The following is a 57,671-nucleotide window of genomic DNA, read 5'->3' as shown; positions in this document are numbered from 1 at the left end:
AGGGCATCGTCGAAAAGTACCTTAACGAACGCGGCAAACGCATTGTAGAGGCGCTGGAGGATGTGGCAGCTTCGCATGATGCATCAGCGACTCAGGTGGCGCTGGCGTGGCAGATTGCGCGCCCAAGCATCACCGCACCGATCGTCAGTGCGACTTCGCTGGAGCAGATCAATGATTTGGTGAAAGCCACTGAGTTAGAACTGAGTAAGCAGGAAATCGAAGAACTGGCGAGCGCCAGTAAGTTGTAATCTTCACGGGACGCTGCGGCGTCCCGCTTTATTTTGTTTTTTTGCCATGCAAAAAATGCCATTTCTGTAAAAAGATATTCATTCATAGACCCTTGTCACAGTTGCGTTAATTAACTATCACCCTTCCAATTACTGCGCACATATTTGCAAAAATTGACATAACGCCAGCACTATCCTCTGTTCGATCCTTTCCCGTCACATCACAAAAGAATAATGATCATGAACAGAAAAAAAGCAGTGCAGCATATGCCCCGTCTGGCAGCGGGCACCCTGATGTTTGCGATGTTGAGTACATCTGCAATGGCGGCTGATGCATTCAGCTATGACTCACCTTACATGTTCGGCGATTGGGGTGGTTCCCGAACGCAGCTGGAAAAAGACGGCATTAAATTCGACGTCAATTACACTATGGAAAGTGCGTCAAACCTTGCTGGCGGCGCCGATACCAATACGTCAATGCGCTACAGCGATCAGTGGGCATTTGGCGCGAACTTCGATCTGGAAAAACTGCTGAACTGGCAGGATGCGCAATTCCAGATGACCATCACTGACCGTAATGGGCAGAACATCTCCGATCAGGTCGCCGATCGTCGCACTGGCATGCTCTCTTCAACGCAGGAAGTGTACGGTCGCGGGCAAACCTGGCGCCTGACGCAGTTCTGGCTGAGCAAAGGCTTGTTTGATGACGCGGTCAACCTGAAAGCCGGTCGTGTCACCGTGGGTGAAGACTTCGATAACTTCGACAGTAAGTTCCAGAACCTGGCCTTTGGTAGCGGCCAGGCGGGTAACTGGCGTGGCGACCGCTGGTTTAACTGGCCGGTATCCCAGTGGGGCGGCCGTGTGAAATTCAATATCACGCCGGAAGTGTTCTTCCAGGTCGGCTTCTATAACCAGAACAGTTCTAACTACGATCGCGGCGATGGCTTCCGTCTGGATACCAGCAACTCTGAAGGCAATATGGTGCCGGTGGAACTGGGCTGGAAACCGACTTTCGGTGCCGACAAACTACCGGGTAACTACCGTATCGGGTATTACTACTCGTCAGCCAACAGCGATAACTACGGCAGCTGGCGCGATGGCGCGTATCAGAGCCAGGATCACGCTTACGGCGGCTATGTGCTGTTACAACAACAGCTGACGGCGCAAGGTGGCGATGCCAGCCGTGGATTAGGCGTGACGGTTCAGGCGGTGATGAACGACCATAAAACCTCGAAAACTGATAACTACCAATCCATCAGCTTTACCTGGAAAGGACCGTTTGATGCGCGTCCACAGGATGAAATCGGTGTCGGTGCAGCGCGCATTCACGTGAACAGCGCCTATACCCGTTCGCTGCGTGAGCAGAACAACGCCAACGGCGAAACCGATTTCAACAGCCCAACCTATCTGCCGATTCAGGATGGCTCGGAATACAACTACGAGATCTATTACAACGCTCAGCTGACCAAATGGCTGCAGCTGCGTCCGAACCTGCAGTATGTGGTGGCACCGGGTGCAGTGAGTGAAGTGAAAGATGCATTTGTTGGCGGCATCGCGGCGAACATTAATTTCTGATTCGCGGAAGTAAACAAAAATGGCGGCCAGATTGGCCGCCATTTTTTTCGCGTATTACCGGCACAATGCATTGCGCATCGTTCAGCAAAGTGATCACCGGAACGGTGCGCGATAGAGTGCCTGAAACCGGGGTTAACGGAACAGCACTTCCGCCCAGCGCGCCAGACCGGCGGTAACCGAGCCAAAGTCATCGCCACCAGCGATTGGCGTATCCGGCAAGGCTTGCTGCAGTGCTGCACGCAGCACTGGCGAACGAGCACTGCCGCCGGTCAGGTAGATCACTTCCGGCTTGGTTTCACAGGTCGCGAGTGCCAGATGCACCTGCTCCAGGATACGCTCCAGCGGCTGGTTGATGGCTTCTTCCAGTTGCGTGGCACTGATTTCCGCCTGCAATGACTGGGCGATAAACGCCAGTGATGCTTCAGTCTGCGGCAACTCGGACAGCGCGATCTTGCTCTCTTCTGCCGCACGCACCAGACGATAGCTCAGCTTCTGTTGCCACACTTTCAGCAGGTGCGCCACTTTGTCACCTTGCTCGGCATCACGGATCAGATCGCGCAGCAGCTTGCCGCTGGCCGCAGAGTAGAAGTCGCTTTGTGCCGGCACGTCATTGATCGCCACCGCATTCCACCACGGCAGCGCGGGCAGAGCGGTGCCTTTCTGCGTATTGCCGCCAAGGCCCAGCAGCGGCATCAGGGTTTTGAACGCCAGAATAATATCCAGATCGTTACCGCCCACGCGGCAACCACTGTGGCCCAGCAGACTTTCACGACGGTCCGTTTTATTGCGCCATTCTGGCCCCATCAACAGCATTGAGCAGTCAGTAGTACCGCCGCCGATATCGACCACCAGCACGCGCGTCTCTTTCTCTAGCGTTGCTTCAAAGTCCAGACCTGCCGCAACCGGTTCAAACTGGAACTCCACGTCGCGGAAACCGGCACGTTTGGCCGCACGCAGCAAAATACCCTGTGCCTGCTGGTTGGCGTCTTCACCGCCGAGACCCTGGAAGTTAATCGGACGACCAATCACCGCCTGCTCAATCGGGCGGTCAAGTTGGCTTTCACCCTGCTGGCGAATGTGCAGCATCATGGCGCACACCAGATCTTCGAAGAAGGCGATTTGCTGTGGTTTTAAGCCGTTGGCACCGAGGAAGGATTTGGGTGATTTTACAAACCACACCTCTTCCGGATCCACCATATACTGCTTCAGCGCGGTCAGACCGAACTGCACGCTGCCTGGCGTGACATCGATATCTTCTTCACGGTTGTAACGCAGTGCGCGTTGCAGCAACGCGGTGCCTTCGGTGTCCGGCGTTGGTACCTGGTGATGGCGATGCAGCCATTCACTGATCGCTTCGCGCGTGGGTGCACAAATCATGGAGGGAAGCAGGCGCTGACCGTTCTCCAGTGTCAGCAGGCGCGGTGTACCATTATCGCTGACCGCGATAGAACAGTTGGCCGTGCCGTAATCGAATCCAATGAACATTTTATCCCCCGTGCCAGAAAAAAGGGGGCGACTTTAGCGCAGCCAGCGCGGGCTGGCAATGATCACATTTGAACTTCCTGATAAACGTGATACTGACCACGGCCCGCATGTTTCGCGCTATAGCAAGCGACATCCGCCTGTGACATCACCACATTGCTAATGCAGTTGTGCTGATCAATCTGCGTAATACCGGCGCTGGCGCCCACGTGATAAGGGTGATCGTGCCACAGGAAGGTATATTCGTTAACCGAGGTGACAATGCGCTGAACCACATCGCGCACCTGGTCAACGTCACTGTTGGGCAGCAGCACGCCAAATTCATCGCCACCTAACCGTGCTAGCAGATCGCTGCTGCGTAGGTGCTTTTGCATCAACTCTGCCAGTTCACGCAGCAGGGCATCGCCCGCCGCATGTCCCGCACTGTCATTCACCGCTTTGAATTTATCCAGATCGATAAACACCAGCACATGCTGACTGTGATTGGCTGCCGCATCATTCACCATGCGTTTTAATTGCTGTTCAAAGCTATGGCGATTTGGTAGCCGGGTCAGCATATCGTGCGAGGCACTGTAGCTGAGGCGCTTCATCATTTTGCGTGATTCACTGACGTCCTGAATAACCATCACCGCACCGATGCTGACGCCGGTGAGGGTTTTCAGTGGGGTGATGCTGTAGTGAATTTCTACCTGCGCGCCATCCGGCGTGTGCAGCACCAGCTCTTCTTCCAGGTCGGGTGAGGTTTTTGCGCCCGGCAAATTGCATAGCAACAGGTTTTCAACGCGCGGTCCTTTGGTGCCGCGCGTGATATTCAACAGCTCGGTCAAAGGCACTCCCGTCGCTTTTTCCTGTGACCAGCCGCTCAGCGTTTCAGCCACCGGGTTCATAAAGGTCACACGCATCTCATCGTCGGTACTGATCACCGCCTCGCCGATTGAATCCAGGGTGATCGACATACGCTCTTTTTCCTGGAACAACGCTTCATTGAGCGCGCGCAGTGGCGTGATGTCCTGGCAGATGCCGAGCATGCGCTCAATCTGACCATCCTGACTGAGAATGCGGTTAGCCTCGGTACGCACATAGCGCGAGCCGCTGGGCAAATTGACGCGGTATTCCATATGGAAAGCGCTACGTCGTTCAATCGCCTGCTGCACAGTCAGCGCGGCGGTTTCACGTTCGGCGGGATCTAACAGATGCAGCCACACGTCATAGGTAGGTACCTGATGTGGCCCCAGCGCAAACAGCTCGTACATGCGCTTGTCCCACAGCATTTCACCCGTCAGCAGATTCCATTCCCACACACCGATGCCGCCCGCTTCGTTCGCCAGCGTGATACGTTCCATCAGGCGGCGATTCACCTGCTCACTCTGTTTGAGTTCAGAAATATCGATAATTTGCGAAATGAAATAGAGCGGTTGGTGCTCGGCATCGCGCACCATGGATACCGTCAGACGCGCCCAGACGATTTCGCCATCTTTACGAAAATAGCGCTTCTCCATGGTGTAGCTCATGATGTCGCCCGCCACCAGACGCTCAAGTTGTAGCAGGTCGCTGTTGAGATCGTCGGGATGGGTAATCTGCTGGAAAGTAAGTTTCTTCAGTTCGTCAGCGGGGAAACCGAGTGTTTGACATAACGACTGATTGACCTGCTGCCAGCCCCCATTGGGCGACACCAACGCCATGCCAATCGCTGAATACTCCATTGCATGACGGAAGCGGGTCTCACTCTCGCTGATATGATGCTTTTCACGCTGGAAGGCATCCATCACCAGCGCCATCACATGACTGGGGAGCAGCACTAACAGGAATGGCAACCAGGTGCTGACCTGGCCGAGCAACAAGCCGGTTTGTGCCAGGTTAACAAAGTTAAAAGCCAGCAGAATGGAGATAAAACTGGCATTCAAAAAGAACAGTAAAAAGGCTTCGAACTTCGGTAACCGCACCGCGCACCAGAACAGGATCACCACAATAAAAGTGAACGGCCACGGCAGAAAACGCAGCGATAGGTAGCTGGCGAGTAGGGTGACAATCAGTGTCAGCAGGGTTTCCAGTTGGCGGCTGGGGGTGATCAACTGACGCAGCGGCTTGTTGGGCCACAGTAATAGCACCGGCCCAAATGCCAGCACGCCAATCACTTCGGAGATCACCCAGGTCGAAAAGAAGGGCAAGGATGCACGATGACCAACCTGCAACATCCATACCGCTACTACCCCTCCAATTAGAGGCGCAATCAAACCGGCGCAGACGGCAAACCGCACCCAATCGAGCAGCGAGTTTAGGGGATTTCTGCGATCCAGCAGCGCGCGCAGCATCAAACCGCCGAGAATGGCCTGCACCATATTCAGGATGGCAAATTTAAGGTTACTCAGCGCCGGGCCAATGACGATTAAATTGGCCAGTGAAGTGCCAATCACACAGCTGAGCAGCAGCAGCGGAACATGTTTTGAGGGGGCACGAAATACCACCACCGTCATCAGGGCGGTGGAGTACCAGAGCGGGGAAATACGTCCGCTAATGACAATCAGTTCGAGACAAAACAGCGTCAGTAAAAAGGCCAACGCTCCCAGAAACAGCGCATTAAGCCATTTACTTTGCGGTCTATCCTGTGAGGTCACTATTTCGAGGGTCATGCACGAATCCAGCAGCGCGCATTCGTTACAGGTCGAAAAATGCGCCAATCATTCTCTGTTTTGCATGCTAGCACATCTGCATCAGATGTCTGCGCAGAATCTAGTTTAGCCCTGATTCGATGAAAGTTTTGGCCCTGACTAAAAAAAGCTAATTACGAAACAGATCGGCGCGGGTATAGGGTTTTTCTAATCCAGCAAGGTTAGCGGAAAAACGTTCAAGAAATTGCTGGGTAGTGGCAACGCGGCCATGGCTCATCAATACCAGCGGCACCAGTAGAGCAACGCACACTTGCGCCAGGCTAAAACCTTTCAATGCGGTGCGGCGTTGCGTCACCAGGAAGGCGCTGCTCAACGTGAAGCCCAGCATCAGGCCGGTAAGCACTTCACTAAAGGAGTGCGCGTGGATCACCAGTCGTGACAAGCCGACCATCATCGGAATCAGATAGCCAATACCGATAGTCAGTGTGCGCCAAAAGGTCGGGAAGCGACCTGAAACCAGCCACATCATTACTGGCCAAAGCGTCGCTGACATGGCGCTGTGGCCGCTGAATCCGGTGAAGTTAAATCTGGCGCTGCCAATGCCAAACCCGAGAAACAGGATTTTAGACAGGCTGACCAGCAGGCCCGCCAGGCCAAAAGCGAGCAGCCAATACCAGACGGTCTGGCGGTTGTCGCTTTTCCACGGCAAGACCAGCGCGATAATCACTGCAGTCGGGATCAGCAACATGCTGTCACCAAAATAGGTCAGGGTTTTCCAACTCATATTTTTCCTTGGGCTTTATTGAGTCAACCAGAGTGGAACACAACTCGGGCAGGAGAACAGTGTATCGATTAAGCGTCTGGCTGCAAAAGGGGATATTCTGAAAAGCGGCAGGCCCATTTCTCTGGCATCAAACCGGTGAAATACCTATAATTGCCGCCAACTAACCCTCTCAATCGGCCCATTGCGGTTTTGGCTGCAATTGGCTCCAGTTATCAGGTCTTAAAAAAGTATGACTGACAAGTCTCATCAGTGCGTGATCGTTGGCATCGCAGGTGCATCCGCATCCGGAAAAAGTCTTATCGCCAGCACGCTCTATCGTGAAATCCGTGACCAGGTCGGTGACGAGCATATCGGTGTGATCCCCGAAGATGCCTACTATAAAGATCAGAGCCACCTCACCATGGAAGAGAGGGTGAAAACCAACTATGACCATCCCAGCGCCATGGACCACGATCTGCTGTTGCAGCATCTGCGCGCGATAAAGGCGGGTCAGGATATTGAGTTGCCGGTTTACAGCTACGTCGAGCACACGCGCACCAGTGACTGTATTCATCTCAAGCCGAAAAAAGTGATTATCCTTGAAGGCATTCTGTTGCTGACCGATGCGCGTCTGCGTCAGGAGATGAATTTCTCCATCTTCGTTGATACCCCGCTGGATATCTGCCTGATGCGTCGTATGAAGCGCGATGTGAATGAGCGTGGCCGTTCGATGGATTCGGTGATGAGTCAGTATCAGAAGACCGTACGTCCGATGTTCCTGCAGTTTATCGAGCCATCCAAGCAATACGCTGACATTATCGTGCCGCGTGGCGGGAAGAACCGCATCGCTATCGATATTCTCAAAGCCAAGATTAACCAATATCTTTGAAAATACTGCGTCCGGATGGACGTGACGCGTGAAGGTTGTCACAACAGTGGCGACCTTTCGCTACACTTAAAGCATGGAGACTCTGCGATGAGATTATGCGATCGCGACATTGAAGCCTGGCTCGACAACGGTAAACTGGCGATTGAACCGCGCCCACCGGTTGAGCGCATTAATGGCGCTACCGTGGATGTGCGCCTCGGCAATCAGTTCCGCACCTTCAGTGGTCACACTGCGCCATTTATTGATTTGAGTGGTCCAAAACACGAAGTTAGCGCCGCACTGGATCGCGTAATGAGCGATGAGATTGTGCTGCCGGAAGGGGAAGCGTTCTTCCTGCATCCGGGCGAATTAGCACTGGCAGTGACGCTGGAGTCGGTCACGATTCCGGATGATCTGGTCGGTTGGCTGGATGGCCGCTCTTCATTGGCGCGTCTGGGTTTGATGGTGCACGTCACTGCGCACCGTATCGATCCGGGCTGGCAAGGGCGCATCGTGCTGGAATTCTACAACTCCGGTAAGCTGCCTCTGGCACTGCGTCCAGGCATGTTGATCGGTGCATTGAGCTTTGAGCCATTGTCTGGCCCGGCGGCACGCCCTTATAACCGCCGCGAAGATGCAAAATATCGCGGTCAGCAAGGTGCCGATGCCAGCCGTATCGACAAAGACTGAAGTTCGCCCAAATGATTCAACGTGCGGCAAGGCGGTAAGAGAGTGAATCTCCGGTCGCTGGCATCTGAGTATGACTGGGGTAAATGAGCGCAGCCAACGCCGCTGCAGTATGAAGAATCACGGTGATGAGGGATTATGAGAAGAGTGATAACGACGCTGGCCATCCTGTTAGTGGTGGTCGTGGCGGGCATGACGGCACTGGTATTGCTGGTCAATCCCAACGACTTCCGTACCTATATGGTACAGCAGGTAGAGCAGCGTAGCGGTTATCAGCTTGAAGTCAGCGGTGGCCTGCGCTGGCACGTCTGGCCGCAACTCAGCATTCTCGCCGGTCGCATGAGCCTCACCGCACCCGGCGCCAGTCAACCGATGGTTACTGCTGAAAATATGCGCCTGGATGTTAATCTCTGGCCGCTGTTGTCACACCAGTTGAGTGTCAGCCAGGTGATGCTGAAAAATGCGGTGATCCGGGTTACGCCTGACAGCGCCGCCCAGAAATTAAGTGGCTCACCGGTGGCGCCCACGGACGCGGAACCGGTAGTGACGCGTAACAATGGTTGGTCATTCGATATCGCAAAACTGCGTCTCGCCGATAGTCTGCTGATCTGGCAGCAACCCGGCGGCGATGAATATAACTTCCGTAATCTCAATCTCAACCTTGATCAGGATGCCAGCAAAAACGCCAGCATCGAACTCGCCACGCGTATTTCTCGCAATCAGCGTAATGTCAGCGTCAACCTTAAAGGCCAGATGAATGTGGCGCAGTACCCGCATCGGCTGGTGGGGCAGATTGATGAGATGAATTACACGCTGGACGGCGCTAACCTCCCGCCGCAGGGCATCAAAGGCGCGCTGAGCGGGCAGGGTGAGTGGAACGCCGATAAACAACAGTTCTCGCTGCACAAGATGCAGCTGACGGCCAATGACAGCACGCTGGATGGCAGTGCCGAGGGGCGTATAACCCTGCCGCAGCAGCTCAATCTGGCTTTACATGCCACGACACTCAATCTCGATAATCTGATGGCCAGTGCGCCCGTTAACGACGCCAGCACTCCGCAGCATGCCAGCGTGACGCGAACGCCGGTGATTGCTGAACCGCGCACGCGCACTAACGCTGACTCACCGTTGAATCTGATGGATTTGAACCTGAGCCTGACTGCGGATTCCAGCGTGTGGCGCGGATTGACGCTCAGTAATCTGCAGATCGATGCCAGCAATCAGGAAGGATTGATGACCCTGAGCAAACTGCAGGGCAAGTTTGGCGACGGGCACTTCTCGATTCCAGGCAGCATTGATATCCGCCAGCCGGTGACCAAAGTCGCCTTGCAGCCAGAGATCGAAAACATCGCCATTGCACCATTAATGAAAGCGTTGGAACTGCCAGAGAGTTTGCAAGGCACCGTTTCCCTGAAGGGCGACCTCAGCGGCGCAGGCCTGAGCGTGGATGAAGCGAAACGTAACTGGCAGGGCAACGCCGAGCTGGAGGCTACCAATTTGCAACTTGCCCAGCTTAATCTGCAACAGATGGTGCGCCGTGCCGTGGCGCGCGTCAGTAATAGCGTAACCAATGATGAGCCGGACGATCAGGGGATACAGCAGCTGAGCGGCCGTATTAGCCTCAATCAGGGTAAGATTGTGATGCCGGATCTGCAGGGTGGCAGTAACCGCCTGGCGGTGCAGACCAAAGGCACTATTGATGTGGTGAACCAGCAACTCGACGTCACCATTAATATGATGCTGCGCGGCTGGAAAGGTGACGATAAGTTAGCGGGTCTGCTCAACGACCAGTCGATTCCGTTGCGGATGTACGGTGGCTGGAACAATCTGCAGTATTCACTGCCGGTTGATGATGTGGTGCGCCAGCAGTTGCAGAGTGAAGCGAAGTCGCGGCTTAACGATTGGCTGGATCGCCAGCAGGCGCCTGCGAAACAGCCGTAATCCCGCTATACGCCGCTATGCCTGTGTTCATCAGGTATAGCGGCGCAGTTACTGTGTTAACTCTGCCGTGGGCACAATCTCCACTTTCTGTACCCGATGATTTTCCACCTGCAACGTACGCAATAAATAATCCCCCACCTGTAACTCTTCACCCTCTTCAGGCACGTGCTGCAGACTGTCCATCAATAATCCGGCCAGCGTGTGGTAATTGCGTTTCTCATCCAGCGGTAAATGCACATAGGCTGCCAGATCCTCTAAAGGGATATGTCCGTTCGCCACCCAGCCGCCGTGCGGTAACGGCTGGATGTCATAGCGCGCATCAATTTCCTCACCTTCATTTGGCAGATTCCCGGCGATGGTTTCCATCAGGTCACTCAGGGTGACTACGCCTTCCACCGATCCAAACTCATCGACCACAAAGGCAAAATGGGTGCGAGCGTGACGGAACTGCTCCAGCGCCTGTAACAAGGTCAGGCGTTCGGGGAAGATTAGCGGCTGCTTCACCAGTGAACGTAAATCGAGCGAATGGCTGTGCAGCGACTGATGCAGCAAATCAATCACATGTACCACGCCGAGCGGGTCCCGCCCTTGTTCGGTAATCAGAATGCGGGTGTGTTGATTGTTATCCAGCTTAGCCATGATTGCGGCCGGTTCTTCACTCAGGTCGATGTGCTCAATATCGTGGCGTGACGTCATGATGCTGCTGATATGCCGTTGGCCCAGGCCGAGCACGCGGGCAATCATGCGCCGCTCCTGGCGATTAAATAATGCCCCTTCCTCGCTGTCGCTAAGTAATGAAGCGGTATCGGCGTCCAGCTCGGCGCGCTGAGCTTCACCGCGCAGAATGCGCAATACGGCTTCTGAGGTGCGCTGGCGCAGCGGGCGCCCGGCGTTAAGAAAGCGGCGACGGTTAAATAAGGCCAGCTGATTAAACATCTCGATCAATATTGAAAAACCAATCGCCGCGTAGAGATAGCCTTTCGGAATAATAAAGCCGAGGCCTTCCGCTACCAGGCTGAAGCCAATCATCAGCAGGAAGCTCAGGCAGAGAATCACAATGGTAGGATGGCCATTCACAAAGCGTGTGAGGGGCTTACTCGCCAGCAGCATCAGCAAGATGGCGACAGTCACCGCCGCCATCATCACCGGCAGCTCGTTCACCATGCCGACGGCCGTGATCACCGCATCGAGCGAGAAGATGGCATCCAGCACCACAATTTGCGCTACCACTGGCCAGAATTTAGCACCGTTCTTACTTTGACCGCTCTCTTCGTCGCTACCCTCCAGACGACTATTGAGTTCCGTGGTGGCTTTATAAAGAAGAAACAGCCCGCCGGAGAGCAGCATCATATCGCGCGCACTGAAGTTGTGCTGGAACAGGGTAAACAGCGGTTGAGTGAGGGTCACCAGCCAGGAAAGCGAGGCCAGCAACACCAGTCGCAGCAGCAACGCCAACAGCAAACCGATCACGCGCGCACGGTCACGCGCCGCAGGCGGTAACTTTTCCACCAGAATGGCAATAAAAACCAGGTTATCAATACCCAGCACCAGCTCGAGAACGATTAGCGTCACTAATCCTGCCCAGAGCGACGGATCAAGGATCCACTCCATCATGCTTTCATCACCTGAATGTCTGAAAATGCGTTTTGTCTGATGATAGTTAATCGGCAGGCAAGGTACAAATGGGGTTCATCGCGCTATATCAGCGGATTGCCCTGGGTTTTAGGCATATTCTGAGAAAACGCATTTCGTCGATAAGATGAAAGTATGGATAAACTTCACCGTAACGTGATAGTGACGATTAATTCTAATCTTCACAGGCCTGCGTACGTTTTTAATACGAAGGAGTCTGGAGCTGAGTATCGAATTATTCTGAATTTTACACAGGAATGGGCTGAAAGGGATGGCATCAATACTTATGGCTGGTAGTCTTTTTCCTAAAATAGTGCAGGGGACACGGGGCCTACTTGTAAACAAGCCAGTAATAACTAGTATAGCAACGTGTTAGTAAATGTCTGCGCCGATGTTGTTAATAGCGCGCTGTTTAGCTTCTTAATGTTGTGAATTGTGATCGTGCACGGGATTAGCCTGCCGCTGGCTAAGAATAATCTCAGTGATCACGATAAAAATAGATGTGATTGCAGCGGTATTGGCAGCGACAGCCAAGGGCGGTAGCGTGCCTGAAGTGCTTTTCTCCGTTCAGATTAGGCCAGCCATCATGGCAAGGGAAGTCAGACTAATCTGTTGGTATTTATTGCAATTCTTTGGCTTTACTAAAAAGAGAATTGGCATATACATCGGAGCGTTTGCCGCAGATTGCCTCCCCGCTTGCAGTGGATATATCGCTCATTTATTACACAGGGCAGAGGCGTTAGGGATTAGGGAAATAAAATAAAAGAGTTAAATATGCGCGATAACCAAATTACATATAAAAGTCTCCTCACTAAAATTTTACTGGCGTGCTCGGATTTAATTTGTTTCAACGCGGCATTGTTTATTGCTCTGGCGGTGATTAATTCGTTCACAGATTCTCCACTGGCAGATATATCTGAAAAATACCTGCACTTAAAAATCGCCACCCATGTTTGTCTATCCGTTATTTGCGTAGGCTGGTTCTGGGTTCGCCTGCGTCATTACACCTATCGCAAGCCATTCTGGTTTGAGCTGAAAGAGATATTTCGTACCATTCTTATTTTCTCTGTCATCGATTTGTCAATTTCAGCATTATCGCAATGGCAGCTGTCGCGCTTTGTCTGGGTCACGACCTGGATTCTGGCGTTGATTTTAATTCCACTGGCGCGCGCCATCTCTAAGCGCGTACTGAATCACTTCGGTATGTGGAAAAAACAAACCATCATCATCGGTAGCAGCCGTAATGCGCAGGAAGCCTGGCAGGCGCTGCAAAGTGAAGAGGTGATGGGTTTTGATGTGATTGCCTTCTTCGATGTGGATGGCAGCTGTCCGCAGGCCAGCATCTCTGGCGTACCGGTGCTGCACAATGAGCAAGAGTTGTGGCAGCTGACGCACAGCGAAACCCAGTTCATCGTGGCGGTGGAGTTTGAACAGAGTCATCATCGCGACAACTGGCTGAAAATGCTGGCGATGCACAACTGCCGTTCAGTCTCTGTGATTCCTACTTTGCGCGGTGTACCGCTGTACGGCACCGACATGGCTTACATCTTCAGCCATGAAGTGATGATCCTGCGCGTGAACAACAATCTGGCGAAACGCACGTCTCGCTTCCTGAAACGTGCTTTCGATATTGTTGGCGCTCTCGGCATCATTCTTGCGCTGTCACCGGCGTTGCTGGTTCTCGGCTTTATGGTTGGACGCGACGGCGGTCCGCCGATTTACGGGCACGAACGTGTCGGCATGAACGGCCGCAAATTCAAATGCCTTAAATTCCGCTCGATGGTGATCAACTCGAAAGAGGTATTGGAAGAAGTGCTGCGCACCGATCCCGTCGCTCGCGCCGAGTGGGATAAAGATTTCAAACTGAAGAACGACCCGCGTATTACCAAAGTTGGCCACTTCATCCGTAAAACCAGTCTGGATGAACTGCCGCAACTGTGGAATGTGGTACGCGGCGACATGAGCCTGGTAGGCCCACGTCCAGTAATTGAAGACGAACTCTGTCGTTATGCCGGTGATGTTGATTATTACCTGATGGCGAAGCCAGGCATGACGGGATTGTGGCAGGTCAGCGGTCGTAACGATGTTGACTATGAAACGCGCGTCTATTTCGATTCGTGGTATGTCAAAAACTGGTCGCTGTGGAATGACATCGCGATCCTGTTTAAGACAGTGGGTGTCGTGCTGAAACGCGATGGCGCTTATTGATAGATGAAGGGCAGGGGACGAAATCATTATCCCCGTCTGAAGTGCCGGTGCTGGGAGTGCCTTAACTGACAACTGCCACTATCGAGCCTGAATAGAGTCGGTGATTTGCCGGCAGGGTAATCACCGACTTTACTTGATGTCGTCTCAGGGCACGGTGACAACATAAAAACCAAGGGAGCGAATAATAATGACCCACAGTTTCAGTGTTTAACCCGTCAGTTTTATTTTTTTATAAGACGCTACACAGCGGCGTTTTCGCCTCTATCAATCATTAACTGATAGCGAAGAATCAGATGATAATGAAAATTAAATTGATACCTTTACTGGTATCCGCGACTTTTCTCTCCGGGTGCACCATTGAACCAGGTTCGCACCTTTCCACTGGCGGAAAAGATGTCATTGAGCAACAGGATAGCAACTTTGACATCGATAAATATGTAAACGTCTTCCCGCTGACGCCGCGTCTGGTTGAACAGATGCGACCGAAGCCACTGGTTGCACAGGCCAATCCGGCGCTGCAAACCGAAATTCAGAGCTACGAATATCGCGTGGGCGTCGGCGACGTGCTTAACGTCACCGTGTGGGACCACCCGGAATTGACCACACCAGCGGGCCAATATCGTAGCTCAAGTGACACCGGTAACTGGGTACAGGCCGATGGCACTATTTTCTACCCGTACATTGGTAAAGTCCGTGTAGCAGGCCGCTCGGTAACCGAGATTCGCTCTGAAATTGCGCGTCGTCTTGCCCAGTACATTGAAAGTCCTCAGGTTGATGTCAATATTGCAGCGTTCCGCTCACAGAAAACCTACGTGACCGGTTCGGTGACCACCTCAGGACAGCAGGCGATTACCAACGTACCGCTTACCGTGCTCGATGCCGTTAACGCCGCCGGTGGCTTAGCCGCCGATGCTGACTGGCGTAACGTGGTGCTGACGCATCAGGGCAAAGAGCAACGTATTTCACTGCAGGCGCTGATGCAAAACGGCGACCTGAGCCAGAACCATCTGCTGTATCCAGGCGATATTCTCTACGTCCCGCGTAACGATGACCTGAAAGTCTTCGTCATGGGCGAAGTGAAACAGCAGTCAACGCTGAAGATGGACCGCAGCGGCATGACGCTGGCGGAAGCGCTGGGCAATGCGGCAGGAATGGATCAAACCACTTCTGATGCCACCGGCGTGTTCGTTATTCGTCCTATTCGCGGTGCCAACCGCACCAAGATCGCCAACATCTATCAGTTGAATACCAAAGATGCGGCGTCAATGGTGATGGGCACTGAATTCCAACTGGAGCCGTACGACATCGTCTACGTCACCGCTACACCAATTACCCGTTGGAACCGTGTGATTTCCGGGTTGCTGCCGACCATCGTTGGTGTCGACGATGCAAGCTCCGCAGCTCTGCGTTTCCGCAATTGGTCTGACTAGGTTCAATCATGATCAAGTCCGTGTTAGTCGTCTGCGTCGGCAACATTTGCCGCTCTCCTACGGGGGAGCGTCTGTTCCAGCGCGCGCTGCCTAAAACCCGGGTGGCTTCTGCAGGGCTCGGTGCCCTGAAGGGCTATCCGGCAGACCAGACTGCCAGCGATGTCGCCGCCAAACACGGCGTGTCGCTGGAAGGCCATCATGCTCAGCAGTTAACGGCCAGTATGTGCCGCGACTATGACCTGATTCTGGTAATGGAGAAGCGCCACGTTGAGCAGGTGAATCGTATCGACCCAGCCGCTCGCGGGAAAACCATGCTGCTTGGGCACTGGCTCAACCAACAGGAAATTGCGGATCCGTACAAAAAAAGTCGCGAGGCCTTTGAAGAGGTCTACGGGTTACTGGAAAACGCTACCCAGAAATGGGTAAACGTACTAAGCCGATAGTTGGGAATATCCATGAATATTAAAAACAAGGTTATGACCGCGCCAAAAGAAGATTCGAATGGATGGGATCTGGCGCATCTTGTGGGACAGCTGATTGATCATCGTTGGATCATTGTGGCCGTTACCGCCTTCTTCATGCTGGCAGGAACGCTCTACACACTGTTTGCAACGCCTATTTACAGCGCTGACGCCATGGTTCAGGTAGAACAGAAGAATACCGCTTCTGTTCTGAATGAATTGCAGGATGTGCTGCCAACCACGCCAGCATCTGATACGGAAATTCAGATTGTTGAATCGCGTATGGTGCTGGGTAAAACGGTCAGTGACCTCGGTCTGGACACCGTGGTGCAGCAGAATTACTTCCCGGTGATTGGTAAAGGTTTATCTCGCCTGATGGGCAATAAGCCAGCGCAAATTGCCATCTCGCGTCTGGAAATTCCACGCTCAATCGACAAGCGTACCGTCGAGCTGGAAGTGACCGGTCCACAGACCTACACCGTTACCAAAGATGGCGATGAGCTGTTCAAAGGCCGCGTGGGTCAGCTGGAGCAGCACGGTGATGTCACTATGCTGGTCAGCGGTATTCAGGCTGACGAAGGCACCAGCTTCAACGTCACCAAGTTGAGCGACCTGCAGGCGATTAAAAACGTGCTGGGCGCACTGACTGTTGCCGACAAAGGTAAAACCACCGGTGTGCTGGGCCTTGAGTTCCAGGATGAAGATCCCGAGCAGGCGAGCCGCGTACTGAACCAGATCGTGAATAACTATCTGCTGCAGAACGTGGATCGCAAATCTGAGCAGGCTGAGAAGAGCCTTGAGTTCCTGCGCACACAGCTGCCACAGGTTCGCACCGGTCTGGATGATGCGGAGAACAAGCTCAACGCCTATCGCCGCCAGAATGAATCGGTAGATATGTCGCTGGAAGCGAAATCGGCGCTCGATTCATCTGTTAGCGTGCAGAGCCAGTTGAATGAACTGACCTTCAAAGAAGCCGAAGTGTCTCAGCTCTACACCAAAGATCACCCGACTTACCGCGCGCTGCTGGAAAAACGCAAAACCCTGGAAGACGAGCAGGCAAAACTGAACAAGAAAATTGCCGGTATGCCGCAAACCCAACAGGAAATTCTGCGTCTGACCCGTGATGTGCAGTCAGGTCAGGAAATCTACATGCAGCTGCTGAATCGCCAGCAAGAACTGGGCATCAGCAAAGCCAGTACCGTGGGTGATGTGCGCATCATTGACGGTGCGGAAACCGCCGGTAGCCCGGTGGCACCGAAGAAACTGCTGATTATCGTTGCCAGCTTTATTCTGGGTCTGATGCTCTCTGTGGGTCTGGTGCTGCTGAAAGCGCTGTTCCACCACGGTATTGAGAACCCTGAGCAGCTGGAAGAGCTGGGCATGAACGTCTATGCCAGCGTACCGCTGTCAGAATGGCAACGTAAGAAAGATACCGAAGCGCTGGCGCGTCGCGGTCACAAAGAGAAGAGTGACCCGCACAATACGCTGCTGGCGTTGGGTAATCCGACTGACCTCTCCATCGAAGCGATTCGTAGCCTGCGTACCAGCCTGCACTTCGCGATGATGGAAGCCAAAAACAACATTCTTATGATTACGGGTGCCAGCCCTGGTATTGGTAAAACCTTTATCTGTGCCAACCTCGCGACTCTGGTATCGAAAGCAGGCCAGCGTGTGCTGTTCATCGATGGTGACATGCGCCGTGGTTATACCCATGAGCTGCTGGGTTCAGAAAACAAATTGGGTCTCTCCAATGTGTTGTCCGGTAAGAGCGAGTTCTCACCGACGATGATTCAGAAAGGCGTGTACGGTTTTGATTTCCTGCCACGCGGTCAGGTGCCACCGAACCCGTCTGAACTGCTGATGCATCGTCGCATGAGCGAGTTGCTGGATTGGGCGAGCAAGAACTACGACCTGGTGCTGATTGATACACCACCAATTCTGGCGGTCACCGATGCTTCCATCATCGGTAAGTTGGCCGGTACGTCGCTGATGGTGGCGCGTTTCGAAACCAACACCACCAAAGAGTTGGATGTCAGCTACAAGCGCTTCGCGCAGAACGGTATTGAGATCAAAGGCGTCATCCTTAACGCCGTGGTACGTAAAGCGTCGAATGCCTACGGTTATGGCTACGACTACTACAACTACGAATACGGCAAAGAAACTAAAAGCTAAGTAATATTCAGGGGCGGATTATCCGCCCCTTTTTCTTCCTCTTCATCACTCAAATTATGGAGAGGAAGCTTTAATTTGAACATACACACAGCACAGTCTTAGGAACTTCCGTGATGGATCGCAGCAGCTCAATGAGAAAGAGAAATAACGGTATGATTTTTCAGAACAAAGCCGATTCCTTTCTGAGGGCTGTCCGCGTTACCGTTAAATCTGGAACAGCTGTTTAAGAGGTGCTGGCAATGCAGGACATCCGCTTCTCAATTGTAATCCCCGCGTATAACGCGTCGAAATCAATTGTCACGACGCTTGATTGCGTCAAAGCGCAAACCTATCGCAATTTTGAAGTCATCATCGTCGATGACAAATCGGCTGATGCAGCCGAACTGGCGCAGGTCGTACGCAGTGAGCGTTATCAGGATCTGGACATCAAGCTGGAGCTGTCGCAGGTCAAACTGAACGGTGCGGGCGCCCGCAACAAAGGTATCGAGCTGGCTGAGGGCGATTTCATCAGCTTCCTGGATGCCGATGATGAATGGGCTGCCGATAAGCTGCTGACCGTGCACGACACCATCAGCAAACTGGAGGCACAGGGTAAATCGCGCTATGTGATTTTCAGCCAGGTGAACATCCATCAGGATGGTAGCTTCCTGAAAGTGATGCCGATGCAGCCGCCGGGTAAAAACGAAACCGTGGCGGAATATCTGTTTGGCTGTTACGGCTTCATTCAGACCAGCACCATTGTATTGAAACGCGAAGACGCCGATAAAATCCGTTTTGATGCGCGCTACATTCGCCATCAGGATTATGACTTCTGCATCCGCGCCGATCGCATGGGCTACGCGTTCGTGATGATCGACAAGCCTTTGGCAACGTATCACCTGGTGACCAAATTTGGTTCCAAGCACAAAGGCGAATCGGTGAAGTACTCCTTCTTCTGGCTGGATACCATGAAGCCGCATCTGACGGCGCGCGATATCCATACCTATAAAGCGTTCAAACTGCCGCTGCGCTACAAGATGGACGGCAAATCGCTGTTAGCCAGCCTGAGTTTTGCGCGCTATTTCTTCCTGACCAACCGTGACAATCGCGCTTACTTCATGAATCGCCTGCTCGATAAAGTGAAATCGCGCTTCTCCGGTGGGCGAGCCGTTTCCTGATTCATTTTAAAAAATTTCACTTGCTCCCACATCGGGGGCAATTTTTTGGTTCCTGACACTCCGGGTATACAAATGACAAATCATGTTGGCACCGTCGGTATTGTGATGCCGATGTATAACGCGCGTAAAACCGTATTGCGTGCGGTTGAGTCGATCGTCAATCAGACCTACAGCGATTGGCACCTTTACCTGGTGAACGACCAGTCCACCGATGATTCGCTGGCCTTTGTGCGTGAGCACTGCACGGACGCGCGGATTACGATCCTCAATAATGAGGTCAACCTCGGTGCTGCGGAAACGCGTAACGTTGGCCTGCGCGCGGCGAAAGAGGAGATTATTGCTTTCCTCGACAGCGACGACGAGTGGCACGCTGACAAGCTCGCCGAACAGACTGCGGCAATTGCGGCAGGCGATGACTTTGTCATCACGCATTACCACTACAAAACCAAAAGTGCCGACCACGATATTCTCTACAGCAAACCCTATCTGCAGCAGGAAAACTTCGTGAAGAAGCAGTATCGCGTCTGCTTCTCTTCTGTGTGTTTCCGCCGTCCTCCTCAGGGCATCTTCTTCCAGCGTAAAGGACATGAAGATTTCCTGTTCCTCTACGAACTGTTCCTCCGCTACAAACAAGCTCGGGTGATCCAGAAGACGCTGGTCAACTATTACGAGCTGGGCGATTCACTCTCGCGCAACAAGAATAAAGCGGCGAAATGGCACCTCGAATTATTAAGAATTATCTATAAAAACAATCCGTTAAAAATCTATTACTATTACGGCTGGTATATGGTGAACGGCGTTCTCTTCACCCTGAAACATCGTTAAGACCCTGTATCTTTCGCGTTGTCGCCGCGTCGACAGCGCGAAGGATTTGGGCCTTAAGTTCAAATTTTGAGGTGGAAAGCGTTTTATGAAAAAGATCGTTTTAGTGATTAAGGATGCCTACTCGTACGCGGGTACGGAAAACATCTGTAATTTCATGTCGGAGTGCCTCGGAGAGCAGCACGCCGTCACCATTTATTCGCTGGAAGGACACGGCAAAACCTTTTATCCGTTCGATCGCGTTAAAGAGATAGTCAGCTTTGAAGGGCACAGCAACCCGATTAAAAGCGCCGTGGCGCGCATTCATCAGGAAGGCTTCGACAGTGTATTCCTGATCAGCATGGGCCGCCTGAGCGTGATGTTCGCCTTCTGGAATTTGATGGCGTTGAAGAAAAAACGCTTTAAAGCCTACGCCTGCGAACACATTGCCATTAACTCTTTCAGCAAGCCTATTAAAGCGCTGAAGTGGATGCTGCTGCGCTATTACGACCAGGTCATCGTTCTGACGGATAAAGATCACCAGGTGTTCAATCGCTGGAATATCGCCAGCAAGCAGATCCCCAATCCAGTGGTGTACAAAGCATTTCAGCGCCAGAGCCGCAGCCGCCAGGCGCTGGCGGTGGGGCGTCTGGATCATCAGAAAGGCTTCGACCTGCTGCTGGATATCTGGGCTGACTTCAGCAAGACCCATCCCGAATGGAAGCTGGTGATTGCCGGTGATGGCGAATTGCGTCAGCAGCTGCACGATCAGGCCGCGGCGTTGGGCGTTACCAACAGCGTTAACTTCGTCGGCAAAGTCAGCAATATCAACGATTACTACCGCGATAGCGACATGGCGCTGATGACCTCGCGCTATGAAGGTTTGCCGCTGGTGTTGCTCGAAGCGAAATCCTGGTCTTTGCCGGTGGTGGCTTATGACTGCCCAACCGGCCCGCAGGAGATCATCAATCATGGTGAAGATGGTTTCCTGGTGCCGATGAATGACAAATCAACGTTTCTGGCGCGGATGGAACAGCTGGCGAGCGACGATAGCCTGTTCTACGCCATGAGCGAAAAAACCAAAGAAACGGCGCTGAAGTTTGACGGTAATCAGATCAAACAAAGCTGGCTGGCACTGGTTTAGCCACATCATTCATGCCGCCAACGCGCCTGTGGCGTGAAGTATGACGGCTTAATGCCTCCGGGATCACACTTACGGCCTCATGGCCCAATATGACCACGGGATTGAAAGCATGAAAAGAAGAGAAGTCTTGCAGACCGCAGCCTCCTCCATTGTTGCCGCGCTCTCAGTGAGTGCATTTTCCAGCTACGCCGCAAAAAGTGGTCAACCTGCGCTCAAATCGGTCGATCCGTCCAGCGTGCCGCAGGGCGATGTGCCGATTTTAACGCCGGAAAACGTCTACACCATGCCGCCGCAGTTCTGGCAGAACTTTGAGGGCAAGCTGTGGATCGGGAAAGCGGGTAGCGATGCCAGCCAGTCGGGCAACCAGATTCCGGTATTCCTGCGCGATGCCAAAGGCAAAGTCTCGCAAATCAGCCAGCCGATTGCGCTGAACAAGGGCAACTTTGCGCAGTTCATCCACGATAATGCGGCGTTGATTGCCGATCCCGCGCACTCGATGGTGGTGGAAGACAATCAGGGTAATACGCTGTTTTCTATTACGGATGTTTCGCGACCGAATCAGAGCAATTTCAGTCAGCGCCTGGCGCAGCCCAATGGCTATCAGCTGATTGGCGAAATCCCTTCTGTTGAAGAATTGCGCAAAACGCGTCCGCTGTTTGCCGGTGCCAAAATCAAGCTGAAAAGCTGGCACGAAGGGCTGGAAGTGGGCGGCGGCGAGTTTGTCGGCACTTACGGCGACGGCAAAGAAGATGGTGGGGTGATCTTCGCCGGTAACGGTTTCTATTGGCGTCGCGTGGTAGAAGATTTCAACCGCCTGACGCTGTTTGATTTTGGCGCGATTGCCGATGGCAAAACCGATGCCGCGCCAGCCATCAAAGCGATGTATCACTGGTCGAGAGATGCCGAACAACCGATCTGCGTGCAGTTCCCGGCCGGTACCTTCTTTGTTTCCGCCTGCGATTTCGGCGATGAACAACTGCGCTTCTTCCGTATTTCCGGCGCGATGGTGAACTTCGGTTACTTCCCGGCCACCACGCTGGTTTCGGATGGTCGCTCGGAATTCGTGTTCTCGGTTAACGCCCGCTGGACCGAAATCTCTAACCTCAATTTCAACGGCAATAACGACCAGCGTCCGAATAAGCAGGGATTGTTCCACAATACCTGTCCGGGCGGTCAGTTCTTCCGTGGCGCCTGTCTGCGCTTTAATCGCGTGGGCGGCGTCTGTTTGAGCCTGATGGATACGCTGGATTGTAAAATCGACCAGTGGTATGCCGAAACCTGTACCGGTGATGTGATAAAAGCCACCTGGTCCGGGCAGAAGATCGGCGTCTGGGATCATAGCACCGCGATTGAACTCTCCAATTTTAATGCGCAGCACTGCTCCGGTGGCATGGTGCTTAATCTGCCGCGTTGTGGTCAGTCGATCATTCATAATGGCTGGATTGAACACACTGAGCATCCTGGAGATATCTCCGACGGGCAGTGGATCATCGATGCGCTGAGTCTGGAAGATTGCAAAAATCCGCTGATTGCTCACAACTCGCGCCTCAACATGCGTCAAACCAATCTGCAATCCGGCAGCTGGATCGACAACTCGCTGCAGGGCAAACCCTGGCTGAGCATGTGGGAGATGGGCTCGACGCGCGTCGAATCCTACGGCGTCGCCATCGATGGCAGCCTGAAATACAACTACATCACTTCGCGTTTCCGCCTCAGTAATAACACCAATCAAGAGACCTGGTTCGAGTTAGGTAACTTCTACTCGCCGACGGTGGGTGATAGCTGGGAAATCGAGGTGTTTGGTCAGTCGCAGTTTAACAACGGCACTATGAATCAGCCGCTGATGGATCCCATTGGCGGTAAATCCACCGGTGGACGCGCGGTGATTCATCTGCAACGCAAAACCAAAAATGCCGAAGCCAGCTGGTCGGCAGAGGGCAGTTCGCCGGTGCTGGAAGTGCGCTTCGATCCGCGCAGTGATACGGATGCCAAAGTGTTCGTCAAACTGGCTGGCTGGATGCCAACGGCGGTGGTGCTGATTAAGAGCACCGCGAAGGATCGCTTCCTCACCGGACGCTGTGCCCGCGTGGACGCCAAAATGGACAAAGGCAATCCCACCAGCGGCAGCCAGCAGGCACCGCAGCGCTTTAGCCTGCACAACGGTAAAGCGGGGATCGGCGGCAATGAGCAGGGCGATCTGCTGCTCGCCTCACGTGCGCTGAAACCGGAGCAGGTGGATACACGTGAGCCGAAGGGGTTTGTCTCGGTGGTGATCAACGGTGAGCAGGTGGCGTTACCCTATTTTGCAGTGAAGTCGTAATGCAGTAACCGGAGAGGGCGCAGCCGTTTGCGCCCTCTTCAGAAAGAGGTTGGGAGCGGCCTTCAGGTCGCCCGTTTGAGGACAGATTTTCTATTTTGGGCATTGTTCCCATTGCAGTTTTTTAATGCAGAGTTCACTTTGCCCGTTCAGGAAATGGCGTGGCTTGTAAAAATTAAAAAAATTTATCTGGAGTGTTTATGAAGATTTTATTGGTGGGAAACCATACCTGTGGAAATCGTGGGGATGGCGCGATTTTACGTGGACTGATCGACTCTTTGCAGTCTGCGCGTGGCGACCTCGATATTGACGTAATCAGTCGTTATCCAACAAGCTCCGGGTACTTATTGCAACAGGATATTCAGCAAGACTCCCTGTTTCTGCATAACAGCAAATCAGCGAAAGGGCTGGTGGGCAGCGTCAAACGTAAAGTGGCCAATCGTCTGATGCCTGAAATCATGATGGCGCATCTGGGCAAAGGTGGCGTATACAAATCGTTTTCCGTGCCGCCACATCTGGCGCAGTTCACCAAAAGCCTGGAACAGTATGACGCGATAATTCAGGTGGGCGGTTCGTTCTTCGTCGATCTGTATGGTGTGACGCAGTTTGACCACGCGCTCTGTGCGTTGATGGCGAAAAAGCCGCTGCACATGGTCGGTCACTCTGTCGGCCCGTTTGAGAATCCTCGTGTGAATGCACTGGCCAACTTCGTGTTTGATCGCGTCGACAGTCTGGTGCTTCGAGAAGAAGTCAGCTTTGACCGCCTGAAACAAGACGGCGTCACCACCAGCCGCGTGAAGAAGGGCGTGGATACCGCCTTCCTGGTGAAAGCACGTGAGGTGGAGAACCCAAGCCACAACCTGCTGCACTGGAAAAACATCATCAGCGCACGTAAAACCATCGCCATTACCGTGCGTGAACTGGCACCGTTCGATAAACGTCTTGGCGTGACGCAGAAAGAGTACGAAGCGGCTTTCGGTAAGGTCATCAACGCGATGATTGCCGAGGGCTATCAGGTGGTGGCTTTCTCTACCTGTACCGGCATCGACAGCTACGCCAAAGACGACCGTATGGTCGCGCTGACGCTGCGTGACCACGTCGATAATCCTGAGCATTACCATGTCATCATGGACGAGTTCAACGACCTCGAACTCGGCATCCTGCTAAGCCATTGTCACCTGACAATCGGCACCCGCCTGCACTCCGCCATCATCTCCATGAACTTCGGTACGCCAGCCGTTGCCATCAACTACGAGCACAAATCGCTTGGCGTGATGAAGCAGCTTGGATTGCCGCAGATGGCCACCGACGTGCAGAGCCTGATGGATGGTTCGCTGATCGACAAAGTGCAAACCGTGCTGGCCGACTACGACAACGTGAAGCGCAAAGTGGATACCGCGGTGGAGCAGGAGCGTGAAATTGGCAACCGCATTACGGCAGAAATTCTCAACGTGCTGGGGTAAGTGATGAAGCTGACCTTTTTCACCATGCGTTTTCCGGTTGCCTCTGAGACGTTTGTCCTCAATCAGGTGACGCATTTCATCGATGCAGGCTATGACGTGGAGATTATCTCCGTGTTTCCAGGCGATATGATCAATCGCCACGCTGCGTTCGATGATTACAATCTGGCGGCGAAGACTCACTATTTACTGCCGGAAGAGAAAGTTTCGAATCTCGATAAGCTGACGCAGCGGATTGGCTTGATGCTACCGAAAATTGCCAAGCCGGCATTGCTTAAATCGCTTAATGTCGGGCGCTACGGCCAGCAGGCGAAAAAGCTGCTGCTGCCAGCGATTGTCGCCAACGCGAAGCAAACCTTCACCGCCGATGTGTTCCTGGTGCACTTTGGCTATGCCGGTGCGCTGGCCAACAAACTGCGTGAGCTCGGCGTGTTGAAAGGCAAGCAGGCCACGGTGTTCCACGGCGCGGATATCTCGCGCCGCCACATTCTCGAAGAGCACAAGCTCGATTACGTCAATCTGTTCAAACAGAGCGAACTGATGCTGCCGATCAGCCATCTGTGGGAGAACAAGCTGATCGAAATGGGCTGCCCGCGTGAGAAGGTGCATGTCACGCGCATGGGTATCGAGCCCGAGAAGTTTAACTTCAGGCCGCGTGAGGCGTTTCATCAGCCACTGCGTATCGTTTCGGTGGCGCGTTTAACCGAGAAGAAAGGCTTAGACGTGGCGGTGAAAGCCAGTGAAATCCTGCGTAACAACGGTGGGCAGTTTGAGTTCACCATCATCGGTAACGGTGAGCAGGACGGCATGATGCGCGAACACATCGCGCGCGCCGGACTGGAAGCGTTTGTCACCATGCCGGGCTTTAAGCCGCAGGATGAGATTCGTCAGGCGCTGAACGATGCCGATATCTTCCTGCTGCCGTCCAAAACCGCAGCTGATGGTGATATGGAAGGCATTCCGGTGGCGTTAATGGAAGCGATGGCGGTGGGATTACCGGTGGTCTCGACCTATCACAGCGGCATCCCGGAGCTGATTCAGAACAACGTCAGCGGCTGGCTGGTCACCGAAAACGATGCCGAGGAGTTGGCGGACACGCTGCTGCGCCTGTCGCGTGGTGATGTCGATGTCGCGCCGGTGGTGGCTGCCGCACGACACAAAGTGGAAACCGAGTTCAATCAGCACATCGCTTATGGTGAGCTGGCCAAAATTCTGGAGCGCATGGTGTGAGCGGATTAAAAAAACAGGCCGTCTGGCTGTTTGGCAGTACCTGCTTCGCGGCATTGCTGCAGGTATTACAGCTCAGCGTTCTGGCGCGTAAGCTGGAAGCACATGAGTTAGGTTTATTAGCAATTATCAACGCCATTCTGGCAGTGGCGACGGTGTTGCAGGATATGGGGATGAGCAGCTACATCGTGCATCGCCAGGACATCAATCGCCGCCAGCAGAGTACGATTTATTGGGTCAACGTCTCGCTCAGCTTATGTACCGGTTTGATTATGCTGGCGATTGCCTTCCCGGTGGCGTGGTTCTATCACCTGCCAGAACTCACCGGGCTGATCATGCTCACCAGCCTCAACTTCCTGGTGCTGGGACATTTGTCGCAGTATCAGGCGCACTATGTGAAATCCAAACGCATGGTGACCCTGGCGAAGATTGAGATGGCCACCAAGCTGTTCGCGTTTATCTGTACTGTAGCGATGCTCTATTACACCTCGCTCACGGTGGCGGCGGCGATCCTTGGGCTGTTCATCAATGCCTTCACGCGCATCCTGTGCATGATCTATTTCGGTGAGAAGTCGTGGCGTCCAACGTGGGAATTTGAAGGATCAACCTTTATCAGCGCGGTGCGTTACGGAATCTACCAGCTGGGTTCGCAGACCATTAATCAGCTTCGTACCCAGGCGGATGCGTTGATCGTCGGTAAAGTGATGGGCGCGGAGATGCTGGGGATCTACTCGCTGGCAAAAGAGCTGATTCTGCAGCCGCTGAAACTGGTATCGCCGGTGATTAACCGCCTGGCACTGCCGCGTTTCGCCGAGAAGCAGCACGATCCGGAGCAGCTGAAAAAACTGTTCCTGAAAGGCACCTTCGTCATCATGCTGTTCAGCAGTGTGATGTACCTGGCGATTGGCATTCTGTCACCAGTGATTGTGCGCGTGCTGTATGGTGCATCGCATGAGCAGGTTTACCATCTGATTCCGCTGATGCTGCTGTTCGGCATGCTGCGTCCGATGGGTGGCTTAACCGGCGCGATTTCGCAGGCAAACGGCAAGACTAACGTCGAGTTCTACTGGAATATCGTCGCCAGTCTGGTGGTGGTAGTGGTGTTAGCGACAACCTACATCTGGCCGAACGTGCTGTATGTGGCGCTGACGCTCTCCATCTCGCAGGTGCTGATCTCCGCCTTCGCCCATCCGTTCTTCATCAAGCCGGTGATTGGCATACGTTTTATGCCGTATGCCCGTCAGTGGGTTTCGGTGTCGGTGGTGTTTGTCGGCCTGATGCTGCTGGTCAATCACTTCAACTTGTTTGTGATGCCGGAGTGGTTTGAGGGTTGGCTGTAAGCGTTTACCATCAATCCTCGCAAAAATCCGTAGCGGTGCCATTTATGGCACGTTCTGGCCGCAGTGATGCTGCCGACATGCGCGATAAATCGCGCCGCTACGTTTTTTGCTGGCTATCATGCGTCGCGGTACATGGCATGGCGTCATTAAAACCCGAGCACCCTCGTCAAAATCCTCCTCCTGCATTCTGCAAATCAATGGTCTTATCATCCGTGCTTTTACCAACAATCCCTCACTGTTTTTCAGCAGTTTAGCGGTTTCATTTTCGCAGTGTCAGGCGAAGCGGCAGCCAGGCTTTTTGGCGATTTCTGATGGCGTGACAGAGAGTTAGTGCCGGATTTTCAGATAAAGATTATACTTGCTGCACCGGCCGATCCTGCATAATCGACCCCACGTATTCACTTCATGAAATGGAATAAATATGACCAAGCTTAAAGCAGTAATCCCGGTTGCGGGTCTCGGTATGCATATGCTCCCTGCAACAAAAGCTATCCCGAAAGAGATGCTGCCAATCGTCGACAAACCAATGATTCAATACATCGTTGACGAATGTGTGGCGGCGGGCATCAAGGAGATTGTGCTGGTCACCCATGCTTCCAAAAATGCAGTGGAAAACCACTTCGACACCACCTATGAGCTGGAAGCGCTGCTTGAAGCACGCGTAAAACGTCAGCTGCTGAGCGAAGTGCAATCAATCTGTCCTCCTGGCGTGACTATCATGAACGTGCGTCAGGCGAACCCGCTGGGCCTCGGCCACTCTGTGCTGTGTGCACGTCCAATGATCGGTGATAACCCGTTCGTGGTGGTGCTGCCAGATGTGCTGCTGGATGACTCAACCGCTGACCACCTGCGCTACAACCTCGCGGCGATGGTCGCTCGTTTCGAAGAAACCGGTCACTCACAGGTGCTGGCGAAACACATGCCGGGCGAAGACCTGACCGAATACGGTGTTCTGACCACCGAGCAGCCAATCGATAACCCAGGCGACATCAGCACGATCACCAACATCGTTGAAAAACCAGAAGCGGGCCAGTTGGATTCAGACCTGACTGCGGTCGGTCGTTATGTGCTGTCTGCGGATATCTGGCAAGAGCTGGAAAATACCGAGCCTGGCGCATGGGGCCGTATCCAGCTGACCGATGCCATCGCATCACTCAGCAAGAAAAAACCGGTAGATGCACAATTGCTGACCGGTACCAGCTTCGACTGTGGTAAAAAAATGGGCTACATGCAGGCCTTCGTTTCTTACGGTCTGCGTAACAACGCGCAGGGTCGTGATTTCCGCGAAGCTATCCAGAAAATCCTGGCGAAATAATCCATTCTCATGCCGCGCCGCTTGCGCGGTTTAAAGGAGTACACATGGCTATTTTGGTAACGGGCGGAGCAGGGTACATCGGCTCCCATACGGTGCTGGCGCTGTTAGAGCGCGGTGACGACGTTGTGGTCCTGGATAACCTTTGCAACGCTTCGCGCGAAGCGGTTAATCGCGTGGAGAAGCTGTCTGGCAAGAAAGCGGTGTTCGTTGAAGGCGACATCCGCGATCGCGCCTGCCTGCGTGACCTGTTTGCCGCCAACGACATCTCGGCAGTCATTCACTTCGCAGCATTGAAAGCCGTGGGCGAATCCACGCGCATGCCGCTGGAATACTACGAGAACAACGTGGCAGGCACCGTGGTGCTGCTGGAAGAGATGCGCGCTGCTGGCGTGTGGAACTTTATCTTCAGCTCCTCAGCGACTGTATACGGCGCCGATGCACCGGTTCCTTACGTGGAAACTACGCCAATCGGTGGCACCACCAGCCCGTACGGTACCTCTAAGCTGATGATCGAATTCGTGATGCGCGACTTCGCGAAAGCTGACCCGAATTTCAAAGCCATCGCGCTGCGCTACTTCAACCCGGTTGGCGCGCATGAGTCTGGCGAGATTGGTGAAGACCCAACCGGTATCCCTAACAACCTGCTGCCGTATATCGCGCAGGTGGCGATTGGTCGTCTGGAGAAGCTGGGCGTGTTTGGCGATGACTACGACACGCCAGACGGCACTGCACAGCGCGACTACATCCACGTGGTGGATCTGGCCGAAGGGCACCTGAAGGCGCTGGACCATCTGCCGAAAGTCACTGGTTATAAAGCGTATAACCTTGGCGGCGGAGTAGGGTTCTCAGTGCTGGAGATGATCAAGGCGTTCGAGAAGGCTTCCGGTAAGGCAATTCCGTTTGAGTTCAAACCACGCCGTGATGGCGATCTGCCAGCGTTCTGGGCAGATGCGACGCTCGCAAACAATGAGCTGGACTGGCGCGTGACACGTGGGATCGACGCGATGATGCGCGACACGTGGAACTGGCAATCTAAAAATCCAAATGGATTCAGTTGATTAATCTCGTTGTGCTAACTATTTTTACCTAGCCATACAATGATATTGGGGTAGTCACTGAGGCATAAGTCTTCGTGACTACCCCATTTTTTTCAGATAAATTCTCTAATACCATCAATACTGAGTGTCATACGAATCCGTGTGTAAAGTTGACGGGTAATGTCCCCATCTCATAAACGAGTGGAAATTAACCGGTTAAATTATTATGAGGCAATTTTTCGACAGACGAACCACATAGGGTGTCTTTAACGCTTGTAACTGGACATTCAACGTACGAAAATCATTTACAGTTCTATTTGCTACGCCTTAACAACATTATTTGTTAATGAAAATCTGGGTCCCAAACTTTTTTGTACTAAGAAAAGGTAAGTGTACTGGTAGCGTTAAGCCAGGGGCGGTAGCGTGGTTTTTTCAGTATCCGATAGAGAGACAATTCAGCGTGAAAATTCTGGTTACAGGTGGTGCGGGCTTCATTGGTTCAGCGGTAATACGACATATTATCAACAATACGCAGGATGCGGTGATTAACGTTGATAAGCTCACTTACGCAGGGAATCTGGAGTCTCTGGCCGATGTGGCCACGTCTGAGCGCTATGTTTTCATACAAGCGGATATCAGTGATGCCGACGCACTAAAGAACGTGTTTGAAAATCACCAGCCAGATGTGGTGATGCATTTGGCAGCGGAGAGCCATGTTGATCGTTCAATCACGGGGCCAGCTGCATTTGTGGAAACAAATGTAGTGGGTACGTATATACTTTTAGAAGCTGCTCGCCACTACTGCAATGGTCTTGAAGCAGACCGTCAGGTACGTTTTAGATTCCACCATATTTCCACAGATGAGGTCTATGGGGATCTGCCCCATCCTGATGAGTGCCAGCATACAGATGTCCCATTGCCACTATTTACCGAAAGCACACCTTATGCCCCAAGTAGCCCTTACTCCGCATCAAAGGCATCCAGCGACCATTTGGTCCGTGCTTGGCAACGTACCTATGGATTACCAACAATAGTGACGAATTGCTCGAACAATTATGGTCCTTATCATTTTCCAGAAAAACTCATTCCATTAGTGATATTGAATGCCATCGAAGGGAAACCTCTTCCCGTTTATGGAAAAGGTGACCAGATCCGTGACTGGCTTTATGTTGAAGATCACGCTAGAGCGCTTTACAAAGTGGTCACTGAAGGTAAAGTTGGAGAGACATACAATATTGGTGGTAACAATGAGAAAAAGAATATTGATGTTGTGCTCCTAATTTGTGAACTGCTCGATGAATTAGTGCCTAAATCTACCTCTTACAGCAAACAGATTACTTATGTAGCAGACCGTCCTGGGCATGATCGGCGTTATGCGATTGATGCGAGTAAAATAGCTTCCGAACTGAATTGGCAACCTAACGAAAGTTTTGATACTGGAATACGTAAAACGGTTGAATGGTATTTGAACCATATGCGCTGGGTGGAAAATATTAAATCAGGTGCTTATCAAGACTGGATTAGCCTCAATTATAATACTAGAGGGGATGTAAAGTGAGTAATAGAAAAGGAATTATTCTAGCGGGTGGATCGGGAACTCGACTTTATCCAGTTACAATGTGTATCAGTAAGCAATTGTTGCCGATTTATGATAAGCCGATGATTTATTATCCGCTTTGTACATTAATGCTGGCTGGTATTCGTGATATTTTAATTATAAGTACACCACAAGATACACCACGATTTGAACAGCTTTTTGGAAATGGTAGCCAGTGGGGGCTAAATATCTCCTACAAGGTGCAGGAAAAGCCCGACGGGTTGGCTCAAGCTTTTATCATTGGTGAAGAGTTTATCGGTAAAGATAATTGTGCGCTCATCCTTGGAGATAATATTTTTTATGGGCATGATTTGCCGATTGAATTGCAGAGTGCAGTTAATCAAACCGAAGGAGCAACAGTATTTGCCTACCATGTTAATGATCCAGAACGGTATGGTGTTGTAGACTTCAACAATGATGGTAGAGCGCTTTCATTAGAAGAAAAACCTAAAAAGCCTAAAAGCAATTATGCTGTTACTGGTTTGTATTTTTATGACAATAAAGTCATTGAATATGCTAAAAAACTCAAACCCTCCCCAAGAGGTGAGCTAGAAATTACAGATATTAACCGTATTTATCTTGCTAACAATGAATTGCAGGTTGTCATGATGGGGCGTGGATACGCATGGTTAGATACAGGCACGCATGAAAGCTTGATCGAAGCTGGAAACTTTATACGAACACTTGAAACACGCCAAGGCCTGAAAGTGTCCTGCCCTGAGGAAATTGCGTTTCGTAAAGGTTTTATTAATGCTGAACAACTCAAAAAACTAGCTAAGCCTTTAGCCAAAAACGAATACGGTAAATATCTTCTCAAAATGGTGAAAGATGTATGTCAATGATTAATGAGCACGATGCTGAAAGTGTCGTAACTATATTTGGAATTGGTGGTTTTATAGGGTCAGACATTAACAATGTACTGACTAGCAATCATCTTCGAGTGGAAAGAGGTGATTGGACAATACAAGACTTTAAACATAAGGCTCTTGGAACTGTCATAGTTTGTTGTGGAATTGGCGATTGTAAAAAAACAGATGAGATGGTTTCTTCACATCTGGATATTTTAAGAAGTATTATCAATACTGCAAAATATAAGAAATTAATCTTCATTTCATCAACGCGTATCTACCGTGGAGGGGAACAGAGTCACGAAGAAGCTGTTCTAAACATAGACCCAAGTGACTCCAGAGCGCTGTTTAACCAACTGAAGATTCTTTGCGAAACACTCGTACAAGCTCAATCAAAGCCTTGGCTAATTTTGAGGCCCTCGAATGTTTATGGGAAAGCTTTCAAGAGTAAACTCTTTTTGCCGTCTTTAGTGCGTGACGCAGTGGTTAATCATGAGATAAATATGTATGTATCTCCTGATTACAGCAAAGATTACGTCTTTGTTGAAGATGTCTCTAAGGCAGTATACGTAGCAATTAAAAAAAGCATAACCGGAATATTCAACGTTGCCTCTGGAGAAAATACAAGTGCATCTGAGATTGCTGAGATTATTCGTAGCCGTACTGATTGTAAAGTAAACTGGTTGCCTAACGATGTGGAAGATATATTTCCAGTAACGTCAATTGATCGATTTGTTTCATCATTCGGCATTAAAGCTCGTAATGTTAATGAACTTTTAAGTGAAATGATTAAAGACTTTACTCATGAATTCTCTAGAAAATAGGCTTGAGAAATTTAATAATGTTCTGGTGGGGCTGGCATCCAATGTTCTTGGTAATGCCATTCTCTTTGCAACTACCATATATATAACAAGAAACGTCTCTCAAGAAATATATGGTGAGTTTAGACTCGCATTTTCTTTTATATCAATATTGGTCATTGCGTTAATGTTGGGGCGTGATAGCTCAATACTCTATTATTATCAAAAAGAGAAAACAGATAAAGTTATTTGGGAAGAGTTTTTCAGTGGTGCGACCCTGGTTATAATAGGAACAGTTCTTTTATATTTGTTATCGTCAGAAGTCAGGGGGGGCATTTTTAATAATAAAATAAGTGAGAGTAATTATAATCTCTCCTTATTAATGCTTCCTCTATGGGCCTTATATAACCTTTTGACACCAGTCATACGTGTAAAAGGGAAGATCAACACTAACTTCATTCTTTCGAATCTGCTCCAAAGGCTATTGCGGTTTCCATTTCTTATTGTTTTTATAATTGCTGGCTATAGAAACTTCTTTGGCTTAGCGCTAAGTATGATTGCTTCACAGTTGTTGTTACTTATTTTTTTAATTATTTATGTATTGAAGCATGTGGAGTGGAAGCGACCGAATGGGTTTTCTTTTTTCAATAGATTTGGTTATTCATTGAGTTTAGGAATCAATGCCATAATGCTGTCAGTTGCCGGAAAAGTTGATGTACTGTTATTGGGGAAACTCAGCGGGAATGACAGTGTTGCTGTTTATGATATTGTGACATCTCTAGCGATAGTCGCGCTCTTCCCGTATATGGCTCTGACCAAAAGTTTTGAACCAAAATTGCATGGTTTTTTTAATAATGAACCCACACATCAGCGATATAGAGATAATTTTAATTTATCTCTCGTAATTTCTGGTGTAATGATATTTTTTATAATTCTCTTTGCTAAAGAAATCTTGTCACTGTTTGGACCCGATTATGTATCAGGATCTAAAGCATTACAGGTTGTCTGTGTGTTCTATTTAATCATTATTTCTACTGGTGCTGTAAGTGAATGCATGACAATGAATGGTCATGCAAAACTAAACTTCATGTTCCTTATGGCATGCGCTGCGATTAATATTGTTTTGTGTTATTTATTAATTCCTCAATATGAATTTGTTGGTGCTAGCATTGCACTAGGTGTTTCTTTGTTAACATCTAAGCTACTCGCAGGAGTATTTATCCTGAAGCGAGAGAGGCTAAGATTGCTTACCATCAATCTATCAAATGCTCTGTTTTATACCTTCATGATTGTAGCCTCACTCTTATTATCAGAATTAAATATTTATCTGAAATTTGTCGCGTATATTGCCATTGTCATTGTGTGCGTGGTTAAAGATAAGAAATTAAAGGCGTTGTTTAAAAATAACATCTCCAGGTTCATCTAATGCATCTTTATTTTATTCTTTATACTTTCTTCTTTGCTTGGTTCCTTGTCGGGCATGAGAGCATAGTACGGAAATATGAAAAGTTCTTCTTACTAATCGCTTGCGCTATTGTTTGGGTTGTCGTTTCACTTAGTCATGATGTTGGGCCTGACTACCAATCATACAAATTTATGTACGATCGCCTCAATGAAAATTTCTTTAAGCAAGAGTATTTGTTCAGAATAAGCGGCTATCTTTTTAGATATTTTTCACTAAGCTATGTATGGTTTTATTCTTGGATTACGTCATTATATTTGATATTTATTTTTCTTTGCTTTTTTAAATATAGAAATTTCACACCTCTGAATTTTTTAATTTTTATTATCATGCCCTATGGGTTGATTGAAGGTGGCTTTAATTACATTCGACAAAATGTTGCATTAGGTCTTTTCTATTTTTCTTTAATAGCAATAATAAATAAGAAATTCATAAAATATTTCTTCTTAAATATAATTGGGTTTTTATTCCATAAGTCAGCAATATTATTGTTTCCGCTGTATTTCGTACTAAATAAATCATGGAAAAAGAAACACTGCATTACCCTTTTTATAATAATATTATTAGCCACCCTTTCACTTAATCTTCCTATTGTACGTGTTCTTTTGATCAAAATATTAACTGCAATCCCCCTCTACGGCAGTACATATGCAGAGTTTAGAGATGGGGCTTTCATTGAAGGATTGTCAATGAAAGGCATTGCTAGCTATGTTTATCAGCTCATACCATTACTTCTATTACTGATTTATAAGGATAGAATAGTTTCAAATAAAATTGAAAATGTGCTGTTCAACATAACATATCTATCTTTATTGACATTGACGATTGCTGTAGAAGTCAGGATTATGTTAAGGTTGGAATATTATTTTGTATTTGCAAAAGTCTTTACGTTGCCACTCTTGTTAAGACTTTGTCCCGATAGGAAAAGTCGAACAATTTCTTTCTTTGTAATGCTTGCCTATTTTTCTCTGTATATTGTTGCGTTATATCTGACGTTGTATGAAAAAAACTTGGCTCCATACCAATCAATTCTGGGTTGATAGTTGAATGACTTTAATTAAAGAACGAAAGCTATTATTAATTGCGCCGAAGTTTTTTGGATATGAAAAAGAAATTGAAAATGAAATTAGAAATGCTGGTTATAACGTTGATTATTTTGATACAAGACCAGCGAATGATTTCAAAACGAAATTGGCAATGCGATTAGGCCTTAATATTTTTATTCGGAAAAACCTGTTAAAGCATCGGAATGAATTATTAACCCGCTGTAGATTAAATAGCTATGATCGCGTGGTTTTTATAAATCCTGAGGGATTCGATAAAAAATATCTTGCCGAATTAAGAGAGATCATTCCAAATGCAAAGCTCACACTTTACTTATGGGATTCATTATCAAACAAACCTTTGGCAAAATCGATATTAAATAATTTTGACAATGTTTTTTCATTCGACCCAATTGATGCAAAGATCTATCCCAATGTAAATTATCTACCGCTGTTCTTTTCAGATAAGTTTAAACAATCCCAAGACTTTGGAAAAGAATATTTATATGATGTCTGCTTTATCGGGACAGTCCATGGTCAGCGTCTAAAAATTATTAAAGAAGTTAAGAGCCAATGCAAAAATAATGGACTGAGTTTTTATAATTTTCTCTTCTTACAGAGCATTGCTGTCTATTGGGTAAGAAAATTAACGCAAAGTGAATTTAGACAGACGAAAGTCAGTGATTTTCAATACGACCCTTTGCCTAAAGAGAAAGTCGCTGAGATTGTAGATACATCACGCGCTGTTTTAGACATTGAGCATCATCACCAAAAAGGGATGACAATGCGTACATTTGAAGTACTGGCATCTGGCGTTAAACTGATAACGACGAATAAAGCTATAAAAGATACTAATTTGTATAACAAAAATAATGTTCTAATTGTCGATCGCGAAAATCCTGTTATAGATAAAGATTTTATTAAAATGCCATTTAATCAATACGATGAGGCAGTATTAAAAGAATATGCGATTTCATCGTGGGTGAAAAAAATGTTAGGTGAATAATGACGTTAAGTAAAATAGAAAAAATTATGACCGTTGGCTATTATGCCGATTTTTCACGTTTTTTCAAAAGGTTAGAATCTCAACTTAAAAGTCATAATAAAAATCACGAGTTCATTCATGTAAATTACTATTTAAGCGGGTTTCTTTACTCGTTGTGTCATAAGCAACGTTCTATCTTTCTTCCCCTGGCTGCTAAAATAAATAGAAAGTACAAATCTGTAGCGCACGATGATGAATTCTATAAAAACTTCATTGGTTATCACCATAGATTGATGAATGGTATGATTGATGAAGAATTAATCGAACAGTCAAAATTATACTACCATTATCTTGAAGGGAAAATTAAAGAGTTTAAACCTGATTTGATTATACTTAGTGGAGATGCACGCTTGCCCACTGAAATAATTATTAATATCGCAAAAAAACTTTCGATAAAAACATTATATTTTGAGCAGGCTCCATTAGGCTACACTATTATTGATAGTGAAGGGGTTAATGCAAACTGCTCTTTTAGAGCCCCTTTCATTAATGATATAGGCAATATCCCATTACCTGATTATGCAAAGGTCAGTGATTTAACCTGGCAAGGTTACAAAAAATACAGACTTATCGATCTCATTATTGAGCGTTTTTTGGGTTTTTTGATGCCCGCCGACCACATAAGACCTAAGCGTAAAAGAGTGGACAGTAAAATATTAGATCTGGCTAAGGAAAAATGTGCACCAGCATCACAGGAATTCACTTACTTGCTGGTTTTACAAGTTCCAGATGACGTTAATATGATTTATCACAGTCCATGGTTTAATAACCATTACGATATCGTCAAAGCGGTCTCTGCTAATTTACCAGAATATTCCCGTTTAATTGTTCGCGAACATCCGCTGTACGCAGGGCTGTACGAACCAGAGCTCTATTCTTTGGTTGCGGTTCACCCCCGCGTGTATTTCGACCAGTCAGCTACACTCGCACAAGCGATTGATGAATCAAATTCTGTCATAGTCAATAATTCAACTGTTGGCCTTGAAGCCCTTGAGAAAGGGAAGAAGCTTTTGGTTCTAGGTGATGCCTACTATGATAATCAAGGGTTATGTATTAAATATGATGGTAAGGATTTAAGGAAAGTGTTAATGACCACTCAGGAATTTGAGATGAACAAATCTGATCTTAAAAGATACCTAAATTATTTGTTTGGGAATATCTTTGTCCCTGGACATTTTCGGCATAAAAATTCAGTTGCCCCTAAGAATATAGCAGATAGGATTTCTCAGGATGATTTTTAAACTGTTTTGGTTGTTTCGTGCCCTTTTTTACAGCGTCTTTTTTATTAAGAAGTTAGGGCTTAAATCATATCTAGGAAAGCCAATTTTTTTTATAGGCCTTTCCCGGTTGTCAATTGGTAGCAGATTCAGGTTGTATCCGGGCTGGCGAATTGAAATTTTGTCGAAAGGGGCTATAACTATTTCAGATGATGTTTCAATAGGTCAAGGTTTACACCTCATTGCGGTCGATAACGAATTGATAATTGGTAGAGGGGTGGTTATTTCTTCTGATGTCCTTATCACAAATAGTGATCATACTTTTGAAGTCATTGATACACCTATTTACATGCAGCCAATGCTTACAAAAAAAACAGCAATAGGTGATAATTGTTTTATTGGTACTGGTGCGAAAATTTTGGCCGGCACTGAACTAGGTTGTCAATGTATTGTTGGCGCAAACTCAGTCGTAAAAGGTGCTTTTCCAGACTATAGTGTTATTGCTGGAAATCCTGCTCGAGTCATTAAAAAATATGACATATTTAAAAAGGAATGGCTAAAGGTAACAAATGATGAGAGTAACACCATCTAAACTTAAAGATGCCAAAATATTAGAACCTAAAGTGTTTGGCGATGACCGCGGATTCTTTATGGAAGTATACAATAAGAATACTTTCGATGAAATTTTGGGTGGATCATTTAATTTTGTACAAGATAATTATTCTCGATCAACCAAAGATGTTCTGCGAGGACTGCACTTTCAAGTAAATTTTCCGCAGGGAAAACTCGTGCGAGTAATACGCGGCGAAGTTATGGATGTAGCCGTTGATTTGAGAAAAAACTCACCAACATTTGGCATGTGGGACTCGGTAATTCTTACAGAAGATAATAAAAAACAGTTTTGGTTGCCGCCCGGTTTTGCTCATGGTTTTTTAGTCCTTTCGGACGTTGCAGATTTTGAGTATAAATGTACTGAGTTTTATCATCCTGAAGATGAAGCATGTTTAAAATGGAACGATAAAAGTGTGGGTATAAATTGGCCGATTAACTCGCCAACACTTTCATCTAAAGATGCGCAAGGGAAGTCGCTCGAAGACTTAATGATAGATAGTATATGTTAAAGTTAAGACTATTTCTTTAACTGATTGATTTCAAGAGATAACCTTGCAACGTGCTGAGGTTATTATTAATGAAGATAGGAGTAATTTAATGTCCAAGCAGCAAATCGGTGTGGTAGGCATGGCCGTAATGGGTCGCAATCTTGCACTCAACATTGAGAGTCGTGGTTATACGGTTTCTGTTTTTAACCGCTCACGTGAGAAAACCGACGAAGTCATTGCTGAGAATCTAGGCAAGAAACTGGCACCTTTCTACACCGTAGAAGAGTTTGTTGAGTCGCTGGAGAAACCACGCCGTATCCTGTTGATGGTCCAGGCAGGTGAAGCGACTGATAAAACTATCGCTTCGCTGACACCGCACCTGGACAAGGGCGATATCTTGATCGATGGAGGTAACACCTTCTACAAAGATACTATTCGTCGTAACAAAGAACTGTCTGACCAGGGCTTCAACTTCATCGGTACTGGTGTTTCGGGTGGTGAAGAGGGCGCACTGAAAGGCCCATCCATTATGCCCGGTGGTCAGAAAGAAGCTTATGAATTGGTCGCACCGATTCTTGATAAGATTGCTGCACGCGCCGAAGATGGCGAAGCTTGTGTTGCTTACATTGGTCCTAACGGAGCCGGTCATTACGTTAAAATGGTTCATAACGGCATCGAATACGGCGACATGCAGCTTATTGCAGAAGCGTATGCATTGTTGAAAGGTGCTCTGGGTCTAAACAACGAAGAGTTGGCCAAAACCTTTACGGATTGGAACAATGGTGAACTCAGCAGCTATCTGATCGACATCACTAAAGATATCTTCACCAAGAAAGATGAAGAGGATAAATATCTTGTTGATGTTATTCTGGATGAGGCGGCTAACAAAGGTACTGGCAAATGGACCAGCCAAAGTTCATTGGATCTCGGCGAGCCATTGTCGCTGATCACTGAATCTGTGTTTGCACGCTATCTCTCTTCTCTTAAGTCTCAGCGTGTTGCTGCCTCCAAAGTATTGAGCGGTCCACAGGCAAAAGCGTTCACCGGAGATAAAGCTGAATTCGTAGAGAAAGTGCGTCGCGCGCTATATCTGGGTAAAATCGTTTCTTATGCTCAGGGCTTCTCTCAATTGCGTGCAGCTTCAGAAGAGAACCATTGGGATCTTCACTACGGTGAAATTGCCAAGATTTTCCGTGCGGGTTGTATCATTCGAGCGCAGTTCTTGCAGAAAATCACTGATGCGTATGCAAATAATGCTGACATCGCTAACTTGCTGCTGGACCCATACTTCAAAAATATTGCAGATGAATATCAGCAAGCGCTTCGCGATGTTGTTTCTTACGCAATCCAAAATGGTATCCCAACACCTACTTTTTCTGCTGCCATTGCGTATTATGACAGCTACCGTTCAGAAGTGCTTCCGGCGAACCTGATTCAGGCTCAACGTGATTACTTCGGTGCGCACACTTATAAGCGTATTGATAAAGACGGTGTATTCCATACCGAGTGGTTGGATTAAAATATTCGCCCCCTTAACTGGGGGCTTTCATTCATTGATTAAAATAATTTTATGACTGAACAAAAAAATAGTTCCTATTTAAGTGAAAAGTTTTACGCCCGCAACGACGAATTAAGTTTCATAGACTTGTTTTATCAACTGTGGCAAGGTCGTTTGACAGTCGCTATAACGTCATTTTTAACCATCGTATTATCTGCAGCACTCTTGTTAATGATGAGTCCAAAATGGACTTCACAAGCGATAGTGACTTACCCTACATTAGGTCAACTTTCAACATATACCTCTGCGTTAAATGTTCTATTCGCAAATAACGGAAATGATAAGCCTGCTGTATTAGATGTCCAAAAAAATGTTTTCTATCGATTTAGCTCTTCTGCTTCTTCCTTATCTGCTGAGTTGAAAAATGAGATTCCTTCTGAAAAATTAATCGTTGAACAATTTTCTCCGGGTAAGGATGATACTCTTAAAATCTCATATGTTGGCTCATCTCCCGAGGTTGTACAGGAAAAACTTGAAGCTTATCTTAAAAAGTTAAATAGTGATTTAGTTGCTCATCTTCAAACTGATATTGAAAATAGCTTTGCGACGAAGGAATTAGAGTTGCAGGAATCACTTGATTCCCAATTTAAAATATCTGAGATGCAAAAAAGCAATAGAATATCTGCACTTAAACAAGCTTTGAAGGTCGCGCAATCTTCAAACCTTGAACAATCTCAGTTGACCCAAGCAGATAATCTTTCAGATGATGCTCTTTATCTCTTTGGATCAAAATCATTAAGCTCTATGATTGAAAATGAAGCATCTAAGCCTTTGCAATTCAGTGATTATTATTACCAGACAGAGCAGTCATTACTTCTCTTAAAAGCCACTAAATTGAAGCTCAACGGTTTAAATTCATTTAGCATGATTTCAAAACCCAATAAACCTAATCAAAAGACGTCTCCAGATAGCATTTTAGTATTGATCGCTGGCTTATTTGTTGGTTTCGTTCTAGGGTGTTTAATCGTTATTCTACGGACTGTCATCAGAGAGTATCGTTCAAAAGTATAATGTCGTAATACTTATGGAGCAGGCTAAGTCTGCTCCATTTGATAATTGACACTGGCAGTCAATTATTACCCCACCAACAACTCCCCCTTTCTTCCCGCATTTTCCCCCGCCAATCTCACCACCAGCATCCCCGACGTCGCAAACTTCATCAAATTCCGCGCATACAACACCCCGCCAAACTCTGCCACCAGTGGCGTCACTTGGTCGGTAATCGGGTCCACAATCTCCGCCACTACTTCACCGGGCGTAATCCACTCGCCCAATTCACGGCGATTCAACAACAGCCCAGAATGCGGTGCATGGATATACTCACAACCCGCCAACGGCGTTGCTGGGTTGATCAGGGCAGGGGACTCACCCACTTCACCCGCAATGTAGCCACCTTCAATTAGCGCGTTAATAATCGCATCCGCATCCTTCTCCGCCTGTAATGGCGACACATCTGCCACACCACGTAACTCCAGCGTCACCGGCAACAAACCCAGTGGCATCGGATACCCACCACCAAATCGCTCAGCCAGCGTTAACCACGGCTCACAGCAAGCTTCATCAAACGGCTCGCCGCCGGAAATTTGCGCCAGCAGCTGTACTTCGCTACCTAACCAACGCGCTAATGGTTCGATGTCCTGCCATGCGTGCGGTGTGGTGTATAGATGTGGTAATGCATCCCAGTCGCAGTGCAAATCAATCATCAAATCTGCCTGACTGGCCATTCGCATCAGCGTAAAGCGCTGCGCATCCAGCTCGGTACGAGCAATGCGATCGCGATAATGGCGATCGATAGCATCACGGATCAGCCGTTTATTCTCATACTCGCTCTGCGTCAGGGAACCGGCCAGTTCTTCAGCCAGGGTAACGCCCAACGCCGGAAAGCGGCGATTAAAATCCTGACCGGAAAGTGTATGGAATCGACCCAAATGGCTGCCATGCCAGTGTTGGCCCATCGCCAACGGATTTGCTACCGGCACCAGTATGATTTTGGATTTAAGCTGCCCGGCAGATTCCAGCGCCAGCAGTTTCTGCTTCAGGAACCACGCCACTGCCATACCCGGCAGCTCATCGCCGTGCAGTGCCGCCTGAATGTAGACGCGCTGTTGTGAATCGGTACCGAAATGGAAGCTAACGATTTCGCGCTGTGTACCGAGGGAGGCACTAAGCAGAGGATGATGTTGTTGTTGCATGACGTGGTCGATGTCCTTTATCTACGGCACATTGAACGTAGTGCCTGATTAATTTTATTGATTGGAATTATAGTGCTGCTGTGAGAATGAGCGGAAATGAAGCCGCTAAATTTGCGCTCGCTCATGTTAGCGGCGTGAATAGGGCGGTCTGAAGACCGCATCTGTATGGATTAATGCTGGATCGAGATGTCGGTGGCGAAGTACTTCTTCTGAATCTTATCGAAGGTGCCGCTTCTCTTGATTTCAGCAAAGGCGTTATCAAGGGCTGTTTTCAGCTCTTCGTCGCCTTTACGCAGACCAATCGCCGTACCTGGACCGATAATCGGATCTTCCACAATTGGGCCGGCCAGCTCGAAATCTTTGCCTTGAGGGTGTTTCAGGAAGCCGTTTGCAGCCTGTGCCGCATCGGTGAACACCACATCAAGTCGACCAGAAATTAAATCGCTCTCAACCTGCGCCTGATCACCGTAAGGCACCACATTCACGCCGTGTGGCTGCCATTTTGCCAGCGCATAACGCTCCTGCACGGTTCCCTGCTCAACGCCAACGGTTTTGCCTTTCAGTGATTCAGCCGTTGGCAGCAAACCTGATCCCTTGCGCGCAATCAATTGAGTGTGCGTGTCGTAGAGCGGAACGGTGAAGTCGATCTGTTTCAAGCGCTCTTCTGTAATACCCATATCCGACAGGATGGCGTCAAACTTGCGGGCTTTCAGCGCCGGGATCATGCCATCGAACTGGCTCTCTACCCACACGCATTTGGTTTGCATCTGCTCGCACAGCGCGTTGCCAAGGTCGATATCAAAACCAACCAGTTTACCTTGTGGTGTTTTGGATTCAAAAGGAGGGTAGGTTGGATCAACTGCGAAGCGTACTTGTTCAATCTTTGCCTGTGCGCCAAATGCGCAGCCTGCCAGCACAGCCAGCGCCAGCGTCTGACGCAAGCGGGCAGTAAAACGAGAACTTGCCATAATATCGGTCTTCTTTTTTCGTGATGTGGAAAGAGTGAGAGTAACTCGCAGCTGAAGTGAAAGCAAATAAGGCAATATTTTCAGATTGTTGCACTTTATAGTTGCCTGTTGGTGACTACATATTATTATCAAATAACAGTTTTAAGCTTCAAGTTGCCTGGTCATGTCAATCATGGTAGAAAGGCCACCATTAAGATGATTGTGGTTTAGAACTAACTAAAAACTGAGCCCTACCGCGGATCGAGACAACAAAAGTATGAAGCTAAAACCAATAAAAATTCTCTTTGTTGTCGAAACACTGGGTGGTCATGGAGGAATGGAAAACGTGACCAGGCAAGTAATCAACTTGCTGAATGATGACCCAGCGTATAGTGCAGGAATTTATCTTTTTGAATCAAATGAAAAAATAGCCTCAAATGTCTGGTCTGCAGAATGTGTTTGGGGTCAAAGTCGTCGTGTCACGCGTAATCCTAAAATTTCTCGATTAATTCACACATTACGTTTAGCCTGGTTTGTAAGTAAACATAAACCCGATCATGTGATCGCGATGAATACGATCCCCTGCATGCTTGCGCGTAAGGCACTGAAATTGGCCCGGCATAAGGTGCCACTCTATTCATGGATGCATTTACCTCCTAAAGAACGCTATCGGCCACACTACCTAATGCTTGCCGACAAGCATTTGGCCATCAGTCAAGAGATTAAACACCAGTTGATCTCGTTGGGTGCACTGCCTGAACAGGTCCATGTCGTGTTTAACCCGGTAAAACCAGTTGATAACATTATCCCCCGGCCTGATGTTGCGCGTTTTCTCTTTGTTGGCCGGGTGCATTTTCAAGATCAAAAACAGCTGAAAGATTTGTTAGATGCGCTTTGCCAGGTTAAAGGGTGTTGGTTTCTTGATATTGTTGGCGAGGGTGATGACAGGTCTCGTTGTGAACGTTATGCAATTGAACTAGGGCTTGCCGATAAAATCACCTGGCATGGCTGGCAAACGCCTGCATGGGATTACGTCGAGAGTCATATTAAGACTGTCACCAGCCTGGTGTTAACGTCAAATCATGAAGGTTTTCCATTAACGTTGCTGGAAGCTATGGCACGCGGTGTTTTTTGCGTTTCATCTGATTGCGTCAGCGGCCCAGCAGAGATAATTTCTCATCAAAATGGACAGCTTTATCCGGTGAACGATGTTGATGCATTGGCACGAATTTTACAGCGTATTGTGGACGGTGTAGAGCTGCCCAGTGCAATGATGATAAAAGCCAGTGTTTCGAAGTTTAGTGAACCATACTACATTGTTAATATTAAAAATATTTTAGTTCAGGACAATAAGATTGAACGCGTATAAACCCGCTCCACCAGCAAAGTGGATCTCTCTGTCAGTTACCACCATAACATTTATGTTATGTGCTGCAATGTCTGTAAATCTGTTTACTTACGGTTATTCGCAGAAGATTTTCTACGTTGCATCTTACATAGCCATATTCGTATTTTTTTATACACTCTTCAATTCAGAACTCCGCCCCAGAGCCAATAAATATGTTTTCCTTTTGACTGTCACGGTGTTTGTTTTTGCATTGATAAGATTTTCCTGGAGCATATACATTTTTGGGCAGTTTGAGCATTTTACGACGCCATCGGATAACATCCTGAATGACTATCTGTTGGGTGGGAAAAGGATGATGCTAGGTGCTTTTGTTATTGCTGTAATTGCGATGTATAATAAAGAAATTACTGAGCGAAATATGGAATTTTGTAAGATAATAATTTTTCTGGGTATCTTATGCGGCCTGATTGCGGGTTTTCATGAATATCTGCTAACTGGCCGTAGGGTTAAGTTAACAGCCGATGGTGCGTCAAGTTCATCCTATATGGTTATGTTTCTTTACTGTACTTACCTTTGGCTATCAGTTAAAGAATCCAGTAAAAAATGGCTGTGGTCCGATATTGTTCTTTTTGTGATGGTGTGTGTTTTATTAGCCTTGTGCGGTACACGTGTGACATTTTTGTCATTTATTTTCATTACATTATGTCAAATCAGCCGTTTCTATGGAATTTTAAAAATTCTTCAACCAAAACGAAATCGCTTGGTAGCCCTAATAATTGTAGTTGCCTTCACCGTTTCGACGGGGGATCGTTGGATGCAGGGCATTAACAATATTGAGAATTATGATAAAAATAGCTCAACTTCAATTGGCGCACGTATTGCTATCTGGGATGCAGGGTTACACTTCGCAATTTCTAATTTTGGATTTACATCTCCCGATTCGCGTACAACTGAGTCAAGGAAATATATATCCCACTTCCATCCTGGAAATAATGAAGGGTATAAAAATGTTAAATATAACATGCACAATGAGTTTATTGAAGTCGCTACCCTACAGGGGATCGCTGGACTTATCTCATTAATCCTATTTTATGTTGTTGCATTCTCTATTTGGGCTAAAAGATATGAGCTAATGGGGATTTCCATGCCGATAGCGGCGCTATTTATTATGGGGATGACAGACTCAGTGATAATTTATGCACCAACCGCAATGATGTTTATCATGGCAGTGGCTCTTTGCACTATCCGCCCTAAACATCATCACCAATAAAAGATTGAATATATTTCGCCACTGTATGGCCGGTGAAGGTGAGATTCAGGTCTTGTGATCGTCCCAAGAGTAATATAATCCATTAGCCTTGCGAAGAATGCTGCTCAAAATCAGTATTAACATCCAATTTTGAGCAGCCTATTTCACAATCAGTTACTTATGACGCGCCCGCAGATTATTAATAATCGTGCTCAAGTCCAGCTCCTGATCCTGCAGCAGCACCATCAGGTGATACAGCAAATCAGAAGCTTCGTTGGTCAGTTCGTGACGGTCGTTCACCGTAGCTGCCAGTGCGGTCTCCACACCTTCTTCACCGACTTTCTGTGCGATACGTTTGGTGCCGCTGGCATACAGTTTCGCGGTGTAAGAGCTTTCCGGATCGGCGCTCTTACGCGATGCCAGCAACTGCTCCAGCTGATACAGGAACGCCCAATCTGGCGCCGCCGGTGAGAAGCAGCTTGATGTTCCGAGGTGGCAGGTTGGCCCAATCGGGTTTGCCAGCACCAGCAGCGTATCGTTATCACAATCGGGCGTAATGCTCGCCACCTGCAGGAAATGTCCGGAGGTTTCCCCTTTGGTCCACAGACGGTTTTTGGTGCGAGAGAAGAAGGTGACGTTGCCTTCCGCCAGCGTCTTTTGCAGCGCTTCCTCATTCATATAACCGTGCATCAGCACTTCGCCAGAAACATTATGCTGGACGATGACAGGCATCATGCCTGCGGTTTTGGCCCAATCCAGTTTGGCCAGTTGTTCTGCAGTTAACACGCGCGAATCTCCACACCGTTGTCGATCAGGAAGTTTTTCAACTCGCCGATATTGATAATTTGTTTGTGAAACACTGAAGCGGCCAGTGCGCCATCGACGTTTGCCTGTTCAAAGGCTTCGAGGAAGTGCGGCATAGTGCCCGCGCCGCCAGAGGCGATAAGGGGAACCTTACACACGTCACGCACTTTCTTCAGCTGCACCAGATCGTAGCCGTTACGCACGCCATCTTGGTTCATCATATTCAGTACGATCTCGCCCGCGCCCAGCTTTTGCACTTCCTGCACCCAGTCGAGGGTTTCCCAGGTCGTAACGCGCGTACGGGATTCGTCGCCGGTATACTGATTGACGTGATACTTGCCGGTGGCTTCATCGAACCAGGTATCAATCCCCACCACGATGCACTGCACACCAAAGCGATCCGCCAGACGCGTGATCAGGGTTGGGTCAGCCAGTGCGGGTGAGTTGATGGAGATCTTGTCCGCACCGAACTGCAGAATGCGCGCGGCATCCTCTTCGCTCTTGATACCGCCCGCCACGCAGAACGGAATATCGATCACTTCTGCTACGCGCGATACCCAGCTTTTGTCCACTACGCGGCCATCAGAAGAGGCGGTGATATCGTAAAACACCAGCTCGTCAGCGCCTTCCTGCGCATAGCGCTGCGCCAGTGGCACAATATCGCCGATGATTTCGTGGTTGCGGAACTGCACGCCTTTGACCACTTGTCCATCACGCACATCGAGACAAGGAATTATCCGTTTTGCCAGCATGTAATCGCCTCCGCTACGGTGAATTTATCTTCCAGCAAAGCGCGACCGACGATCACGCCCTGCGCGCCGCTGCCACGTAAGGCCGCGATGTCATCCAGCGAGCCAATGCCGCCGGAACTCTGAAACGCGATGTCTGGGAAAGCATCGGACACTTCTTTATACAGCGCCACGTTGGAACCGCTTAAGGTGCCATCACGAGAGATATCGGTGCACAGCACGTGCTTAAGGCCAACCGGCTGATACCAGCCAATCACTTCTTCCAGCGTTACGCCTGCCGCTTCCTGCCAGCCGCTGATCGCCACTTCTTTGCGATTATTGGCATCAATACGTACATCCAGCGCCAGCACAATGGCATCCGCCCCGAACTCGTTGAACCAGCTTTTCACTTCTTCCGGCTGCTTCACGGCGGTGGAACCGACCACCACGCGAGTCGCGCCAGCTTCCAGCAAGGCCGCAACGTCTTCACGATTACGGATGCCGCCACCGACCTGCACCGGCACATTGACGCCGCGCAGCAGGGTAGTGAGCAGAGGGATCTGGCGCTTAGCCGGATCTTTGGCACCGGTTAAATCCACCAGGTGCAGCACTTCCGCGCCCTGACGTTCGTAATCCTGCAGGCGCGGTAAGGGATCGCTACCGTAATCACGCTGCTGACCGTAGTCGCCCTGATGCAGACGCACCACTTTGCCGTCGATTAAATCTAATGCGGGGATAATCATCACATCTCCAGGAAGTTTTTCAGCAACTGCGCGCCTGCTTTGCCAGAACGCTCCGGGTGGAACTGCACGCCGAAGAAGTTATCTTTCTGCAACGCAGCGGTGAACGGATGGCCATAATCGCACTGGGCGATGGTGGCGGCATTCACCGGCATGGCGTAGCTGTGTACAAAATAGAAGTAACTGCCGTCCGGGATATTACGGAACAGGTGATTACCGGCCTGCGAGGTGATCTGGTTCCAGCCCATATGTGGCAACGGCAAACCCTGGGTATCCATCAGCGAGACCGGTTCATCCACCAGGCCCAGCGTGGTCACGCCGCCGTTCTCATCGCTGCCGCGTCCCAGCAACTGCATGCCGAGGCAAATCCCCAACACTGGTTGAGTACAGGCTTTGATCAAATCGATCAGGTCACGCTCCTGCAGCTGGTTCATGGCCGCTTGCGCGGTCCCTACGCCCGGCAGCAGCAGCTTATCGGCGCGCAACACCACATCCGGATCGCGGCTCACCTCTGGCGTATAGCCGAGGCGCTCAATCGCCCACTTTACCGACGACAGGTTGGCGCAGCCGGTATCGAGAATCACCACGTTCATCACAGCACTCCTTTCGAGCTCGGCAGGGTGTTGCCTTCCACGCGAATCGCCTGGCGCAAGGTGCGGCCAAAGGCTTTGAACAGGCTTTCCACACGGTGATGGTCGTTCTTGCCTTTGGTTTTCAGGTGCAGGGTGCTCATCATCGCGTAGGAGAGGGAGCTGAAGAAGTGCTCAACCATCTCGGTGCTGAGATCGCCAACACGCTGATAGCTGAACTCGGCTTTGAATTCGATGTGCGGACGGCCAGAGATATCCAGTGCACAGCGCGCCAGGCATTCGTCCATCGGCAGCACGAAGCCGAAACGGCCGATGCCACGTTTGTCGCCCAGCGCTTTCAGTAGCGCTTCACCCAGCGCCAGACCGGTATCTTCCACGGTGTGGTGATCGTCGATGTAGAGATCACCTTTCACGTCGATGTTCATGCGGAATCCGCCGTGCACCGCGATCTGATCCAGCATGTGATCGAAGAAGCCGACGCCGGTGTTGATCTTGCTGCCGCCTTCGCGGTCCAGCCAGACTTCCACTTTGATCTGCGTTTCTTTGGTGTCGCGCTGCACCAGCGCATGGCGATCGCGTTTGGTCAGGCGAGTTTGGATCGCATCCCAGTCAATGCCTTCTGCACCGTAACGCAGGCCCTGAATGCCCATATTCTCAGCCAGTTGGATATCAGTGAGACGATCGCCAATCACGTAGCTGTTTGCGGTATCCAGTGCGCCTTGTGCCAGCCAGGCTTCCACCATTTTGGTTTTCGGCTTGCGGCAATCGCAGTTGTCATCGGGCATGTGTGGGCAGATCAGGATGTCGCTAAAGTTCACGCCCTGCGAACTCAAAATCTGCATCATCAGGTTATGTGGACCGTCAAAATCAGCCTGCGGGAAGCTGTCGGTACCCAGGCCGTCCTGATTGGTGATCATCACTAACTGATAACCGGCATTTTGCAGGGCCAGCAGCGCAGGAATAGCGTTCTTTTCAAACGCCAACTTCTCCATGCGATCTACCTGATAATCCGATGGCGGCTCAGAGATGATGGTGCCGTCGCGGTCAATAAAAAGGGTCTTCTGGCTCATGCTTACTCCACTGATAAAACTTGCAGCGCGGCGATCAGGCGCTCGCACTCTTCACGGGTGCCAATAGAGATGCGCAGGCATCCCGCAAGGCCGGGGTTTTTATTTTGGTCGCGCAGAATAATGCCTTGATCCCACAGCGTTTTAAACACTTTTGGCGAATCAGTGAAGCGCGCCAGAATATAGTTGGTTTCGCTCGGGAATACCTGCTGCACCACGCTCAGCTGTGGTAGCTGTTCAAACAGCCACGCACGATTGGCGTTCAGTTCAGCCACATGCTGACGCATCAGCGCAATGCCTTGCTCGCTCAGGGCTTGTCCAGCTACATCGGCAACCGGCGTAGCCAGCGGGTAAGGGGCGATCACTTTCATCAGCAGATCGATCACTGGCTTGTTGGCCAGCGTGAAACCACAGCGCAGGCCCGCCAGCGCAAAGGCTTTCGACAAGGTGCGCAGGATCACCAGATGTGGATACTCTTTCAGCCATCCCGCCAGCGTCGCTTCCGGGCAAAACTCAATATAAGCTTCATCGGCGACCAGCAATGCTTTACCGGCCGTCAGCTCCAGCAGCTTGCGGATATCGCCTTGATTGATCAGGTTGCCGGTCGGGTTGTTCGGGCTGCACATGTAAACGACTTTCACGCCGTCTAACTGCTCAGCAATCGCCGGCAGATTCAGCTGCCAGTCATCCAGTGCTGCCACAGTGCGGTACTCGATGCCGATGGTTTCCGCGCTGACGCTGTACATGCCGTAAGTGGGCGGGCAGAACAGAATCGCGTCTTTACCCGGCTCGCAGAAGGCGCGCATTAACAGTTCGATACCTTCATCGGCACCACGGCTGACAATCACTTGCTCTGGCGTCAAACCGGCATAAGCCGCGTAACGCTCAATCACAATTTTCGGCTGGCACTCGGGATAGCGGTTCAGCGTCTGCTGAGACAGTTCAAACGGCACCGGCAGCGGGAACTCGTTGGCGTTTAGCCATACATCACCATTACCACCCAGACGACGCGCCGATTGATAGGGCGTCAACGCGCGCACGTTGGCGCGGGCTAAATCTTCAATGCTCATGCTTGCTCCTTCAGCGCGGCGACACGCAGGGTAACGGCGTTTTTGTGGGCTTCCAGCTGTTCAGCAGCCGCTAAAGTTTCAATGGTGGCGGCCAGATTAAGGAAGCCTTGTGGCGTCAGCTCTTGCACCGTCATGCGCTTCTGGAAATCGGCCAGGCCCAGGCTGGAACAGGTCGAGGTATAACCGTAAGTCGGTAAGACGTGGTTAGTGCCGGAAGCGTAATCGCCCGCTGATTCCGGTGACCAGTCCCCCAGGAACACCGAACCGGCGCTGCTGATCGCATCCACCAGATCGCGCGGCTGACGCGTCTGAATGATCAGGTGCTCCGGGCCATACAGGTTGGATATTTCCACGCACTGTGCCAGATCGCGTAACACAATCAGACGGCTGCTCTCCAGTGCCTGACGCGCGGTGGCCGCACGTGGCAGCTGTGCTAACTGCTCTTCCACTGCGAGCGCCACGCCTTCTGCCAGTTTCAGCGAAGGCGTCAGCAGGATAACCTGTGAATCCGGGCCGTGTTCCGCTTGTGATAACAGGTCTGAAGCCACGAACGCTGGCGTGGCGCCTTCATCAGCAATCACCAGCACTTCTGATGGGCCTGCAGGCATATCGATTGCAGCACCATCTAAGCGCTGGCTGACCTGACGTTTCGCTTCGGTCACATAGGCGTTGCCTGGGCCAAAAATTTTGTCCACTTTTGGCACGGTTTCGGTACCGAAGGCCAGTGAGGCAATCGCTTGCGCACCGCCGACCTGAAACACCTCTTTAACGCCGCACAATTGCGCCGCGTACAGAATCTCATCGGCAATCGGCGGGGGAGAACACAGCACCACACGACCACAACCGGCAATACGTGCTGGTGTAGCCAGCATCAGCACCGTGGAGAACAACGGGGCGGAGCCGCCAGGAATATACAGCCCAACAGATTGCACCGGACGGGTAATCTGCTGGCAGCGCACGCCAGGCTGCGTCTCGATATCTACCGCGGGCAAAATCTGCGCATTGTGGAAAGTTTCGATATTCCCCACGGCCACTGCCATCGCCTGCTTCAGCGTATCGCTCAAACGATCGCTGGCAGCTTGCATCTCTTCAGGCGTGACGCGCAGGTTTTCCACCTGCGCTTTGTCGAAGCGCGCGCTGAATTCACGCAGCGCGTCATCGCCTTCTTCCTTTACTTTCGCCAGCACGTCGCGCACCACTTCGCTGATGCTCGCCGATGCTGAGATCGCCGGACGCATCAGCAGCGCTTGCTGCTGCTGTTCATCGCACTGTTGCCAGTCAATTGGGGTCATGATTGTGCTCATGCTGTTACTCCAACATTTTTTCGATTGGCAGTACAAGGATCGAGCTGGCACCCAGCGCTTTCAGTTTTTCCATGGTTTCCCAGAACAGGGTTTCGCTGCTCACCATGTGCATCGCCACGCGGCTGACATCACCTGCCAATGGCAGTACGGTTGGGCGCTCAGCACCTGGCAGCAGAGCAATCACTTCTTCCAGACGCTCGCTTGGCGCGTGCAGCATGATGTACTTGGACTCACGCGCTTTGATCACGCCCTGAATACGCGTCATCATTTTGTCGATCAGTTCTTGCTTGGCTGCTGGAAGCTCGCCATCGCGCTGAATCAACACCGCTTTAGAGCGATAGATCACTTCGACTTCGCGCAGGCCGTTGGCTTCCAGCGTGGCACCGGTTGAGACCAGGTCACAAATCGCATCGGCTAGACCCGCACGCGGCGCGACTTCGACAGAGCCGTTCAACAGGCAAGATTTGAAGGCAACGCCTTGCTTATCGAGGTATTTTTTCAGCAGGTGCGGATAGGAGGTGGCGATACGTGAGTTCTGCAGGCATTGCACGCCGGTGTATTCCGCATCCACTGGCATTGCCAGCGACAGGCGGCAACCGCCGAAATCGAGACGACGCAGCGTGAAGTAACGCGGGTCTTCGCCTTGTGCACGGCGGTCCAGCAACTCTTCTTCCAGCACGTTCTCACCGACGATGCCGAGATCCACCACGCCATCCATCACCAGGCCAGGGATATCGTCATCACGCACACGCAGGATATCGATAGGCATGTTCTCCGCAAACGCAATCAGACGCTGCTGCTGAAGGTTGATTTTGATACCGCAGCGGGCCAGCAATTCGCGTGATTCATCACTTAAACGGCCAGATTTCTGCATAGCTATGCGAATACGGGTGTTATCTAACATGGTTCCTGTCCTCTTATTCAATCCTGTCTGAACTCAGTTGGGTTGCGTTCGCCCATAAAAAAACCCCCGGAAGATGATCTTCCGGGGGCTCTCTTTGCGTTCGCACCACTGGAAGATCCTAATCGTCTCCCAGCACACATCGCCTGAAAGACTAGTCAGGATGATGGTGATGATGGTGGTTGAACTGAACGCGTGTCATAGTAAATTCCGTTGCTGAATGAGTATTCATTTGCGTGCTGATTAACCTAACGAAGATGACGGCGATTGGCAACCCTTTTTTAACGTCAGTTCTCGGAACCTTCCGCAACAGTTTGCGCTGGTTTGCCACAACCGCTGGGACTAAGATGGAGTGTCTTAGCGCGTAAAGCAGGAGTCGGTATGAAAAAAGTCGCGATTGTAGGTCTGGGATGGCTGGGTATGCCGCTGGCGATGGCGTTAACGGCACGCGGCTGGCAGGTCACTGGCAGCAAAACCTCTCCCGATGGCGTTGATGCTGCACGTCGCTGCGGTATTGAGGCGTTCCAACTGGTGCTCACCCCGGAAATTGAGTGTGAAGCGGATGAATTAGCCACGCTGATGGCGGTGGACGCGCTGGTGGTGACTCTGCCCGCCAGCCGCACTGTGCAAGGCGGCGAAGACTATATGCAAGCGGTACAAAACGTGGTGGATACCGCACTGGCGCACAAGGTGCCGCGCATCATCTTCACCAGTTCATCATCGGTGTACGGTACCGGTTCGGGCGTGATGAAAGAGAGCAGTGCGCTGCAGCCGGAGAGCGTGGCGGGCAAGACGCTGGTGGAGCTGGAAAACTGGCTGCACGATCTGCCGGGCACCAGCGTGGATATAGTGCGTCTGGCTGGACTGGTCGGGCCAAATCGTCATCCGGGGCGTTTCCTGGCGGGTAAAACCGGGCTGGATAATGGCGGCCATGCAGTGAATCTGGTGCATTTGGATGATGTGGTGGATGCGATAGTGCTGCTGCTGCAAACGCCAAAAGGTGGTCGAGTCTACAACCTGTGCGCGTCGAAACATCCCGCGCGTGATGATTTCTATCCGTTTGTCTCGAAGCAGTTGGGGCTGGTGGCACCGACGTTTGCTGCCGAACCTGAGCGAGAGGCAGGGAAGGTGGTGGATGGGTCGAAGATCTGTAATGAGTTGGGATTTGAGTACAGCTATGATGACCCGATGAAGATGCCACTGGAGTGAGCATTTATTCCTGGTGCGTATTTATGAGCTCTCTACAATTCCTGGTGCGCATAAATGCGCACCCTACGAAGACCGCAAATCACACCTGTAGGGTCGCCATTCATGGCGACCTGGTAAGATAATCAAACCCCCAACCGATCCCGTAACGCATACCACACCGCGCCCATCGCCGTCAGCGGCACCTTAAACCTTCTCCCACCCGGAAACGGCAGGTGTGGCAATTTCGCAAAGGCATCAAACCGCTCCGCCTGTCCGCGCAGCACTTCCGCAATTAATCGCCCCGACAGATGCGTACAAGTCACACCATGCCCGCTATCCCCCTGCATAAAGAACGCATTCTTCTCGATCTGCCCAAACTGCGGCATACGTGACAGCGTCAGCAGGAAGTTACCGCTCCAGCGATGGCTGAATTTCACATCCTTCAGCTGGGGAAAGGTGCGCAGCAGCTTGGGCCGAATCAGCGCTTCAATATCATCCGGTTCACGTGCACCATATACCACGCCACCGCCGTACAGCAGGCGGTTATCGGCGGTGAGACGGAAGTAATCCAGCAGGTAATTACAATCTTCGACGCAGTGATTATTCGGCAACAGCCCTAATGCCTGATCGCGGCTCAGCGGTTCGGTAGTAATGATTTGCGAGCCGCAAGGCATACTTTTGCGACTCAGGCGCGGCTCGAGTTGCGAGGGTAGGTAAGCATTACCGGCAAAAATCACAAAGGTGGCGGTCACTTCGCCTCTGGCGGTTTTCACCCGATGTGGTTCGCCGTATTTCACTTCCAGCGCAGCGGATTGCTCATAGATGCGTCCGCCATGACGACGAATCGCCTCCGCTTCACCCAACGCCAGGTTTAACGGATGTAAATGCCCGCCGCGCTTATCCAGCAAGCCGCCGACGTAGCGATCGGTCGCCACTTCACGACGAATTGCGCGCTCATCCAGCAGCTCCAGATTATGGTTACCATAGCGCTCCCAGTTGGCTTTCTGGCTGCGCAAGTGGCCCATCTGGCGCTGATTCAACGCCGCAAAAATGCCGCCGGGCCGGTAATCGCAGGCGATGGCATAACGATCAATGCGATCGCGAATAATCTCCGCGCCCTCAAACATCATATTGCCCAGCATCTTCGCCACGTCTTTGCCGTAGCGCTGTTCAATCACATCCACATCACGGCTATAAGAATTCACCACCTGACCGCCGTTACGACCACTGGCACCAAAGCCAATCCTGGCCGCTTCCAGCAACACCACGTCATAACCCGCTTCGGTCAAAAACAGTGCGGATGAGAGACCGGTAAATCCGCCGCCGATAATACAGACATCACACTGCACCGATTCCTGCAGTTCGGGCCATGGCTCATGCGCATTAGCAGTTGCTGCGTAATAACTTCCCACATGTTGCATCACATCCTCCTTAAGCGCGTGAACTCAGAAATTCGCTGGCGTGTGCGCACTGACAATGCGACACGGCAGCTCAGACGTATTGGTAAAACTGTGTGGCAAGCCGGTATCGATCACATAGCTCTCGCCACAATAGAGGTGATAGCTCTGGCCGTTCACCACCAGCGTGATTTCTCCTTCCAGCACCGTGCCGGTCTCTTCACCGGGATGACGCAGCTTCTCGCCGGTGCTAGAACCCGGTTCATAGCGTTCAATCAGCATCGCCAGCGCACGTTTGTCTGCACCGTTATCCACCATGCGCAGCGATACGCCGAGACTACCGATCTCTACGCACTCGTCCGGGCGCACGATAACGCGCGGCGTGCTGTTGACCTTCGGTTCGGAGAAAAACTCAGACAGCGACAGGCCATACACCTTCAGCAGTTTCTGCAGGGTACTCAGCGCCGGGCTGACTTTGTCCTGTTCAATGGTGCTGATGGCACTGTGGGTGAGGCCTGACAACTCAGCGACGCGACGCTGAGACAATCCCATCTCCTGCCGGATCTGCGATAAACGTCGTCCGGGCGCCAGAGTGGCATCATTCATGGATGTTTTCCCTTGTGATAATGGAGAGCCGCGTGGATAAAGGCCGCAAACAGGCGTTGCGAAACCGGGTCTTGATCGGAGTGCCACTCCGGATGCCACTGCACCGCAAGGGCAAACGGATGCTGGCGCAAACTCACCGCCTCAATCAGCCCGTCGGGCGCACGTGCTTCAATGCGCAACTGCGGACCCGGTTCACGGATGCCTTGTCCATGCAGAGAATTGACCGCAAAGGACTGCGCGCTGCCCAGCACCTGGCTCAACAAGCCTTCCGCTTCGGGCTGAACCTCGTGCACCGGCGCATATTGCTGATCAAGCGGCAGCGCATCATTTTCACGATGCTCCTGAAACTGATGCGTCATATGCAGCTGGCGATACAGGGAACCGCCATTGGCCACCACTAACTCTTGCAAGCCACGGCAAATACCGAAAATCGGCATCTTTTTACCAATCGCATGAGTTATGATGCCGAAGGCGAGGCGGTCGCGCGCCGGATCGGCATGCTCTTCTTTACCTTCTTCGCCGTAATGCCAGGGTTCAATATTGCTCGGGCTGCCGGTGAGCAAAATACCGTCCAGCACCGTCATACTGTTTTCTAATAGATGAGGGGCGTGCATCAGTTGATGCGGTAAAGGCAAGGGCACGCCACCGGCAAGCACGATGGCATCGAGATACTTATTGTGAACCGTCTGTCCAGGATGGCTGCCGATGTGGTTCTGACACATCACTACGCCAATCAAGGGTTTGTCAAAAATAATGCCCATAACGTCTCCGCGTTGCTGTTCAATATTTTCACCGTTTTTGCGTATCCGGCCTGAAAAGTGTGCAATATATTGTCAATCTAGCAACCGCCTGTTCGTTCTTTCAACAGATTTGTTACATTTGCACACTTTTTGCGTTAGGGCTATGTTAGAAGAGTGGCTGTTATTTTGAGCATTACGCGAGCCAATACTAAACGGTAAAGGGCGGGTGGGAACATGACGAACCTCGTAGAAGTAGAAGACTTCACGCGGCACAGTG

General features: G+C 50.1%; 51 protein-coding genes and 1 other annotated feature (2 of these 52 only partly in view). Of the genes, 33 read left to right on the top strand and 18 right to left on the bottom strand.

Annotated features, from left to right (window positions below):
• Both ACXI0A_RS14580 and ACXI0A_RS14575 read left to right on the top strand, forming a co-directional pair.
• Positions 1-248 carry the 3' portion of an aldo/keto reductase gene (locus ACXI0A_RS14580; RefSeq protein WP_224931285.1) on the top strand. The gene continues 715 nt to the left of window position 1, outside the view, so only the last 248 of its 963 coding nucleotides appear in the window; the start codon falls outside the window, past its left edge; it ends in the stop codon at positions 246-248.
• 213 nt (positions 249-461) lie between these two features.
• Positions 462-1,802, top strand: a complete 1,341-nt coding sequence (locus ACXI0A_RS14575) for a carbohydrate porin (RefSeq protein ID WP_476148084.1) — start codon at positions 462-464, stop codon at positions 1,800-1,802.
• A gap of 132 nt (positions 1,803-1,934) precedes the next feature.
• On the opposite strand, the gene yegD is transcribed toward ACXI0A_RS14575, so the two are convergent.
• The 3 genes from yegD to ACXI0A_RS14560 all read right to left on the bottom strand — a co-directional run bounded on the left by yegD (position 1,935) and on the right by ACXI0A_RS14560 (position 6,677).
• On the bottom strand, positions 1,935-3,287 hold the full coding sequence (gene yegD / locus ACXI0A_RS14570) for a molecular chaperone (RefSeq protein WP_476148086.1): 1,353 nt from the start codon (positions 3,285-3,287) through the stop codon (positions 1,935-1,937).
• Positions 3,288-3,349: 62 nt separating this feature from the next.
• Positions 3,350-5,914, bottom strand: coding sequence for a diguanylate cyclase (locus ACXI0A_RS14565; RefSeq protein WP_476148088.1), 2,565 nt, complete (start codon positions 5,912-5,914; stop codon positions 3,350-3,352).
• 148 nt (positions 5,915-6,062) lie between these two features.
• The gene (locus ACXI0A_RS14560) at positions 6,063-6,677 is read right to left on the bottom strand and encodes a phosphatase PAP2 family protein (protein WP_224931291.1); all 615 of its coding nucleotides are present in this window, start codon (positions 6,675-6,677) and stop codon (positions 6,063-6,065) included.
• A 229-nt stretch (positions 6,678-6,906) separates the two neighbouring features.
• Between ACXI0A_RS14560 and udk the strand changes: the two genes are divergently transcribed.
• The 3 genes from udk to asmA all read left to right on the top strand — a co-directional run bounded on the left by udk (position 6,907) and on the right by asmA (position 10,152).
• Complete coding sequence (udk, locus tag ACXI0A_RS14555) at positions 6,907-7,545, top strand: uridine kinase (RefSeq protein WP_007888949.1); 639 nt, start codon at positions 6,907-6,909, stop codon at positions 7,543-7,545.
• An 87-nt stretch (positions 7,546-7,632) separates the two neighbouring features.
• Positions 7,633-8,214, top strand: a complete 582-nt coding sequence (gene dcd / locus ACXI0A_RS14550; protein ID WP_084935026.1) for a dCTP deaminase — start codon at positions 7,633-7,635, stop codon at positions 8,212-8,214.
• 135 nt (positions 8,215-8,349) lie between these two features.
• Positions 8,350-10,152, top strand: a complete 1,803-nt coding sequence (gene asmA / locus ACXI0A_RS14545; RefSeq protein WP_476148091.1) for an outer membrane assembly protein AsmA — start codon at positions 8,350-8,352, stop codon at positions 10,150-10,152.
• A gap of 48 nt (positions 10,153-10,200) precedes the next feature.
• On the opposite strand, the gene ACXI0A_RS14540 is transcribed toward asmA, so the two are convergent.
• A complete protein-coding gene (locus tag ACXI0A_RS14540) occupies positions 10,201-11,766 on the bottom strand; it encodes a TerC family protein (RefSeq protein WP_476148093.1) in 1,566 nt (521 codons plus the stop codon).
• Positions 11,767-12,558: 792 nt separating this feature from the next.
• On the opposite strand from ACXI0A_RS14540, the gene wbaP reads away from it, so the two are divergent.
• The 24 genes from wbaP (at position 12,559) to wzzB (ending at position 41,534) form a co-directional block, all read left to right on the top strand.
• Positions 12,559-13,992 carry an undecaprenyl-phosphate galactose phosphotransferase WbaP gene (gene wbaP, locus ACXI0A_RS14535; protein ID WP_476148095.1) on the top strand — a complete coding sequence of 478 codons (1,434 nt, stop codon included), beginning with the start codon at positions 12,559-12,561 and terminating at the stop codon, positions 13,990-13,992.
• 299 nt (positions 13,993-14,291) lie between these two features.
• A complete protein-coding gene (locus ACXI0A_RS14530) occupies positions 14,292-15,422 on the top strand; it encodes a polysaccharide export protein (protein WP_224931299.1) in 1,131 nt (376 codons plus the stop codon).
• Between the two features lie 8 nt (positions 15,423-15,430).
• On the top strand, positions 15,431-15,865 hold the full coding sequence (locus ACXI0A_RS14525) for an arsenate reductase/protein-tyrosine-phosphatase family protein (protein ID WP_224931301.1): 435 nt from the start codon (positions 15,431-15,433) through the stop codon (positions 15,863-15,865).
• 12 nt (positions 15,866-15,877) lie between these two features.
• Complete coding sequence (wzc, locus tag ACXI0A_RS14520; protein ID WP_476148098.1) at positions 15,878-18,055, top strand: tyrosine-protein kinase Wzc; 2,178 nt, start codon at positions 15,878-15,880, stop codon at positions 18,053-18,055.
• Positions 18,056-18,294: 239 nt separating this feature from the next.
• Positions 18,295-19,212: a glycosyltransferase family 2 protein gene (locus ACXI0A_RS14515; RefSeq protein WP_224931305.1), complete on the top strand. Its 918-nt coding sequence runs from the start codon at positions 18,295-18,297 to the stop codon at positions 19,210-19,212.
• Positions 19,213-19,284: 72 nt separating this feature from the next.
• Entirely contained in the window at positions 19,285-20,037 is a 753-nt protein-coding gene (locus ACXI0A_RS14510; RefSeq protein WP_224931307.1) for a glycosyltransferase family 2 protein, read from the top strand.
• 85 nt (positions 20,038-20,122) lie between these two features.
• On the top strand, positions 20,123-21,157 hold the full coding sequence (locus ACXI0A_RS14505; protein ID WP_476148101.1) for a glycosyltransferase: 1,035 nt from the start codon (positions 20,123-20,125) through the stop codon (positions 21,155-21,157).
• 109 nt (positions 21,158-21,266) lie between these two features.
• Positions 21,267-23,477, top strand: a complete 2,211-nt coding sequence (locus ACXI0A_RS14500; RefSeq protein WP_476148102.1) for a phage tailspike protein — start codon at positions 21,267-21,269, stop codon at positions 23,475-23,477.
• 197 nt (positions 23,478-23,674) lie between these two features.
• The gene (wcaK, locus tag ACXI0A_RS14495; RefSeq protein ID WP_224931313.1) at positions 23,675-24,937 is read left to right on the top strand and encodes a colanic acid biosynthesis pyruvyl transferase WcaK; all 1,263 of its coding nucleotides are present in this window, start codon (positions 23,675-23,677) and stop codon (positions 24,935-24,937) included.
• Between the two features lie 3 nt (positions 24,938-24,940).
• Entirely contained in the window at positions 24,941-26,164 is a 1,224-nt protein-coding gene (locus ACXI0A_RS14490; protein WP_224931315.1) for a glycosyltransferase, read from the top strand.
• The gene (locus tag ACXI0A_RS14485) at positions 26,161-27,501 is read left to right on the top strand and encodes a lipopolysaccharide biosynthesis protein (RefSeq protein WP_224931317.1); all 1,341 of its coding nucleotides are present in this window, start codon (positions 26,161-26,163) and stop codon (positions 27,499-27,501) included. Before ACXI0A_RS14490 ends, ACXI0A_RS14485 begins: the two co-directional genes overlap by 4 nt.
• A gap of 421 nt (positions 27,502-27,922) precedes the next feature.
• Positions 27,923-28,816, top strand: coding sequence for a UTP--glucose-1-phosphate uridylyltransferase GalF (gene galF / locus ACXI0A_RS14480; protein WP_476148105.1), 894 nt, complete (start codon positions 27,923-27,925; stop codon positions 28,814-28,816).
• Positions 28,817-28,860: 44 nt separating this feature from the next.
• A complete protein-coding gene (gene galE, locus ACXI0A_RS14475) occupies positions 28,861-29,874 on the top strand; it encodes a UDP-glucose 4-epimerase GalE (RefSeq protein ID WP_476148107.1) in 1,014 nt (337 codons plus the stop codon).
• Between the two features lie 439 nt (positions 29,875-30,313).
• Entirely contained in the window at positions 30,314-31,411 is a 1,098-nt protein-coding gene (gene rfbB, locus ACXI0A_RS14470; protein WP_476148109.1) for a dTDP-glucose 4,6-dehydratase, read from the top strand.
• Complete coding sequence (rfbA, locus tag ACXI0A_RS14465; protein WP_476148111.1) at positions 31,408-32,292, top strand: glucose-1-phosphate thymidylyltransferase RfbA; 885 nt, start codon at positions 31,408-31,410, stop codon at positions 32,290-32,292. Before rfbB ends, rfbA begins: the two co-directional genes overlap by 4 nt.
• The gene (locus ACXI0A_RS14460) at positions 32,283-33,122 is read left to right on the top strand and encodes an NAD-dependent epimerase/dehydratase family protein (RefSeq protein WP_476148113.1); all 840 of its coding nucleotides are present in this window, start codon (positions 32,283-32,285) and stop codon (positions 33,120-33,122) included. The genes rfbA and ACXI0A_RS14460 overlap by 10 nt, the downstream gene beginning before the upstream one ends.
• Positions 33,103-34,524 (top strand): oligosaccharide flippase family protein, encoded by a 1,422-nt coding sequence (locus tag ACXI0A_RS14455; RefSeq protein ID WP_479485262.1) that lies wholly within the window; start codon positions 33,103-33,105, stop codon positions 34,522-34,524. Before ACXI0A_RS14460 ends, ACXI0A_RS14455 begins: the two co-directional genes overlap by 20 nt.
• The gene (locus ACXI0A_RS14450; RefSeq protein WP_476148117.1) at positions 34,524-35,600 is read left to right on the top strand and encodes an EpsG family protein; all 1,077 of its coding nucleotides are present in this window, start codon (positions 34,524-34,526) and stop codon (positions 35,598-35,600) included. Before ACXI0A_RS14455 ends, ACXI0A_RS14450 begins: the two co-directional genes overlap by 1 nt.
• A gap of 7 nt (positions 35,601-35,607) precedes the next feature.
• On the top strand, positions 35,608-36,609 hold the full coding sequence (locus tag ACXI0A_RS14445; protein ID WP_476148119.1) for a WaaS/CpsH family glycosyltransferase: 1,002 nt from the start codon (positions 35,608-35,610) through the stop codon (positions 36,607-36,609).
• The gene (locus ACXI0A_RS14440) at positions 36,609-37,889 is read left to right on the top strand and encodes a capsular polysaccharide export protein, LipB/KpsS family (RefSeq protein WP_476148121.1); all 1,281 of its coding nucleotides are present in this window, start codon (positions 36,609-36,611) and stop codon (positions 37,887-37,889) included. Before ACXI0A_RS14445 ends, ACXI0A_RS14440 begins: the two co-directional genes overlap by 1 nt.
• On the top strand, positions 37,879-38,457 hold the full coding sequence (locus tag ACXI0A_RS14435; protein WP_476148123.1) for a DapH/DapD/GlmU-related protein: 579 nt from the start codon (positions 37,879-37,881) through the stop codon (positions 38,455-38,457). The genes ACXI0A_RS14440 and ACXI0A_RS14435 overlap by 11 nt, the downstream gene beginning before the upstream one ends.
• The gene (gene rfbC / locus ACXI0A_RS14430) at positions 38,438-38,986 is read left to right on the top strand and encodes a dTDP-4-dehydrorhamnose 3,5-epimerase (RefSeq protein WP_476151033.1); all 549 of its coding nucleotides are present in this window, start codon (positions 38,438-38,440) and stop codon (positions 38,984-38,986) included. Before ACXI0A_RS14435 ends, rfbC begins: the two co-directional genes overlap by 20 nt.
• 88 nt (positions 38,987-39,074) lie before the next feature.
• Positions 39,075-40,484 (top strand): NADP-dependent phosphogluconate dehydrogenase, encoded by a 1,410-nt coding sequence (gndA, locus tag ACXI0A_RS14425; protein WP_476148124.1) that lies wholly within the window; start codon positions 39,075-39,077, stop codon positions 40,482-40,484.
• Between the two features lie 51 nt (positions 40,485-40,535).
• Positions 40,536-41,534, top strand: coding sequence for an LPS O-antigen chain length determinant protein WzzB (wzzB, locus tag ACXI0A_RS14420; RefSeq protein WP_476148125.1), 999 nt, complete (start codon positions 40,536-40,538; stop codon positions 41,532-41,534).
• A gap of 65 nt (positions 41,535-41,599) precedes the next feature.
• On the opposite strand, the gene ACXI0A_RS14415 is transcribed toward wzzB, so the two are convergent.
• Both ACXI0A_RS14415 and ACXI0A_RS14410 read right to left on the bottom strand, forming a co-directional pair.
• On the bottom strand, positions 41,600-42,715 hold the full coding sequence (locus tag ACXI0A_RS14415; protein WP_476148126.1) for a succinylglutamate desuccinylase/aspartoacylase family protein: 1,116 nt from the start codon (positions 42,713-42,715) through the stop codon (positions 41,600-41,602).
• A 170-nt stretch (positions 42,716-42,885) separates the two neighbouring features.
• Entirely contained in the window at positions 42,886-43,683 is a 798-nt protein-coding gene (locus ACXI0A_RS14410; protein WP_476148128.1) for a lysine/arginine/ornithine ABC transporter substrate-binding protein, read from the bottom strand.
• Positions 43,684-43,939: 256 nt separating this feature from the next.
• Between ACXI0A_RS14410 and ACXI0A_RS14405 the strand changes: the two genes are divergently transcribed.
• Together ACXI0A_RS14405 and ACXI0A_RS14400 are read left to right on the top strand one after the other, a co-directional pair.
• Entirely contained in the window at positions 43,940-45,031 is a 1,092-nt protein-coding gene (locus tag ACXI0A_RS14405; protein WP_476148129.1) for a glycosyltransferase, read from the top strand.
• Between the two features lie 67 nt (positions 45,032-45,098).
• The gene (locus tag ACXI0A_RS14400; RefSeq protein ID WP_476148131.1) at positions 45,099-46,280 is read left to right on the top strand and encodes an O-antigen ligase family protein; all 1,182 of its coding nucleotides are present in this window, start codon (positions 45,099-45,101) and stop codon (positions 46,278-46,280) included.
• A gap of 153 nt (positions 46,281-46,433) precedes the next feature.
• Here ACXI0A_RS14400 and hisIE read toward each other — a convergent pair whose 3' ends face one another.
• The 9 genes from hisIE to hisL form a co-directional block, all read right to left on the bottom strand.
• On the bottom strand, positions 46,434-47,045 hold the full coding sequence (gene hisIE / locus ACXI0A_RS14395; RefSeq protein ID WP_034824749.1) for a bifunctional phosphoribosyl-AMP cyclohydrolase/phosphoribosyl-ATP diphosphatase HisIE: 612 nt from the start codon (positions 47,043-47,045) through the stop codon (positions 46,434-46,436).
• Positions 47,039-47,815 carry an imidazole glycerol phosphate synthase subunit HisF gene (hisF, locus tag ACXI0A_RS14390; RefSeq protein WP_034824747.1) on the bottom strand — a complete coding sequence of 259 codons (777 nt, stop codon included), beginning with the start codon at positions 47,813-47,815 and terminating at the stop codon, positions 47,039-47,041. The genes hisIE and hisF overlap by 7 nt, the downstream gene beginning before the upstream one ends.
• Positions 47,797-48,534: a 1-(5-phosphoribosyl)-5-[(5-phosphoribosylamino)methylideneamino]imidazole-4-carboxamide isomerase gene (hisA, locus tag ACXI0A_RS14385; RefSeq protein WP_476148133.1), complete on the bottom strand. Its 738-nt coding sequence runs from the start codon at positions 48,532-48,534 to the stop codon at positions 47,797-47,799. Before hisA ends, hisF begins: the two co-directional genes overlap by 19 nt.
• Positions 48,534-49,124, bottom strand: coding sequence for an imidazole glycerol phosphate synthase subunit HisH (gene hisH / locus ACXI0A_RS14380; RefSeq protein WP_034824743.1), 591 nt, complete (start codon positions 49,122-49,124; stop codon positions 48,534-48,536). Before hisH ends, hisA begins: the two co-directional genes overlap by 1 nt.
• The gene (gene hisB, locus ACXI0A_RS14375) at positions 49,124-50,191 is read right to left on the bottom strand and encodes a bifunctional histidinol-phosphatase/imidazoleglycerol-phosphate dehydratase HisB (RefSeq protein ID WP_476148135.1); all 1,068 of its coding nucleotides are present in this window, start codon (positions 50,189-50,191) and stop codon (positions 49,124-49,126) included. The genes hisH and hisB overlap by 1 nt, the downstream gene beginning before the upstream one ends.
• 2 nt (positions 50,192-50,193) lie before the next feature.
• Positions 50,194-51,258, bottom strand: a complete 1,065-nt coding sequence (gene hisC, locus ACXI0A_RS14370; protein ID WP_476148137.1) for a histidinol-phosphate transaminase — start codon at positions 51,256-51,258, stop codon at positions 50,194-50,196.
• Entirely contained in the window at positions 51,255-52,562 is a 1,308-nt protein-coding gene (hisD, locus tag ACXI0A_RS14365) for a histidinol dehydrogenase (protein WP_476148138.1), read from the bottom strand. The genes hisC and hisD overlap by 4 nt, the downstream gene beginning before the upstream one ends.
• 4 nt (positions 52,563-52,566) lie before the next feature.
• Positions 52,567-53,466 carry an ATP phosphoribosyltransferase gene (gene hisG / locus ACXI0A_RS14360; RefSeq protein ID WP_224931355.1) on the bottom strand — a complete coding sequence of 300 codons (900 nt, stop codon included), beginning with the start codon at positions 53,464-53,466 and terminating at the stop codon, positions 52,567-52,569.
• Between the two features lie 54 nt (positions 53,467-53,520).
• Positions 53,521-53,642: a sequence feature (His leader region), on the bottom strand.
• Positions 53,618-53,665, bottom strand: a complete 48-nt coding sequence (gene hisL, locus ACXI0A_RS14355) for a his operon leader peptide (protein ID WP_100396937.1) — start codon at positions 53,663-53,665, stop codon at positions 53,618-53,620. It overlaps the preceding feature by 25 nt.
• Before the next feature lie 179 nt (positions 53,666-53,844).
• Here hisL and ACXI0A_RS14350 point away from each other — a divergent pair, with 179 nt between their 5' ends.
• Positions 53,845-54,672 (top strand): NAD-dependent epimerase/dehydratase family protein, encoded by an 828-nt coding sequence (locus ACXI0A_RS14350; RefSeq protein ID WP_476148141.1) that lies wholly within the window; start codon positions 53,845-53,847, stop codon positions 54,670-54,672.
• Positions 54,673-54,794: 122 nt separating this feature from the next.
• Here the strand turns inward: ACXI0A_RS14350 and ACXI0A_RS14345 are convergent, their stop codons facing one another.
• From ACXI0A_RS14345 to puuD, 3 genes are read right to left on the bottom strand one after another with little or no spacing between them, the layout of a single operon-like run.
• Positions 54,795-56,072 carry an FAD-dependent oxidoreductase gene (locus tag ACXI0A_RS14345; RefSeq protein WP_476148142.1) on the bottom strand — a complete coding sequence of 426 codons (1,278 nt, stop codon included), beginning with the start codon at positions 56,070-56,072 and terminating at the stop codon, positions 54,795-54,797.
• 24 nt (positions 56,073-56,096) lie between these two features.
• A complete protein-coding gene (gene puuR, locus ACXI0A_RS14340; RefSeq protein WP_476148144.1) occupies positions 56,097-56,654 on the bottom strand; it encodes an HTH-type transcriptional regulator PuuR in 558 nt (185 codons plus the stop codon).
• Entirely contained in the window at positions 56,651-57,415 is a 765-nt protein-coding gene (gene puuD / locus ACXI0A_RS14335) for a gamma-glutamyl-gamma-aminobutyrate hydrolase (RefSeq protein ID WP_476148145.1), read from the bottom strand. Before puuD ends, puuR begins: the two co-directional genes overlap by 4 nt.
• Positions 57,416-57,628: 213 nt before the next feature.
• Here puuD and ACXI0A_RS14330 point away from each other — a divergent pair, with 213 nt between their 5' ends.
• A protein-coding gene (locus ACXI0A_RS14330; protein ID WP_476148147.1) for a glutamine synthetase family protein crosses the window boundary here: on the top strand, positions 57,629-57,671 show its start. 1,373 nt of this gene lie beyond the right edge of the window; the window shows 43 of its 1,416 coding nt (coding positions 1-43); its start codon is at positions 57,629-57,631; its stop codon lies beyond the right edge, outside the window.

The organism is Pantoea sp. C1E2 (genome assembly GCF_056491465.1).
Note: the sequence above shows the minus strand (reverse complement) of the source record. Positions and strands in the feature narration are given on the sequence as shown.

Bases quoted from the DNA above. Each gene is read 5' to 3' on its own strand.
- ACXI0A_RS14575 (WP_476148084.1), top strand. From the start codon at position 462: ATGATCATGAACAGAAAAAAAGCAGTGCAGCATATGCCCCGTCTGGCA.
- yegD (WP_476148086.1), bottom strand. From the start codon at position 3,287: ATGTTCATTGGATTCGATTACGGCACGGCCAACTGTTCTATCGCGGTC.
- ACXI0A_RS14565 (WP_476148088.1), bottom strand. From the start codon at position 5,914: ATGACCCTCGAAATAGTGACCTCACAGGATAGACCGCAAAGTAAATGG.
- ACXI0A_RS14560 (WP_224931291.1), bottom strand. From the start codon at position 6,677: ATGAGTTGGAAAACCCTGACCTATTTTGGTGACAGCATGTTGCTGATC.
- udk (WP_007888949.1), top strand. From the start codon at position 6,907: ATGACTGACAAGTCTCATCAGTGCGTGATCGTTGGCATCGCAGGTGCA.
- dcd (WP_084935026.1), top strand. From the start codon at position 7,633: ATGAGATTATGCGATCGCGACATTGAAGCCTGGCTCGACAACGGTAAA.
- asmA (WP_476148091.1), top strand. From the start codon at position 8,350: ATGAGAAGAGTGATAACGACGCTGGCCATCCTGTTAGTGGTGGTCGTG.
- ACXI0A_RS14540 (WP_476148093.1), bottom strand. From the start codon at position 11,766: ATGATGGAGTGGATCCTTGATCCGTCGCTCTGGGCAGGATTAGTGACG.
- wbaP (WP_476148095.1), top strand. From the start codon at position 12,559: ATGCGCGATAACCAAATTACATATAAAAGTCTCCTCACTAAAATTTTA.
- ACXI0A_RS14530 (WP_224931299.1), top strand. From the start codon at position 14,292: ATGAAAATTAAATTGATACCTTTACTGGTATCCGCGACTTTTCTCTCC.
- ACXI0A_RS14525 (WP_224931301.1), top strand. From the start codon at position 15,431: ATGATCAAGTCCGTGTTAGTCGTCTGCGTCGGCAACATTTGCCGCTCT.
- wzc (WP_476148098.1), top strand. From the start codon at position 15,878: ATGAATATTAAAAACAAGGTTATGACCGCGCCAAAAGAAGATTCGAAT.
- ACXI0A_RS14515 (WP_224931305.1), top strand. From the start codon at position 18,295: ATGCAGGACATCCGCTTCTCAATTGTAATCCCCGCGTATAACGCGTCG.
- ACXI0A_RS14510 (WP_224931307.1), top strand. From the start codon at position 19,285: ATGACAAATCATGTTGGCACCGTCGGTATTGTGATGCCGATGTATAAC.
- ACXI0A_RS14505 (WP_476148101.1), top strand. From the start codon at position 20,123: ATGAAAAAGATCGTTTTAGTGATTAAGGATGCCTACTCGTACGCGGGT.
- ACXI0A_RS14500 (WP_476148102.1), top strand. From the start codon at position 21,267: ATGAAAAGAAGAGAAGTCTTGCAGACCGCAGCCTCCTCCATTGTTGCC.
- wcaK (WP_224931313.1), top strand. From the start codon at position 23,675: ATGAAGATTTTATTGGTGGGAAACCATACCTGTGGAAATCGTGGGGAT.
- ACXI0A_RS14490 (WP_224931315.1), top strand. From the start codon at position 24,941: ATGAAGCTGACCTTTTTCACCATGCGTTTTCCGGTTGCCTCTGAGACG.
- galF (WP_476148105.1), top strand. From the start codon at position 27,923: ATGACCAAGCTTAAAGCAGTAATCCCGGTTGCGGGTCTCGGTATGCAT.
- galE (WP_476148107.1), top strand. From the start codon at position 28,861: ATGGCTATTTTGGTAACGGGCGGAGCAGGGTACATCGGCTCCCATACG.
- ACXI0A_RS14460 (WP_476148113.1), top strand. From the start codon at position 32,283: ATGTCAATGATTAATGAGCACGATGCTGAAAGTGTCGTAACTATATTT.
- ACXI0A_RS14455 (WP_479485262.1), top strand. From the start codon at position 33,103: ATGAATTCTCTAGAAAATAGGCTTGAGAAATTTAATAATGTTCTGGTG.
- ACXI0A_RS14450 (WP_476148117.1), top strand. From the start codon at position 34,524: ATGCATCTTTATTTTATTCTTTATACTTTCTTCTTTGCTTGGTTCCTT.
- ACXI0A_RS14445 (WP_476148119.1), top strand. From the start codon at position 35,608: ATGACTTTAATTAAAGAACGAAAGCTATTATTAATTGCGCCGAAGTTT.
- ACXI0A_RS14440 (WP_476148121.1), top strand. From the start codon at position 36,609: ATGACGTTAAGTAAAATAGAAAAAATTATGACCGTTGGCTATTATGCC.
- ACXI0A_RS14435 (WP_476148123.1), top strand. From the start codon at position 37,879: ATGATTTTTAAACTGTTTTGGTTGTTTCGTGCCCTTTTTTACAGCGTC.
- rfbC (WP_476151033.1), top strand. From the start codon at position 38,438: ATGAGAGTAACACCATCTAAACTTAAAGATGCCAAAATATTAGAACCT.
- gndA (WP_476148124.1), top strand. From the start codon at position 39,075: ATGTCCAAGCAGCAAATCGGTGTGGTAGGCATGGCCGTAATGGGTCGC.
- wzzB (WP_476148125.1), top strand. From the start codon at position 40,536: ATGACTGAACAAAAAAATAGTTCCTATTTAAGTGAAAAGTTTTACGCC.
- ACXI0A_RS14415 (WP_476148126.1), bottom strand. From the start codon at position 42,715: ATGCAACAACAACATCATCCTCTGCTTAGTGCCTCCCTCGGTACACAG.
- ACXI0A_RS14410 (WP_476148128.1), bottom strand. From the start codon at position 43,683: ATGGCAAGTTCTCGTTTTACTGCCCGCTTGCGTCAGACGCTGGCGCTG.
- ACXI0A_RS14405 (WP_476148129.1), top strand. From the start codon at position 43,940: ATGAAGCTAAAACCAATAAAAATTCTCTTTGTTGTCGAAACACTGGGT.
- ACXI0A_RS14400 (WP_476148131.1), top strand. From the start codon at position 45,099: ATGTCTGTAAATCTGTTTACTTACGGTTATTCGCAGAAGATTTTCTAC.
- hisF (WP_034824747.1), bottom strand. From the start codon at position 47,815: ATGCTGGCAAAACGGATAATTCCTTGTCTCGATGTGCGTGATGGACAA.
- hisA (WP_476148133.1), bottom strand. From the start codon at position 48,534: ATGATTATCCCCGCATTAGATTTAATCGACGGCAAAGTGGTGCGTCTG.
- hisH (WP_034824743.1), bottom strand. From the start codon at position 49,124: ATGAACGTGGTGATTCTCGATACCGGCTGCGCCAACCTGTCGTCGGTA.
- hisB (WP_476148135.1), bottom strand. From the start codon at position 50,191: ATGAGCCAGAAGACCCTTTTTATTGACCGCGACGGCACCATCATCTCT.
- hisC (WP_476148137.1), bottom strand. From the start codon at position 51,258: ATGAGCATTGAAGATTTAGCCCGCGCCAACGTGCGCGCGTTGACGCCC.
- hisD (WP_476148138.1), bottom strand. From the start codon at position 52,562: ATGAGCACAATCATGACCCCAATTGACTGGCAACAGTGCGATGAACAG.
- hisG (WP_224931355.1), bottom strand. From the start codon at position 53,466: ATGTTAGATAACACCCGTATTCGCATAGCTATGCAGAAATCTGGCCGT.
- ACXI0A_RS14350 (WP_476148141.1), top strand. From the start codon at position 53,845: ATGAAAAAAGTCGCGATTGTAGGTCTGGGATGGCTGGGTATGCCGCTG.
- ACXI0A_RS14345 (WP_476148142.1), bottom strand. From the start codon at position 56,072: ATGCAACATGTGGGAAGTTATTACGCAGCAACTGCTAATGCGCATGAG.
- puuR (WP_476148144.1), bottom strand. From the start codon at position 56,654: ATGAATGATGCCACTCTGGCGCCCGGACGACGTTTATCGCAGATCCGG.
- puuD (WP_476148145.1), bottom strand. From the start codon at position 57,415: ATGGGCATTATTTTTGACAAACCCTTGATTGGCGTAGTGATGTGTCAG.